This window comes from Pedobacter ghigonis, from assembly GCF_903166585.1.
Classification (GTDB): Bacteria; Bacteroidota; Bacteroidia; order Sphingobacteriales; family Sphingobacteriaceae; genus Pedobacter; species Pedobacter ghigonis.
In genome coordinates this window covers 1-57,671 of record NZ_CAESCM010000017.1, presented here as the reverse complement: position 1 = coordinate 57,671, position 57,671 = coordinate 1, and the positions used below count along the sequence as shown (strand labels likewise).

The 57,671-nt window shown below is 39.5% G+C and carries 48 protein-coding genes and 1 tRNA gene (1 of these 49 running past the window's edge); 25 read left to right on the top strand and 24 right to left on the bottom strand.

Translation table 11 applies throughout. The annotated features are described in order from the left end of the window. Together folB and HWV58_RS20800 are read left to right on the top strand one after the other, a co-directional pair. Positions 1-254, top strand: the 3' portion of a protein-coding gene (folB, locus tag HWV58_RS20805) for a dihydroneopterin aldolase (protein WP_175635934.1). The gene continues 115 nt to the left of window position 1, outside the view; only the last 254 of its 369 coding nucleotides appear in the window; its start codon lies off the left edge, out of view; it ends in the stop codon at positions 252-254. A gap of 1 nt (position 255) precedes the next feature. Beyond that, complete coding sequence (locus HWV58_RS20800) at positions 256-1,671, top strand: FAD-binding oxidoreductase (RefSeq protein WP_175635933.1); 1,416 nt, start codon at positions 256-258, stop codon at positions 1,669-1,671. Between the two features lie 61 nt (positions 1,672-1,732). On the opposite strand, the gene HWV58_RS20795 is transcribed toward HWV58_RS20800, so the two are convergent. After that, positions 1,733-2,221: an acyl-CoA thioesterase gene (locus tag HWV58_RS20795; RefSeq protein WP_175635932.1), complete on the bottom strand. Its 489-nt coding sequence runs from the start codon at positions 2,219-2,221 to the stop codon at positions 1,733-1,735. Positions 2,222-2,290: 69 nt separating this feature from the next. Between HWV58_RS20795 and HWV58_RS20790 the strand changes: the two genes are divergently transcribed. Both HWV58_RS20790 and HWV58_RS20785 read left to right on the top strand, forming a co-directional pair. Further along, positions 2,291-2,725, top strand: coding sequence for an Hsp20/alpha crystallin family protein (locus tag HWV58_RS20790; protein ID WP_175635931.1), 435 nt, complete (start codon positions 2,291-2,293; stop codon positions 2,723-2,725). Positions 2,726-2,912: 187 nt separating this feature from the next. Beyond that, a complete protein-coding gene (locus HWV58_RS20785) occupies positions 2,913-4,229 on the top strand; it encodes a nicotinamide mononucleotide adenylyltransferase (protein WP_175635930.1) in 1,317 nt (438 codons plus the stop codon). 128 nt (positions 4,230-4,357) lie between these two features. Here the strand turns inward: HWV58_RS20785 and HWV58_RS20780 are convergent, their stop codons facing one another. From HWV58_RS20780 to HWV58_RS20740, 9 genes are all read right to left on the bottom strand, one after another. After that, positions 4,358-5,056 carry a LytR/AlgR family response regulator transcription factor gene (locus HWV58_RS20780; RefSeq protein ID WP_175635929.1) on the bottom strand — a complete coding sequence of 233 codons (699 nt, stop codon included), beginning with the start codon at positions 5,054-5,056 and terminating at the stop codon, positions 4,358-4,360. Continuing rightward, positions 5,053-6,096: a sensor histidine kinase gene (locus tag HWV58_RS20775; RefSeq protein WP_175635928.1), complete on the bottom strand. Its 1,044-nt coding sequence runs from the start codon at positions 6,094-6,096 to the stop codon at positions 5,053-5,055. Before HWV58_RS20775 ends, HWV58_RS20780 begins: the two co-directional genes overlap by 4 nt. A 130-nt stretch (positions 6,097-6,226) precedes the next feature. Then, positions 6,227-7,450 carry an ABC transporter permease gene (locus tag HWV58_RS20770; protein ID WP_175635927.1) on the bottom strand — a complete coding sequence of 408 codons (1,224 nt, stop codon included), beginning with the start codon at positions 7,448-7,450 and terminating at the stop codon, positions 6,227-6,229. 11 nt (positions 7,451-7,461) lie between these two features. Then, complete coding sequence (locus HWV58_RS20765) at positions 7,462-8,208, bottom strand: ABC transporter ATP-binding protein (protein WP_317174807.1); 747 nt, start codon at positions 8,206-8,208, stop codon at positions 7,462-7,464. Then, a complete protein-coding gene (locus HWV58_RS20760) occupies positions 8,208-9,401 on the bottom strand; it encodes an efflux RND transporter periplasmic adaptor subunit (RefSeq protein WP_175635926.1) in 1,194 nt (397 codons plus the stop codon). Before HWV58_RS20760 ends, HWV58_RS20765 begins: the two co-directional genes overlap by 1 nt. A 45-nt stretch (positions 9,402-9,446) precedes the next feature. Beyond that, the gene (locus HWV58_RS20755; protein WP_175635925.1) at positions 9,447-10,742 is read right to left on the bottom strand and encodes a TolC family protein; all 1,296 of its coding nucleotides are present in this window, start codon (positions 10,740-10,742) and stop codon (positions 9,447-9,449) included. Positions 10,743-11,053: 311 nt separating this feature from the next. After that, on the bottom strand, positions 11,054-12,076 hold the full coding sequence (locus tag HWV58_RS20750) for a S66 peptidase family protein (protein WP_175635924.1): 1,023 nt from the start codon (positions 12,074-12,076) through the stop codon (positions 11,054-11,056). 595 nt (positions 12,077-12,671) lie between these two features. Continuing rightward, a tRNA-Met gene (locus tag HWV58_RS20745) sits at positions 12,672-12,742 on the bottom strand. A gap of 10 nt (positions 12,743-12,752) precedes the next feature. Continuing rightward, a complete protein-coding gene (locus HWV58_RS20740; RefSeq protein WP_175635923.1) occupies positions 12,753-12,914 on the bottom strand; it encodes a hypothetical protein in 162 nt (53 codons plus the stop codon). A gap of 338 nt (positions 12,915-13,252) precedes the next feature. Here HWV58_RS20740 and HWV58_RS20735 point away from each other — a divergent pair, with 338 nt between their 5' ends. Continuing rightward, positions 13,253-14,551: a DEAD/DEAH box helicase gene (locus HWV58_RS20735; RefSeq protein ID WP_175635922.1), complete on the top strand. Its 1,299-nt coding sequence runs from the start codon at positions 13,253-13,255 to the stop codon at positions 14,549-14,551. A 149-nt stretch (positions 14,552-14,700) separates the two neighbouring features. Here HWV58_RS20735 and HWV58_RS20730 read toward each other — a convergent pair whose 3' ends face one another. The 4 genes from HWV58_RS20730 to HWV58_RS20715 form a co-directional block, all read right to left on the bottom strand. Continuing rightward, the gene (locus tag HWV58_RS20730; RefSeq protein WP_175635921.1) at positions 14,701-16,017 is read right to left on the bottom strand and encodes an OmpA family protein; all 1,317 of its coding nucleotides are present in this window, start codon (positions 16,015-16,017) and stop codon (positions 14,701-14,703) included. A 239-nt stretch (positions 16,018-16,256) separates the two neighbouring features. Beyond that, positions 16,257-16,919, bottom strand: coding sequence for a YdeI/OmpD-associated family protein (locus HWV58_RS20725; protein ID WP_175635920.1), 663 nt, complete (start codon positions 16,917-16,919; stop codon positions 16,257-16,259). Between the two features lie 199 nt (positions 16,920-17,118). Beyond that, positions 17,119-17,649, bottom strand: coding sequence for an RNA methyltransferase (locus HWV58_RS20720; protein ID WP_175635919.1), 531 nt, complete (start codon positions 17,647-17,649; stop codon positions 17,119-17,121). Positions 17,650-17,727: 78 nt separating this feature from the next. After that, entirely contained in the window at positions 17,728-18,876 is a 1,149-nt protein-coding gene (locus HWV58_RS20715; RefSeq protein ID WP_175635918.1) for a galactokinase, read from the bottom strand. A gap of 76 nt (positions 18,877-18,952) precedes the next feature. Between HWV58_RS20715 and HWV58_RS20710 the strand changes: the two genes are divergently transcribed. Beyond that, positions 18,953-20,002: an aldose epimerase family protein gene (locus HWV58_RS20710; RefSeq protein ID WP_175635917.1), complete on the top strand. Its 1,050-nt coding sequence runs from the start codon at positions 18,953-18,955 to the stop codon at positions 20,000-20,002. A 3-nt stretch (positions 20,003-20,005) separates the two neighbouring features. Continuing rightward, entirely contained in the window at positions 20,006-20,401 is a 396-nt protein-coding gene (locus tag HWV58_RS20705) for a DUF1398 domain-containing protein (protein WP_175635916.1), read from the top strand. Positions 20,402-20,505: 104 nt separating this feature from the next. Here HWV58_RS20705 and HWV58_RS20700 read toward each other — a convergent pair whose 3' ends face one another. Genes HWV58_RS20700 through ribD form a run of 6 tightly spaced genes read right to left on the bottom strand, consistent with a single transcriptional unit; the run spans position 20,506 to position 25,965 of the window. Further along, on the bottom strand, positions 20,506-21,726 hold the full coding sequence (locus HWV58_RS20700; RefSeq protein WP_175635915.1) for a sensor histidine kinase: 1,221 nt from the start codon (positions 21,724-21,726) through the stop codon (positions 20,506-20,508). After that, on the bottom strand, positions 21,627-22,475 hold the full coding sequence (locus HWV58_RS20695; RefSeq protein ID WP_175635914.1) for a tetratricopeptide repeat protein: 849 nt from the start codon (positions 22,473-22,475) through the stop codon (positions 21,627-21,629). Before HWV58_RS20695 ends, HWV58_RS20700 begins: the two co-directional genes overlap by 100 nt. A 54-nt stretch (positions 22,476-22,529) precedes the next feature. Continuing rightward, positions 22,530-23,390: a nucleoside phosphorylase gene (locus HWV58_RS20690; RefSeq protein WP_175635913.1), complete on the bottom strand. Its 861-nt coding sequence runs from the start codon at positions 23,388-23,390 to the stop codon at positions 22,530-22,532. A gap of 55 nt (positions 23,391-23,445) precedes the next feature. After that, positions 23,446-24,060 (bottom strand): IMPACT family protein, encoded by a 615-nt coding sequence (locus tag HWV58_RS20685; protein ID WP_175635912.1) that lies wholly within the window; start codon positions 24,058-24,060, stop codon positions 23,446-23,448. After that, positions 24,047-24,913, bottom strand: a complete 867-nt coding sequence (locus HWV58_RS20680) for a DMT family transporter (RefSeq protein WP_175635911.1) — start codon at positions 24,911-24,913, stop codon at positions 24,047-24,049. Before HWV58_RS20680 ends, HWV58_RS20685 begins: the two co-directional genes overlap by 14 nt. Beyond that, positions 24,910-25,965 carry a bifunctional diaminohydroxyphosphoribosylaminopyrimidine deaminase/5-amino-6-(5-phosphoribosylamino)uracil reductase RibD gene (gene ribD / locus HWV58_RS20675; RefSeq protein ID WP_175635975.1) on the bottom strand — a complete coding sequence of 352 codons (1,056 nt, stop codon included), beginning with the start codon at positions 25,963-25,965 and terminating at the stop codon, positions 24,910-24,912. Before ribD ends, HWV58_RS20680 begins: the two co-directional genes overlap by 4 nt. A 167-nt stretch (positions 25,966-26,132) precedes the next feature. Between ribD and prmC the strand changes: the two genes are divergently transcribed. Then, a complete protein-coding gene (gene prmC, locus HWV58_RS20670; protein WP_175635910.1) occupies positions 26,133-26,993 on the top strand; it encodes a peptide chain release factor N(5)-glutamine methyltransferase in 861 nt (286 codons plus the stop codon). Here the strand turns inward: prmC and xerD are convergent. After that, positions 26,990-27,889: a site-specific tyrosine recombinase XerD gene (gene xerD / locus HWV58_RS20665; protein WP_175635909.1), complete on the bottom strand. Its 900-nt coding sequence runs from the start codon at positions 27,887-27,889 to the stop codon at positions 26,990-26,992. The genes prmC and xerD overlap by 4 nt on opposite strands. Before the next feature lie 61 nt (positions 27,890-27,950). Between xerD and aroQ the strand changes: the two genes are divergently transcribed. Next, entirely contained in the window at positions 27,951-28,367 is a 417-nt protein-coding gene (gene aroQ / locus HWV58_RS20660; protein WP_175635908.1) for a type II 3-dehydroquinate dehydratase, read from the top strand. Positions 28,368-28,379: 12 nt separating this feature from the next. Beyond that, positions 28,380-29,096, top strand: a complete 717-nt coding sequence (locus HWV58_RS20655) for a TlpA family protein disulfide reductase (protein WP_175635907.1) — start codon at positions 28,380-28,382, stop codon at positions 29,094-29,096. 196 nt (positions 29,097-29,292) lie between these two features. Here the strand turns inward: HWV58_RS20655 and HWV58_RS20650 are convergent, their stop codons facing one another. Beyond that, complete coding sequence (locus HWV58_RS20650) at positions 29,293-30,303, bottom strand: glycosyltransferase family 2 protein (RefSeq protein WP_175635906.1); 1,011 nt, start codon at positions 30,301-30,303, stop codon at positions 29,293-29,295. Positions 30,304-30,563: 260 nt separating this feature from the next. On the opposite strand from HWV58_RS20650, the gene HWV58_RS20645 reads away from it, so the two are divergent. The 4 genes from HWV58_RS20645 to bioB all read left to right on the top strand — a co-directional run bounded on the left by HWV58_RS20645 (position 30,564) and on the right by bioB (position 34,821). Beyond that, complete coding sequence (locus HWV58_RS20645) at positions 30,564-31,175, top strand: WbqC family protein (protein WP_175635905.1); 612 nt, start codon at positions 30,564-30,566, stop codon at positions 31,173-31,175. Positions 31,176-31,177: 2 nt separating this feature from the next. Beyond that, positions 31,178-32,299, top strand: a complete 1,122-nt coding sequence (gene corA, locus HWV58_RS20640; RefSeq protein ID WP_175635904.1) for a magnesium/cobalt transporter CorA — start codon at positions 31,178-31,180, stop codon at positions 32,297-32,299. Between the two features lie 149 nt (positions 32,300-32,448). After that, the gene (gene mgtE / locus HWV58_RS20635) at positions 32,449-33,798 is read left to right on the top strand and encodes a magnesium transporter (protein WP_124559993.1); all 1,350 of its coding nucleotides are present in this window, start codon (positions 32,449-32,451) and stop codon (positions 33,796-33,798) included. 21 nt (positions 33,799-33,819) lie between these two features. Then, positions 33,820-34,821, top strand: coding sequence for a biotin synthase BioB (gene bioB / locus HWV58_RS20630; RefSeq protein ID WP_175635903.1), 1,002 nt, complete (start codon positions 33,820-33,822; stop codon positions 34,819-34,821). 221 nt (positions 34,822-35,042) lie between these two features. On the opposite strand, the gene HWV58_RS20625 is transcribed toward bioB, so the two are convergent. Continuing rightward, positions 35,043-35,453 carry an organic hydroperoxide resistance protein gene (locus tag HWV58_RS20625; RefSeq protein WP_175635902.1) on the bottom strand — a complete coding sequence of 137 codons (411 nt, stop codon included), beginning with the start codon at positions 35,451-35,453 and terminating at the stop codon, positions 35,043-35,045. Positions 35,454-35,898: 445 nt separating this feature from the next. Here HWV58_RS20625 and HWV58_RS20620 point away from each other — a divergent pair, with 445 nt between their 5' ends. From HWV58_RS20620 to HWV58_RS20610, 3 genes are read left to right on the top strand one after another with little or no spacing between them, the layout of a single operon-like run. After that, a complete protein-coding gene (locus HWV58_RS20620; protein ID WP_175635901.1) occupies positions 35,899-38,271 on the top strand; it encodes a gliding motility-associated C-terminal domain-containing protein in 2,373 nt (790 codons plus the stop codon). Further along, positions 38,268-39,266 carry a PorP/SprF family type IX secretion system membrane protein gene (locus HWV58_RS20615; protein ID WP_175635900.1) on the top strand — a complete coding sequence of 333 codons (999 nt, stop codon included), beginning with the start codon at positions 38,268-38,270 and terminating at the stop codon, positions 39,264-39,266. The genes HWV58_RS20620 and HWV58_RS20615 overlap by 4 nt, the downstream gene beginning before the upstream one ends. A gap of 1 nt (position 39,267) precedes the next feature. Then, positions 39,268-39,684, top strand: coding sequence for a hypothetical protein (locus HWV58_RS20610; protein WP_175635899.1), 417 nt, complete (start codon positions 39,268-39,270; stop codon positions 39,682-39,684). Positions 39,685-39,929: 245 nt separating this feature from the next. On the opposite strand, the gene HWV58_RS20605 is transcribed toward HWV58_RS20610, so the two are convergent. After that, positions 39,930-42,047 carry an FUSC family protein gene (locus HWV58_RS20605; RefSeq protein WP_235972786.1) on the bottom strand — a complete coding sequence of 706 codons (2,118 nt, stop codon included), beginning with the start codon at positions 42,045-42,047 and terminating at the stop codon, positions 39,930-39,932. Between the two features lie 993 nt (positions 42,048-43,040). On the opposite strand from HWV58_RS20605, the gene HWV58_RS20600 reads away from it, so the two are divergent. The 8 genes from HWV58_RS20600 (at position 43,041) to HWV58_RS20565 (ending at position 57,405) form a co-directional block, all read left to right on the top strand. Then, positions 43,041-43,619, top strand: coding sequence for an RNA polymerase sigma factor (locus tag HWV58_RS20600; protein ID WP_235972785.1), 579 nt, complete (start codon positions 43,041-43,043; stop codon positions 43,617-43,619). 106 nt (positions 43,620-43,725) lie between these two features. Beyond that, a complete protein-coding gene (locus tag HWV58_RS20595) occupies positions 43,726-44,778 on the top strand; it encodes a FecR family protein (RefSeq protein ID WP_175635897.1) in 1,053 nt (350 codons plus the stop codon). Between the two features lie 214 nt (positions 44,779-44,992). Further along, positions 44,993-48,268 carry a SusC/RagA family TonB-linked outer membrane protein gene (locus tag HWV58_RS20590; protein ID WP_175635896.1) on the top strand — a complete coding sequence of 1,092 codons (3,276 nt, stop codon included), beginning with the start codon at positions 44,993-44,995 and terminating at the stop codon, positions 48,266-48,268. An 11-nt stretch (positions 48,269-48,279) separates the two neighbouring features. Then, a complete protein-coding gene (locus HWV58_RS20585) occupies positions 48,280-50,172 on the top strand; it encodes a RagB/SusD family nutrient uptake outer membrane protein (protein WP_175635895.1) in 1,893 nt (630 codons plus the stop codon). Between the two features lie 18 nt (positions 50,173-50,190). Further along, entirely contained in the window at positions 50,191-50,670 is a 480-nt protein-coding gene (locus HWV58_RS20580; RefSeq protein WP_175635894.1) for a DUF5018-related domain-containing protein, read from the top strand. A gap of 87 nt (positions 50,671-50,757) precedes the next feature. Further along, on the top strand, positions 50,758-53,007 hold the full coding sequence (locus HWV58_RS20575) for a beta-galactosidase (protein WP_175635893.1): 2,250 nt from the start codon (positions 50,758-50,760) through the stop codon (positions 53,005-53,007). 85 nt (positions 53,008-53,092) lie between these two features. Further along, positions 53,093-54,925, top strand: a complete 1,833-nt coding sequence (locus HWV58_RS20570) for a right-handed parallel beta-helix repeat-containing protein (RefSeq protein WP_175635892.1) — start codon at positions 53,093-53,095, stop codon at positions 54,923-54,925. A gap of 86 nt (positions 54,926-55,011) precedes the next feature. Further along, positions 55,012-57,405 carry a glycoside hydrolase family 95 protein gene (locus HWV58_RS20565; RefSeq protein WP_235972784.1) on the top strand — a complete coding sequence of 798 codons (2,394 nt, stop codon included), beginning with the start codon at positions 55,012-55,014 and terminating at the stop codon, positions 57,403-57,405. Positions 57,406-57,671: the final 266 nt, after the last annotated feature.

Sequence of the window (57,671 nt, the reverse complement as noted above, 5' to 3'; positions counted from 1 at the left end):
AATTTACGCCAGTAGGATTTGATGATGAACTGGTGCAAACCGTTAATTACGAAGATTTGAACAGCATTATCAGGGCGGAAATGAAAAATACCCAAAAGCTATTGGAAACCGTTTTGAATAACATCATCTCTAAAGTGATCGAAATTTATCCCTTTGTAGAAAAGATAGAGGTAAGCATGAAAAAGCTTAATCCGCCAATGCCCGGACAGATAGGCCATTCTTTTGTTAAACTTAGTTACTCAGCAGCCAATTAAAATGAATTTTACCAAAATAAATACCGAAATTTTAGCAGAAATCACCTCAGCAATTGGTGCAGATAAGGTTTTTACCGATACAGAAAGCTTAGAAAACTATAGTCACGACGAAACCGAAGATTTGCGCTACCAGCCCGAGGTTGTGGTAAAACCTACTACACCCGAAGAAATTTCGGCTCTCTTAAAAATCTGTAATGCTCACCATGTGCCGGTAACGCCCCGCGGTGGTGGTACAGGCTTAAGTGGTGCCGCTCTGCCCATTTACGGTGGCGTTTCTTTATCGATGGAAAAATTTAAATCCATTTTAGATATTGATACCGAAAATCTGCAGGCTACTGTTGAGCCAGGTGTAATTACCGAAGAATTTATCAATGCTGTTGCCGAAAAAGGCTTGCTGTATCCGGTCGATCCGAGCAGCAAGGGTTCTTGCTTTATTGGCGGTAATGTAGCGCATGGTTCGGGCGGACCGCGTGTAGTAAAATACGGTACCATTCGCGAATATATTTTAAACCTGGAGGTAGTTTTACCTAACGGCGATATCATCTGGACAGGTGCCAATACCTTAAAATATGCTTCGGGTTATAATTTAACTCAGCTGATGATTGGCTCGGAAGGCACTTTAGGCGTGGTAACCAAAATTGTAACCAAGCTATTGCCTAAACCCTCACAATCGGTATTGATGATGGGCTCTTTTAGTACCAACGAAGATGCCTGTGCTGCAGTTTCGGCTATTTTTAGGACTGGAGTAACACCATCGGCCTTAGAATTTATGGAACGAAAAGGAGTGGAGTGGGTAATTAAATTCGACGATATTAAGTTTGATTTAAAAGATGATGTTGCGGCTCTGCTGATGATTGAATTCGATGGCGATGATTTAGATGATATTTTTAAAAACTGCGAAAAAACCAATATCGTTTTAGAAGAACATAAATGTACGGAAGTTTTGTTTGCCGATACTGCCAGCCAGAAAGAAGAGCTTTGGCGTATGCGCAGAACTATGGCCGAATCGGTAAAATCAAATTCGGTTTACAAAGAAGAAGATACTGTTGTGCCGCGCGCTGCTTTACCTAAACTGGTAAACGGTATTAAGGAAATTGGTGGCCGGTACGGTTTTGAAAGCGTTTGCTATGGGCACGCCGGCGATGGTAACCTGCACGTAAACATCATAAAAGCCGGAATGAGCGATGAAGATTGGAAAACCAAACTCAAATCTGGTATTGCCGAAATTTTTGAACTCACTACAGCTCTGGGTGGTACCTTATCTGGTGAACATGGGATTGGCTTGGTACAGAAAGAATTTATGCCAATCAAGTATTCCGAAATTCATTTGAATTTAATGCGTGGAATTAAACAGGTTTTCGATCCCAATGGAATTTTAAACCCTGGTAAAATAATGCCGGATGTGTCTAATCTTTAACGGGTATACAAAAAAGAGTTGTCATTTCGAGCGGAGTACTGTGCTCGAAATGACAACTCTTTCAGGAGGTTAATTGTTCAAAACTCAGCATTTTCTGTTTTTCTGCATCTGGTATTGCTGTTGGCCGTTTGGTGGCATAATCGATTGCAATACAAACAGTTTTTCCCCTGCTGCAAATAATCTCTTCATTTCCTTTCAATTTTACGATCTGGTATTCGAGATCGAAACTGGTGTCACCAATTCTTGATGTTTTAACATGAATGGCGATTTTATCGTGCTGTAAAATGGGTAAAATGTAATCCAGTTCGGCATGGGCAATTACAATCCCGGTTTGTTTCCAGTTCCATTTAATAATTTCTTCCCAATACTGGCTTCTGGCAATTTCGAGATAGGTGAAATACACGGAATTATTCACGTGTCCCATCATATCGAAGTCGATAAAGCGCAAAGGTACATCCGTTTTATAGTTGAATTTGTCTGAAAAACCGCTTAAAACTGACGTTTTGTCTTTTGTTTTGTTTTGTTTTTGCCAAAATGTCTTAAAAATCATAAAAAAATGGTTTGGTATGTAAGTTGAATAAGGTGTATTATCAAATTAAAAAAATAAAAAATTAGAGATATGACACTTGTAAATTTTAACAACAGAACCCGTAACACAGCTCCTTACTTTAACAATGTTTTTGATTCATTGTTTAGCGATGCGATAACTAAAAACAAAGCGGTTGATAAATCGCCAAATGTAAATATTCACGAAAGTGAAACTGCTTATGTGATTGAATTGGCTGCACCAGGTTTAAAGAAAGAAGATTTTCAAATCAATTTAAAAAAAGATACGCTTTCTGTTTGGGCAGAAGTTAAAAAAGACGAAACCCAGGTAGCTAAAGATTTTACCCGTAAAGAGTTTGATTACAGCTCATTTGCAAGATCATTCAATTTACCAGATACTGCCGATGGCGATAAAATTACTGCCGAATATAAAGATGGTATTTTAAGTATCAACATCAGCAAAAAAGACGATGCTAAATTACAACACAAAGAAATTGTAGTATCGTAATCAAAATATTCTCGAAAGAGGGTTTTTCATAATAGTTTAAGTTTAGGTTTTATAAGGTTAATGCTGGATGGCATTAACCTTATTTTTTAGCGCTATTGGGAGCCCATCTGAGAATTTCGGTATTTAGATTGATTTTAAGTTACAGACTTAAAATTAGCTTAATCTCAAAATTTTGTACTTTTGCGCCATGGAGAGAGAAATTCTGGATACGAAGCGTAAAGCACTTAAAATAAACCTTGACCCTCGTATTTATGGCACTTTTGCCGAAATAGGTGCAGGTCAGGAAGTTTCGCGGAACTTTTTTAATGCCGGTGCAGCATCTGGAACGGTGGCTAAAACCATGTCGGCTTACGATATGACCTTTAGTGATGCCATTTACGGAGCCGAGGCTAATGGCCGTTATGTTAGTCAGAACAGGCTTTTACAAATGCTCGATCATGAATTTGGTTTATTAACCGAACGTTTATCGGGCGAAAAATACGAAAGCCGTACTTTTTTTGCTTTTGCCGACACGGTAACAACCTTAAATTATAAACGTACTAACGAGCCGCATGGTTGGGTTGGTATTTGTTTCCAGAATGAGCCGGGAGGTTTACCAAACGAGATTTTTTTCCACGTTCGTTTACTCGATACAGATGTAAACATGCAACAACGTGTTTTGGGTATTATCGGAGTGAATCTGGTTTATGCCGCCTTTTACCATTGTCAGGACCCTAAGTTAATGGTCGAATCGCTGGCTGATAACTTAACAATTGATTCGGTAGAAATCGATTTAATTTCCGTTAAAGGACCTGCATTTGAAGGTGTCGACAATATTTTGCTTAATCTGTACATGATTATGAAAGATTTCTCGGCAGCAGCAATTTTTGATGCAGATGCACATCCACGTCAGGCAAAAGATCTCTTGTACAAGAAGGATATCATGATTTTAAGGACCAAATACGGTCAGAAATCTTTGCCTAACTTTAGTTTGTTCAACAAAGCAACCGATCAGTTTAAGCGTACCAATAAAGTAGAAGAAGGTAATCTTGCGGTAATGATTGAGGTTTTATTAACCAATGTATTAACCGATGCACACGAAACCCCTGATGATATTGACCTGGTTGCCGTAGCTAAACGTACGCAGGAAATGTGCGATACCGGAAACATTGTTATCGTATCGAACTTTACCCGCCATAACCGGTTGGCCAAGTATCTGGCACGTTGTAAACCGAAAAGTGTAGGTTTAGCCACCAACATCAATAACTTAAAATTTGTATTTAATTCGTCGAATTTTAAAGGCGATAATTACTCGGGGCAGTTATTAAGCTATGTAAACGATATGTTTAATACCAATGTACGTTTATTTGCTTACCCGTTCTTAGATAAAAAGACCAATCAGGTAATTAATACCACCAATATGCCGGTTACACCAGATGCTAAACCTTTGTTTGATTTCTTGCTGGTTAACGGTTATATTACTGATATAGAGGATTATGCCGAAAACGAAGTGAAAACCGTTTAGCAAGATCAATAAGATTTAACTTTTACAGAAGCATCAATTAAAGCTTAACAGGAGCCTTAATTGATGCTTTTTGTTTTTTGGATGCGTGATTGTGATTGTCAGATTTTTTAATAATCGGGAACACTCAATTATTTAAGTAGCTTTTCGATAGCCTGTTTATAGCTTTCGCTTACAGGTATTTCTTTTTCGCCGATAAATACTGCATTTTTACGGATTGAGGTAACCTTATCGGTATTTATAACGAAAGATTTGTGTATTCTTTCAAAGTTTTGCGGCAATTGTTCTTCCATGCTTTTCATACTCATGCGTACAACAGCCGCTCTGGGATTGGTATCTAAATGAATCTGGATGTAATCTTTAAGGCCCTCGATGTAAGTAATCTCACTAAAGTTAATCTTCATCAGGCTGTAGCCAACATTTACAAACATATAATCTTGCCTGGCCTGGTTGTTTTGCCCGGCTGCCTGCATGAGTCCGAAGAGGTCTTTGGCTTTATTGCAGGCTTTCATAAAACGGTCAAGCGAAACCGGTTTCATCAGGTAATCTACCACATCCAAAGCAAAACCATCAAGTGCATACTGTTTGTAAGCGGTAACAATAATCACCATGGGTTTTTTAACCAGGCTTTGAATAAACTGTAAGCCGGTTATCCCTGGCATTTGAATATCAATAAAAATAAGATCGATAGCTTGTTCCTGCATAATTTTGTTGGCTGCAAAAGCATCATCGCAACTGGCCACCAGTTGTAAAAAAGGTATCCGGCTAATGTTATCAGCCAGTAATTGCAGGGCTAAAGGCTCATCATCAATGGCTAAACACTTTATCATGTGGTTAATTTTAGCGTTAAACTTACATTATACCAGTTATTTGTTTTATCAATGTTTAGCTGGTGCTGGTTTTTGTATAGTAAATTTAATCTTCGGGTTACATTTGGCAGGCCAATTCCCGAAGAAGGATCTTTAATTTCATTTTTCTCCGGATTAAACTTGTTTTTAACTTCAAACGTTAAAATATCATCTTCTGTTTTTAAATTAATTAAAATCTGCGGGTTTTCAATCATGCCAACCCCATGTTTAAAGGCATTTTCGATAAAGGGAATAAGGAGCATGGGTTCAATCTCATCAAAATCACTTTCAATATCGATATGGGTTTCGATATCTACTTTTTTGCCAAAACGCTGTTTTTGCAGGTCGATGTAAGCCTGCAGGTATTCAGTTTCTGTTTTGAGCGATACTTTTTCCTCGTCAGTTTCGTACAGCATATATTGCATTAAACCTGATAGCTTAATTACTGTAGGCTCAAGCTCATCGCTTTTTAGACGTACGAGTGCCACAATATTATTTAAAACATTGAAAATAAAATGCGGACTAATCTGCGAACGTAAAAAGGAAAGCTCTGTTTTCATGTTTTCCTGCTCGCGCTGTAAAGTTCTTTTCTCTTCCAAAATCCGGTCGGCAATCATGGTAAAAGCTGTACTTGCTGCCATGGTTAATAAAAAAGTAGGTGTATTAAACCACAGGGTTCGGCCAAGGTTGAAACTGAAATCGGGCAGGAGGATTTTAAAGAGGATGGCATGGATAACAATAGCCAGAAGCAGGCTACAAATAAAACCTAAAGCATAAAGAATGTATTTTTTTGGGTAGAAGAATTTTGGAATCAGCACAAAGCTGTTGAGGTAAAAAATAGCGATCCAGTAAAAATAGCTGATGAAATTGAGCCTTAAAAACTGGAGTTCCTGAAATCTGGTCAACTGATGAGGCGGGCGGCTCCTGTTTAAATTGATGATGTAAGGGAGGGTAATTAAAACTACCCATACCAAAATATGCAGGGTTACTTTTATCCACTTTTTCGAAAAATTGATCGTCATTATTTTTTGTTTCGCACTTTGCATAGCTAAGTTATTATTTATTCCGTTTTTCCTGCTTTGTGGCGCTCAATTAATTTCAATACGGGTAATGATATATAAAGAGTTTCGGCATCTGAAAATTTCCAGATACTTACTCATATCTTAAGGCATCGATTGGATCGAGACTGGATGCTTTTTTAGCCGGATAATAGCCGAAAAATACACCTGTTACTGCGCAAACCACAAAAGAAATAACAATGGATGACTCAGAAATTAAAATGGGCCAGTTTAAGAAATAGGAGATAAGGTAGGCTGAGCTAACGCCTAAAAACACCCCGATAATTCCGCCTGTTATGCTGATTAAAACTGCCTCAATTAAAAATTGCATCAAAACATCGCGTCCACGTGCACCTATCGACATGCGCAAGCCAATTTCCCTTGTGCGTTCGGTTACCGAAACATACATGATATTCATGATCCCAATACCACCTATAAAAAGTGAAATGCCGGCAATTGCTGTTAGTAGTACTGTTAACATGCTGCTGGTTGAGCTAATGGTACTAATGAGTTCGACCTGAGTACGTACCTGAAAATCATCGCTTTCTGCAGTGGTTAGGCGATGACTTTCGCGGATGGCGTTACTGATTTCGGTAGTGGCTGCATCGCTGCTGGCTTCGGTTGTTGCAGATGCGTAAATGCTTTGGAGGTAATTGGTAGCTGTAATTCTTTTTTGAACAGTGGTATATGGAGCCAAAATAATATCATCCTGATCCTGGCCAAAATTACTCTGTCCTTTTGGTTCCAAAATGCCAATTACCTGAAAAGGGATGTTCTTAAAACGGATAATCTGGCCGATTGGGTTGCTGCCATCGGGAAATAAGTTACTGATAACGGTTTGACCCAATAAACAAACCTTGGCAAAACTTTTTACATCGTTTTCTGAGAAAAGAATGCCATCCTTTAATTTTAGCTGGCGGATATTCAGATAATCGGGGCTAACCCCCTGTATACTTGTAGGCCAGTTGTATGAGCCTTTAATGGCCTGTCCGCTCGTAGAAACCACTGGCGATAAACCATTAATATTATTCGATCTTAGTTTTTGAATGGCTGTAACATCTTCCAGTTTAAGTGTTTGAATACTGCTTCCCTGTAATCTTACACCTCCAGGTTCGTTGCTTTGTGGCATAATGGTAATCATGTTCGATCCCATACCTGACAATGAAGATCTGATACTCTGTTTCGAGCCCTCGCCAATAGCCATCATGGCTATAACCGCTGCAACACCGATAATAATACCTAGCATGGTTAAAAATGCACGCAGTTTATTTCTTTTTAGTGCCTTGAAAGCTATTTTCAATAAATTTAAAATGCCCATGTCTTTATTAATTAGTAATCGTCTGTTTCGGGCAAACTGGCCAATGCCTCTTTTGCCGAACGCTGATTGGTGTTAATGCTGTCTTTCTGAATTTTTCCATCGCGCAGCATAATGGTACGGGTACTAAAAGCCGCGATATCGGGCTCGTGGGTTACAAAAACGATTGTTTTTCCTTCCGCATTTAGCTCCTGCATCAGGGCCATAATTTCATACGAAGTTCTGGTATCTAAATTTCCTGTCGCCTCATCAGCTAAAATCATTACCGGATGGTTTACCAATGCCCTGGCAATGGCTACACGCTGTTGCTGCCCACCCGAAAGCTGACTTGGTGTATGATCAAAACGTTCGGCTAGCTTTACCGATTCGAGCGATTTTATGGCCCTTTCTTTCCGTTCTTCTGCGCTAATTGTTTTGTTGTAAAACAGGGGTAGCTCTACATTTTCCAGAGCTGATGTTCTGGGTAAAAGATTGTAAGCCTGAAAAACAAAACCGATTTTGGTGTTTCTTAACCCTGCCAGTTCATCTTTATCCAGACTTTTCACATCAACACCATCCAGGTGATAAATGCCATCACTAGGTTTATCCAAACAACCTAAAATATTTAAAAGTGTGGTTTTGCCAGAACCGCTGCTTCCCATAATGGTTACAAACTCACCGGCCTTAATATCGAAAGTAATTCCTTTCAGTGCCCGTACCGTTTGATCGCCCATTACAAACTCGCGTTTCAGATCGTGTATATCTAATATCTTCTTTTCCATTATTTCCTGTTGTTTCTTCCCGGGCGTTTTGGCATAAAAGGACTGGCCTGACTTTGGCCGGCTGCTGCTGCTTTGCCCATGGTTTGTGCTCCATTAATCACGCTATCGTTTGCCGCTAATCCCGATAAGACCTCAACATGGGTATTGTCGTTAATACCGGTTTTTATTTTTTTCTGAACAAGTTCTTTCGGCCCTTTTTCAACCCAAACATACGCTTCGTTAGCACCAGCTGGTTTTCTGTCAGGATTAATCCAGGTCATTTGGTATTTGCCTGCCAATGTCGAATCGGGAGTATATTTAATTGCTTTTGCCGATATCAGCATTGCATTATTAACTTCTTTGGTGAAGATGGTTATATTAGCTGTCATGCCCGGTTTTAACTTGTTATCATTATTTGCGGTTTTAATAATGGTTTTATAGGTTACCACATTCGATGAAATGGATGGGCTTAATCTGATGTCCTGAATAGCACCGTTGAAAGTATCGTTCAAATAAGCATCAACTGTAAAAGTAGCACGTTCATCTTTGCTGATATTGCCCACATCTGCTTCATCAACCGATGCTTCTACCTGCATTTTAGTTAGGTCTTTAGCAATACTGAAAATAGTTGGCGTACTGAAACTTGCTGCAACAGTGGTACCTTCACTTACGCTTCTCGAAAGTACAGTTCCATCAATAGGCGAGTAAATGCTGGCCAGCGAAAGGTTCTTTTGAGCAGAAGCCAGCTGGGCCTTTATGCTATTTACAGATGCTTTTGCTGCGTTGTAAGTGTAAAGCGCATTGTCGTAATCAGCTTTGCTTACTGCCCCAACTTTATATAAGTTATTCTGACGGCCAAAATTTCCCTGCTGATAGATTAATGCACTTTGTGCGCTCACCAGGTTGGCCTGATACTGGTTTACTGTGGCTTCAAATAAGGTTTTATCCAACTCGGCCAATAATTGTCCTTTCTTAACCTTCGAGTTAAAATCGGCATACAAGGTTTTGATGGTTCCCGAAACCTGCGTACCAACTGCAACGGTATCAACCGGCTGCACTTTGCCGGTAGCAGTTACATTTTCTGATATGTAACCAACAGTGGGTTTTTCTGTTTGCAGTACAATTACCTCTTCTTTTTTACGTAAAGCAAAATACCAGATGGCCAATATAGCGAGGGCTAAGCCAGCGATTATGAATATTGTTTTCTTCTTCATGATTTAAATATTTAATTGACTAAGTAGTAGTCATCTTATTATTTTTTAGTTAGTTATCGGTATGCCTGTATAAAAGTTGTAGATTCGGGTATAAAGGTTAGCTGTGTATTTAGCCTGAACAAAAGCCTGCAAAGCCTGTACATACAAATTCTTTTGCTGCAGGTTTTCTACGATATTATTGGTGCCTTCTTTTAGCGCAGCATTCGAAATCCTCAGGGCTTCACCGGTGTAGTTAAACTGTTCTTGCGCAGCTGCATACTGGCTGTTAGCATTTTGAACATTAATGTAGGCACGTTCTACATTTTGTGTTAAAGTAGTTTTGGTATCTAAAAGTGATAAACGGGTCTGTTCAATACTGATATTGGCCTTTGCTACATTGGTTTTGGTCACCTTTCTGTCGAATATGGGAATAGATAAGGTTAAGCCTAAATTCTGATAGAAGCTGTTATTTAGCTGATAACCGTAGCCACCAATATTGTTATTGTTGTAGCCTGTGTAAAGTGAGCCGCCTAAACTTAAAGTAGGACGTAAGGTCGATTTTGCTTTTTCAAGATTGGTGGTTTGGAGTTGAATATTTAATTCGCCACTTTTTATTTCCGGGCGTGTACGCAAGGCTTTATCCTGTGCGGATGCCAGATTATCAAGAACCGGGGCTGTTTGAACAGTATCGGTTGTACTAACTTCGAAAGCATTTGCGGTTGGAATCTGTAAGAGTTGTTTTAGCGTTAAAATATTCTGCTGTAGTGTGTTCTGTGCGGTAACTAAAGTGTATTTGTCGTTAGCATAAGTAGCCTGAAGTTGCAACAAATCTTTTTTAGCTATAGTACCAAACTTTAGTTGCTGTTCGGCCTGTTTAACTTGTGCTTCGCTGGTGGATAACAAATCTTTTAAGTAAGTAATGTTTTCTCTTGCCAGCAAAATATTAAGGTAGGCCTGTGTTATAGAAATGGTAATATCATTTTTTGCGGCCTCTACAGAAAGGTTTGCAGTTTGCAGGCTGAGCTCTTTTGCTTTGATATCGTTTTTTAAATAACTTCCGTTATACAGGGTTATATCAGAGTTTAAACCGAAGCCACTGGTGTTTTGCAGACCGGATTTATAATTGGTAAGTGCCTGCGATACGTTGCCCGTTAAATTAGGTAGTACAGCCGATTTTGAAGCAATTAAATCCTGCTGGGCAGTTTGGCTGCTCAATTTAAGGGTATTGATGTTGATGTTCTTTTCTTTGGCATATTCAATGGCCGTTTTCAGATCCCATACTTTTGGAACCTCCTGCGCCTTTGCCAAAAAAGCTGAAACCGATAAAACGGTTATGATAATATATTGGATGTATCTGCTCATGGCGAATAAATTTTGTGTTGTTTTTCTAACTGTTAAACACAAAAATATATCCGCTTATGCCAGTAATTCTTTAATTGAGACCAATGCGAGAAATGTAGAGATGAAAAGGGTGAACTTTGAGATCACCCAAAGTAGCATATATTATTATGACGTAGCCTTGCCTGTTTTTTTTGACCAGTTTAGGTACCAAAGTGTTTAGATTTTTATTTAAGCGCACACTTAAATATTTAAAAGAAATGTATTTACCACCTGAGAGATATTAGATCCCTAAAGTTTTAGGGGCTCTCATGGTTAATGATGTAATCACATTTTTAAATGCATCTCAGCGTTGCACCACTTTCATTAACGATAAAGGTATGGTTAGCACCGCATTTTAACGCAAAATTATTGCGTTGGTGTCCAACCGGGAAATCGAAGGCAACAGGGTAGGTGTATTCCTTTACCTTTTCGAGAACAATATCGTAAATGGTTTTGCCAAATTCTTCGCCTGCATCCTCGGGTTTAACCTTAAAACCGCCTACAATGAGGCCTTTCAGGTTTTTGAGCTTGCCGCTACGTTTTAAATTCCATAACATTCTGTCGATACTGTAGAGGTATTCGCCGGTATCTTCAATAAATAGTATTTTATTTTTGGTGTCTAAATCAGAGTTGCTACCCGCCAGGGTTTCAATAATGCTTAGGTTTCCGCCGACTAAAATTCCATCGGTTTTTCCAAAACGATTATTACTATTTAAAGAGGCGGTATAACCCATTTGTTCGCCGGTTAAAGCATTCTTTATGGATAAAATGGTTTCAATCTGTATCGGTTCTGCTTTGGCCCAATCATCGGGGAAGCTATTGCACATTTTTGAATGAATAGAGGCAATGCCAAAATTTTTGGACAGGTGACAATGAATAACGGTTATGTCGCTAAAGCCAATAATCCATTTTGGGTTTCTTTTAAAGGCCGAAAAATCAAGCTGATCGATAATCCGTACAAAACCGTAACCACCTCGGGCGCACATAATGGCCTTAACATTTGGGTCATTCAACATTTGCTGAAAATTGGCTAACCTTTCTTCGTCTGTGCCACCGTAAGTAAAATCGCGCTTACCAATTGTATCGCCCACTTTGATGGTAAAGCCCCAGCTTTGCATTTGTAAAACCGATGGTTCAATCTGCTCCAAAGTAATGTATCCGGCAGGACTGGTGATTCCAATCGTATCCCCAGCTTTTAAATAAGGCGGTATTTTGAACGATGAACTTTCACTTTCGATGGTATTGGCTAAAGTTTTAAATGCCGGAAGTGCAGCGGTGGCTGCAATAAATGAAGAAAGGAAATGTTTTCTGTTCATCTAAAATAGGGTAGTGAAATTGGTATGGCTAAATATAGGATTTAAAATTCTGCCATAAAAGAAAAGGGATTTATATCCATAAATCCCCTTTTTAAACCAAACAAATTAATCTGTAAAAGATTAGTATAATGTGAATTATATAAATAACCACAAACGAAATAAAAAGTTTTAAGAATTTTAAAATAAGAGGCTCTTGTTATGCTGGTGGTTAATTTATTTCATAAAAATCAATATTAGTGACAGCCCCTTCGGAGTCGTCATTTCGAGCGAAGTGCAACGTAGTCGAGAACCACGCAGTGCTCAGCGAAGCTAAATCTATTTAAAGATCTCTCCCCGCCTGTACGGGCAGGCATTTCGCTGCGCTTCATCCGATAGCTATCGGATCGAGATGACTAATCTTCTATCGGGTCTGTGAATGGTAGTGAAGATAGGTCAGGGCTCACTCTATTGTTTAAGGATCATTATTCAGAATGACGTAAAAAAGTTAAGGCTACCCATCGCGGGTAGCCTTTGCTAACAACAAAACAAATATAAGATAACCAAATCTTAACTGACCTGAGCAGGATCAGTATAAAGTGCTATGAAATACACTTAGCGGCCTAGTAATGGATTCGAACCATCGTAAAAAGTTTATGAAACTCCAACCTTCCAATCGGTCAACTGGCCATGTAATAGGTTAAACAGGTTTTAAGGCTAAAAAATCTTTAAGTTCAGCAAGCTGTTCCTGTATAATTCTATCTTCATCTATGTTTTGCTGTGCATCCTGTTGCGCTGTTTTTAGCGGATAGGCTAAATTTGGATACTCATCAATAGCCGGAAACTGAAAATAGATTGACATTGTTTTTGCATTTAATTGTTTAACACCATATTTTAGTTAATGATTAATGTTCAGCAAATATAGAAATAAGTATATAATATCTATGGATTTAGTAGTATTTATTTTGAATTAATTTTTAATGTATTGATAGTTAGTTGATTAATTTTTTAGTTAATCCCGTTTACACAGCCTGAAACTACTGTTTACAATAAAAAAGCATAAAATACTACTAATACTCATCCATAATTATGCCCTTGTAATGCAGCTGTAGCTGTATATGTAGCATTCATTTGCAAAGCTTTTCTCTAAAAGCTAATTATTTTAAGGATATTTGCACTCAAATCATTAAAATAGTAATCGTGTCTTTAGATAAATTAAAACTTAGCAAACCACTTGTAGCGGCAATGACTGATGCCGGATTCTTAACTCCAAAAGAAATCCAGGCCAGAACAATGTCGAGAATTTTAGGTGGCCAGGATGTTATAGCAGTAGGGCCGGAAGGTTCGGGAAAAACAACAACCTATGTTTTAGCTACACTAATGAAATTGAAATATGCTTTTGAAGAAGCACCAAGGGCATTGATTTTAGTGCCGGATATTGAGCATGTAGATCATGTGCTGGAGCAGTTTAAATTATTGAACCGTAACAGTACTTTCAGGATTTTGGGAATAGATAGCCGTGGTGCTGTAGAAACACAAATGAACGAAATTACGGATGGTTGCGATATCATTGTGGCCGTACCTGATCGCGCCCGTGCATTGTATTTAAAACTGGCCCTAAATACCAATAAAATACAATTGTTCATTGTAGATAATGCCGAGTTGATTGTTAAAAAAGGTCTGCAGTTACCTGTTGTTGAACTGGCCAACAGTGCCTACAAATCTCAGCATGTAGTATTTACAGAGGTGTTACACGAGAAACTAAACCACATGATTGCTCCTTTCATGAAAGATTCGGCAGCAACAATTGAGGTAGATGAAATTGGCGAAAAGCAGGCTGAGGTTTACCAGCAGATGTTATATCAGGTACCTAATTTCAGAACAAAACTTAATCTGTTAACCTTGCTCTTAAATGATGAAGAGGTTTTCGATAAAGTAGTGGTCTTCGTCAACACACGTTTAACCGCCCAAACGGTTTATAAAAACTTTAACCATAGCAAAGAAGGCGAAATTTCGATTTATCGTTCTTTATTTTTTGATGATAAGGGCTATGATGATATTGAAGATTTTAAAGAAAATGCTGCGGCCAGGATTTTGATTGTGGCCAACGAAAACCTTGGCGAACTGGATATTCAGGGTATTCCTTTTATTTTACATTTAGAATTGCCTGAGCAAAAAGAAACCTTGATTCAGCGTATTGTTAAGCACGGCGATGAAGATGTGGTGGCCATTACCTTTTCAACAGATATCGAACTGATAGAAGTAAGAAAGATAGAGCAGGCCATTGGACAGAAATTAGAGCTAATGGAATTGCCTGAGGATTTAAAAGTTGTTGATGCAGCCAGCAAGCCCAAGAAAAAGAAAGGTGAGGAGGAGGCGGACAACAGTGAACGTGGTGCAGCTTTTCACGAGAAGAAAGCCAGCAACCTGAAGAACTACAATTATAGCGCAGGTACCAAAGCCAAAATGACTTATAAAAACAAAAAAGGATTGTCGTAAATACCGTTTTCGTTATGCTGAACTTGTTTCAGCATCTCTTAAAGTACTTTGAATAGGCCCTGAAATAAATTCAGGGTGACAGCAATTCGCAAACAAAAAGGCTCCTCAGGATTAATTCTGAGGAGCCTTTTTTATTAATTATTTATGTCTTAGTATAAAGTAAATTCTACACGACGGTTTTGTTGACGACCTGTTGCAGTTTTGTTAGTTGCAATTGGTTGGTCAGGTCCGTAACCTGTAGCTTCAATTCTTGAAGCATTTGCTCCTTGTGAAACTAAGTATGCTTTCACTGATTCGGCTCTTTCTTTTGATAAACGTAAGTTTAACTCTCTGCTACCAGTGTTATCGGTATGGCCAGCTAATTTTAAACTGAAGTTTTTCTCTACCAATAAGGCGGCTACACGGTTTAGCGTTGCAAAAGATTTAGAGCGGATGGTCGATTTACCTAAATCGAACTCTAAGTTAGAAATGGCATCTTTAACCACTTTACGGTCAGCTTCTGTTACCACAACTTTGGTTTCTTTAACTACTTCGCGTTGAACTTTAATCGGGCAACCTGAACCATCAACTACAGTTCCTGAAGCAGTTCCAGGGCATTTATCAAACTTGTTTGCTACACCGTCGTTATCATCATCACCCATATCTTTAGCATATTGTTCTCTATCGCGTTGCGCATTTTGCTCAGTAGTAGATAATGCTCTTCTTAATTCGGCACTTTCTTCAGCAGTTTGCTTGTTTAAGTTAGCCAATGAGCTGTAGTTTTGTAACTGAGGTTTCGATTTATCGCCGATCGCAAATTCCAAACCGGCATGTGCATAAGCAAAACGATCGTTTGTAGCACCATTAAAACCATCAAATTTAGCCGACTTAACGAAGTTAACATCGTAACCTAAATCTACATTGATCCCTTTAGCTACGCCTAATTTTAAACCTGCACCAACCGGTACAAACCAACCTTCTCTGTAATAACCTGCATCAACTGTATTCGGAGATGTTGTAGCACCTGATGACATATAACCTGCACCGGCTTTTAAATAAGGAGTTAAAATACCATTTTCCTGGTTAATGCTGATGTTAGCTACGTTCCATACTGCAGATAACGCACCCGACCATTGAATATTGGTTTTGTAACCTGTATTCGGGATAAAAGTACCTGTTCCTGTTGCAGCCCGTAGCTCTTCTACTTTACCCGCAAGGAAATCAGCCTGGATACCCAATTGTGGTAAAATTTGTTTTTTTACGTAACCACCGTAACCGATATGCTCAACGGGAGTTTCAAACTGATGATTGGAATTTCCGAAAATAGTTCTTGGGGTTAATAAACCACCGTGTACACCAACCGACCAGGTACGAAACTGGGTAGGAGAGAAACGGCCGGTAGCCGCAGGAGTTTCTTGTGCAAATAATTGTGATGATAATCCTAATAAGGCAATCAACATTGTTGATTTAGTAATTCTCGTATTCATGTTTTTCTATTTTGTAAATATTAGTGTCTTAACAGTTTTTATGTCGTACTGTTTTGCTGTGACTAAGAAAAAATCTTGCCAAAAGACACTTTTTTTGTACAAATAGCCTATTTATCAGAAGATTAGCGGCTAAAAAACATTTCACGAAAAAGTTACGCAACAAAAGGGATTAGCTTCTTTTTTGTATAGTATTCTATACAAAAAAGCAGTTTAGGAGGGAAATCGTTACTTCAGGAATTCTATTTATCTGATGGATTTTTCTTACGGTTCAACAGCATTTCAATGGTTTTTTCAAGTCTGCTGTGGCGTGTTTTTTCCTGTTTTGCGGTTAAAATCCAAAGCACATATTCCTTTTTGTGAGAATACGCCAGGGTATTGAAGTAAGTATAAGCGGCTGTATTTTTAGCCAGAAGCGCTTGCAAATCATCGGGTAGTTTAACCGTTTTATTTACCGGATCGATGTATTCGCCAAACTCGTTTGTTTTGATATGATCGTTTCGCATGCCCGAAGGCTTTACTTCAGTAATAAATTTTAAACGAATGGCAGTCCAAGTTTCGTTTACCGCTGCAGAAGCACAAGGTGTTAAACCAAAACTATTCAGTTCTTCCCAGCTTTTCATCAAATCCAGATCTGACGGTATTTTTGAAGTTTTTTTTGGGTAAAACACCCAGCATATCGTTTTTGCACCCATATGCCCGACGTTGTTTTTAATCTGGGAGTTTAACTGTATTTTGCTGGTTGTGAAAGTAATGAGCGCATCAAAATCAGCTGTATCCTGGTATTGCATCGTAATTTCAGCCGGAATATCCCCGAATATTGCAGCGGCATTTTCTGGAGCATCCACTATTTTAACTTTATAGTTCGCTTTGATCTGAAGTTTTTTTAAGAATGAATTTTCCATTTTTGTTTGTTTAAAACGGTCTGATGTCTAATTTGCTGCCGATAATCTTTCAGGCAAAATTTGCGTCCTTTGCATCTTTTCTCTGCGTCCTTTGCGGTTAAAAATAATCAGCGATCACAGAAACACAGTAAATCTAATTTGATTGTTTATGTTCCCTGTGTTTTGCGCTGTGGTCTTCGTGGTTAAAAAACAAGCAGTACTATAATCTCAATTTAGCGAAGAAATCCCAGAATACAATTCCTGCCGAAATCACAATATTAAACGAATGTTTAGTGCCGAATTGTGGAATTTCGATGCATTCATCAATTTTCGCCATTACCTCATCGCTCACACCATCAACCTCATTACCGAATATCAATGCATATTTTTTGCTGGGGTCTGGTTTAAAAGTGTTCAACATGGTACTGTTTTCGGCCTGCTCGATGGCCACTATTTCATAACCCAAATTGCGCAAGGCATCAACTGCTTGCACCGTATCGGTGTAATGAATCCAGTCTACCGATTGGGTGGCACCTAAAGCCGTTTTTTCAATTTCGCGGTGGGGTGGTTGGGCGGTAATGCCACAAAGTATAACTTTTTCGAGTGCAAAACCATCCGCTGTTCGGAATATCGAACCCACATTGTGCATGCTGCGCACGTTATCCAAAACCACTACAACAGGTAATTTTTCCTGTGCTTTAAACTCTTCAATATCCGGACGGTTTAACTCGTCTAATTTTAATTTTCTCATTTGTAAATTGATTCCACAGATTTATGGATTACACCGGTAAAGGCGTTTAGAATCTTTAGTTAAATCTGCTTAAATGTTTTAAATTTTGGCTGGCCCACTACCAATTTCGCTGATGTAGATGGCAGCCGGGTAACCGATTTGGGCTACGTAATAATCCGTTAAGTGCTTGGCAAAGTCCTCTTCATAACCTTTTTCCAATAAGGCAATCGCACAGCCACCAAAGCCAGCTCCAGTCATCCGGGCACCAATTACATGCTCATAGCCTAAGCAGAAATCAACTACTGTGTCCAGTTCTTTGCCACTTACTTCGTACAAGGTTCTGAGTGATTGGTGCGAAGCATACATTAAACGGCCAAATTCTTCGAGGTTACCTCCGTTTAAAGCTTTTGCGGCTAAATGTACACGGTCGTTTTCTTTAACCACATGTGTTGCGCGGTTTAAAATTATTTCATCTTTAATCGAATGACTGTGTAAAGCCAGTTTTTCGGCAGTTAGCTCGCAAAGGTTATGTAGGGTAATCTCCTGGTTTAAAAGTTTTAATGCTTCCTTACATTCGGCTACACGTTCATTGTATTTAGAATCGGCCAGCTCACGTGGTTTGTTGGTGTTAATAATAGCCAGTACGTAGTTGCCCAGGTTAACATCTACCAGTTTATACTTTAAGGTTTCACAATCTAAAACGATGGCTTTATCTTTTTCACCAAAAGCAACAGCAAACTGATCCATAATGCCCGAATTCAGTCCTATAAAATCGTTTTCTACCCGTTTAGCCATTTTTACCAGTTCGAGTTGCTGGTAGCCCAGGTTAAAAAAGCTGTTTAGTGCGTACGCTGTAGCAATTTCTATTGAGGCCGAAGAGGAAAGTCCGGAGCCAATGGGAATATTGCCATAAAACAAGAAATCGAGCCCGTTAATCTCTTTCCCGTCTTTAATAAATTCGTTAATAATACCAATCGGATAATTTGCCCACAAACTTCCGTTTTTAGCGTTTAACTGGTTATCAACTTCTGTTTCAATGTCGAAGTTTAGACTTTTAAACCTGAATTTATTGTCGTTATTTCTCGCAATGGCTCCCCATGTGCCTAAGGTAATGGCGCATGGCATAACCAAACCGCCGTTGTAATCGATATGCTCGCCAATCAGATTAACCCGGCCAGGTGTAAAATAAAGTGCATCGGCTTTTTTATGGTAATGACCTGCAAATTTTTCCTCAAGATTAATGTTCATTTGACTAAAAATATTTATAAAAAGCGAGTAATAATAGTATGTTTGTTTATAAAACAAAAGCCCTAAGTTACAATTTATGAGCGTTCAGCAAATACCCACCGGAAAAATTATTGATGGCGAAGAAGTTATCGCAATCGAACTAACCAATAGTAAAGGCACTTATGTTAAAATATTTAATTACGGTGCAATCATCAGCAAGTTTGTTGTTAAAAATGCCAACGGAGAAATGCAGGATATTGTATTGGGCTTCGACAGCATTGAGGGATATCTTGATCCCGCATATCTGGCAAATTACCCTTATTTCGGAGCGGTAGTTGGACGCTATGCCAACCGCATAAAAAATGGCCGCTTTACTATTGACGGCGAGACCTACCAGCTGGCACAAAATGCCGGTACTGATACATTGCACGGTGGCATTACCGGTTTCGATAAAAAAGTTTGGGACGTAATTGATTTGGCAGACGGACCGCAATCGGCTGTTACGCTGCAATATGAAAGTTTGGATGGTGAAGAAAACTTTCCGGGAAACCTGATCGTTGATTTAACCTTCGAGCTGACTGAAAATGATGAATTGATTTTAAGCTTTGAGGCTGAAACCGATCAGGCAACTGCCATTAACTTAACCCATCATGGTTACTTTAACCTGGCACCAAAAGGCGGTAATATTAAAAATCATAAACTGCAGATTTTTGGCGCTCATTACCTTGAGCAGGATGATAATTACTCGGTTACAGGTAAGCTGATTCCGGTTAAAGATACCCCACACGATTTTACAGAGTTAAAAGAAATTGGCCGCGACTGGAATGAAGATGAAGGATACGACCAGACTTTTGTGCTTGATAAAATCTATGGCGATTTATCGCTCGCCAGCAAAACAATTGAATCAGAAAGTGGTTTAACTTTAAATGTATATACTACTGAGCCGGTGGCGCACTTGTACACAGCTAAATATTTAGATGTGAAAAACGGCAAAGACGGACGTGATTATGAAAGCTACAGCGCTTTTTGCGTGGAAACACAACATCACCCGAACGGAATTAATATTCCTGAATTTCCGAGTACAGTGTTAAGGCCAGATGATTTGTATACGCAAACAACAGTTTACAAAGTTTCATTAAACAGATAAAATATGTTTACCATTTCGAATATCCAGGCAGCAGCGGCAAAAATTAAAACCGGAGCAGATTTTCCTCAATTTATTAAAGAAATTAAGGCAATGGGGGTTAAGCGAAATGATGTTTATGTAAACAATGGTTTATCTATTTACTTTGATGATGAAGATAATGCACAGCAGGAGAGTCCGGATGATTATCCTGCTTTAACGATCAACGAAGTATCTTCTGCCGAAAAACTGGAGCATGCTTTAAAAGTACATCAGCAGGGCGAAACCGATTTTTTTACTTTCTGTAAGCAGGCGGCTGATGCTGGTGTAGAAAAATGGATTATTGATACAGAGGAAATGACCTGTACATATCTAGACAGTGCCGGAAATGAGTTGGTGAAGGAAAATATACCAGGCGTATAAACGATAAAGGCCCGAAATTTCGGGCCATTTTTATGTTGTGCCAGACATCAGCATCCTGGTGATATTCGGATGTTGCCTAAACCGTTATTATTTACCGAAAGCGATTATTGATCCTCAGTTTTAACCTGCTTAAAAGTGAGAATGAATTCTGTACCGGAATTTTCTTCGGATTTTAGCTGAATTTTTATATTATTCAATTTGGCAAAATCCTTAACCAAACTTAAGCCTAAGCCATTTCCTGATTCGCCGGATGTTCCGATAGACGATACTTCATCACCAAAAATGGCAAATATTTTCTCAACTTTTGTATTGTCCATTCCAATTCCATTGTCTTTGATATGGAGGTTTATCTGACCGGTAGAAGGTTCATCGCTGTAATAGACTTCAATAGTGCCTTTAGGTTTGGTAAATTTGATGGCATTTGTAATCAGGTTTCTTAAAATAACCATTAACTGCTTATTATCTACTAAAACGTTGTCAAATATTTTGGGGTTGCGGTGGTTTAAATTTATTTGCTTTAATGATACGGTATCTTCCAGCTCATTAATTACAAGGTCGGTAACCGGACCGAGCTGGTAAACAGCTTTATTTGTTTCTGAGTTATGGTTCCTGGTCCATGTTAGCAGGTCATTTAACATCACAAGACAGTTAGATATTTTCTCCTGGAAATCATCGATAAAGAGGGTTAATTCTTCCTTACTTATGTCTCCATCTTTAAAGAACTTTGTGGCGTGTAGCGTAGTAGCGAAAGGGGAGCGTAAATCGTGGCCAATTACTGATAGCAGCTTATTCTTATAATCGTCATTTTGCTGTAGCTCAATGTTTTGTTGTGTGATGAGGTCTTTCTGCTGTAGTATTTCAATATTATTATCGGCCAGCAATCTGTTTAATTTACTTTTCTGTTTCGATTTTTGGTAAACTACAAACAATAGAATAGAAACCAATATCAAAAAAGAAGTTGTTATGGTGAACAATAGGCGATTAAGCCAGATGTTTCTTTCCTGTGCGGCAATTTCTTTGGTTAAATACTGATTTTCGAGATTCTTCTGTGTGATTAAAAGTTCGTTTACCCTTTTTTTAGCTTCTTCATCAGATGCGGATGCGGCATAGCGAGCTTTATCCGACAATACATCATATGCTTTTTTAAAATCTCCCTTTAACTGATAGGACTGGGCCAAAAGCGATAACGACTTATCTATATTGATATAATCGTTATTTTTCTTTGCTATTGAAAAGCCCAGTTCTGCAAATTTTGTGGCCTGATCATATTTTTTAAACCGATATTGGCTTTGGCTAAACTCGCATAACTGGCACCTAGTTCCCAATCGGAAACTTCTTTTTTATTGATCAGTACCGTTTCGAAATAGTTAATTGCCCTTTTATAATCCTGATTAAGGATATACAAATCGCCCAGGCGGTTATAACAGGTGTAAATGTATGTTATATTGTCTATCTTCTTTGCTATAGCCTGGGCAAGCTCGTAATTCTTAGCTGAATTTTGAAGATAAGTTTGGGTTTTATATTTGCCAAAAAGTAATGCATTGCAGAAACCAAGGTTAAAATGGTTGAGCATTAATGTATTGAGGTCGTTTATCTTGATGGCAAGTTCACGAGAACGGTAAAAGTGTTTTAATGCAATGGGGTAGTTTTTTTGCTGCACGTAGGCAAGACCAATATTATTTAAACAGATCGCAATTAAGACCTTATCGGAAGTTTTGATTGCTATTTTATAGGCTTCATTGAGTTCTTTAAAGGCTTTTTCGTAGTTTTTTTTATAATAGTAGTTTCCCGAAAAATTAAGTTTAGCCCTTGCCTGTCCAATCAGGTAATTTTCCTTAACAGAAAGTTTATAAGCCCTTTCGGCGTATTTCCAATTACTATCAGGATTTTCTTTAAAATATAAATAGGAAATTCTATTCAGTGTATCAATATAGGCCCTGTTCTGTTTAAGTTTATAATGTGCTAGTGCTGTTTTTTTTAACTGGTCGAGCTTTTTGCTTAATAAATTTCCCTGGCCGAAAGCAGATAGTAAAAGGCAATGTAATAATAGAAAAATAGACAGTGAGCGCCTCATATTGTTTTTACCTATAAAAGGCGCTAATATACTCAAATGCTTGTTTTTCAGCAACTAAATCCTCTCGAGAACCATTTTAATGGCATCATCTACAATTTTATTGGGATTGCTGCTAAACTCGAATTTTACCCTGCTGGCTAAAATGGCATTTACCGATAATGCTTTGTGCCCTAAAACTTTGGCCAAAGCATAAATACCTGCCGTTTCCATTTCTAAATTGGTTATGCGGTGCTGGTTGCTGCTAAAGCTGTTAATTAAACTAATGAAATCGGGGACAGCATTTTTGGCACGTACAATTCTACCCTGCGGTGCGTAAAAGCCCGGTGAGGTAATGGTAATGCCATGGTGCATATTTTTACCAATGGTATTAAGTAGGTTCTCGTTAGCGGCTGTTAGATATGGGTTTATGTTTTTCAGGTGGCCAAAATGTGATTTCAGGTCATCCATTAAGCTTCGTTCATCGCCCGTTAACTCATGGTAATAGTAATTCATCAGGGCATCCATTCCCAATCCGTAAGATGAAGCCAGGATAGTACCCATCGGGATATCAGGTTGTACCGCACCGGAAGTGCCTATACGGACAATATTTAAAGAAGTAAGATGCTTTTTAATCTCCCTGGTTTCGAAATCAATGTTTACAAGGGCATCAAGCTCATTAAAAACAATATCAATATTATCAGTGCCGATACCAGTTGAGAGCACGGTAACCCGCTTTTTACCTACATACCCCGTATGCGTTATAAATTCGCGTTTACCTTTCTTAAACTCAATTTTATCGAAATATTTGCTCACTTCGCCAACCCGGTCGGGATCGCCGACGGTGATTACGTTATCCGCAATATCGCCAGGCAACAAATTTAAGTGATAAATGCTGCCATCTGGGTTGATAATTAAGTCACTCTCAGCTATTTTCATTTGATTATTCTTCTTTTGTTGATAGCTTAAAACTACCGGTAATTAAGAGGTAGTTTTAAATGGTTTGCAGGTATTTTAATTTAACACCAGCTATTTTATCAAATTTACCTAAAACCTGGTTCAGTTGGTTTTTTCTGATTTCGAATTTCAATACGCATTGTGTGTCAAACTGCTGCGCTAAAACATCAATGTTTTCTTCCTTTATCAGTTTCATCACATCATTCATTTGAAGATAATCAAAATTAACTTCATAAACATCATTTACAGTTTTGTTTATGATTATTGCTGCTTTAATGGCTTCTACACTAGCGGTTTTGTATGCATTAATTAAACCGGGAACACCCAATAAGGTTCCGCCAAAATAACGAACTACCACTACTAAGATATTGGTTATATCTTCTGATAACAGACAGTTGAGTATAGGCCTGCCTGCGGTGCCCGATGGCTCTCCGTCATCGTTAATCCGGAATACCGACCGATCGGGTGTTAGGCGGTAAGCATAGCAAAAATGCCGTGCTTTAGCGTGCTCAGCCCTTAAAGTGGTAATAATTGGTTTAACTTCCTCTTCCGAACGGATGGGATAGGCATAAGCAATAAACTTGCTCCCTTTATCTCGAAATATGCCTTCTGATGCACTTTCGATTGTTTTATACGAATCATCGAACAGCATTTTGCGAAAGGGTAATGCAAATAACCGCGGCAATAGCCAGGATTATTCCAATGTAATTTATCTTGGTTAATTTTTCTTTAAACACCGCAACACCAATTAAAGTGCCGACTATAATAACGCCCAGGTTCATGGCCGCAAACACGGTAGAAGGGTTTTGCGAGAGGACCTTATGCGCTTTCAGGTAAAAAAGGATGTTTCCGAAGTTGAAGAAGCCTAATATTAACCCACAGGCCAGGTTCACCAGTTGTAATTTGATCTTCCCCGAAATTGTCATTATAGTAACGATAACCAGCGAAACCGCAAAAGCCATGCAGAAAACGGTAAAAAGAGAGGTGGTATAGGGTAATTCTTTGTACAAGGCAATCTGCTTAAACAGTACATCAATTGTTCCAAAGCCAATAAATACCATTACCGGATAGATAAGGTTCCCTGTTTTTTGATCAGGATTGCTTTTGCGTAAAAACGTTAAGAAAATGGCGACAAAGCCAACTGCAAGACCAACTATTTTTAGATCGTTAAAATCTTCTTTAAAGATAAAGTAAGCAGCCAATATGGGAATAAATAGCGACAGACGCTGAGCGATATCCGTTTTAACAATACCCAGATTTTTAACTGAAGCAGCAAGGAACAAAAATATGGTGGGTAAAAGTATGGCCAGAGCAGTGTATGTTGGCCATGGCGCTGCGCTGCTTACTAATTTAATATTGGGTTTGAAAAAGAAGAAACAAAGTGTTAAGGCGGCAAAATAGTTTACGGTAACTGCCTGGATAATACTGATCTGATAACGTTTGGCCAGCTTTAACAACACGGCCACGGTAACACTGCAGCATATACTTAAAATAATGTATATCATTTATTTAGGTCGTTTATATAGATAGATAGTTTATCTTTTTCGATTTGAACCTGCTCTTGCAGGTTACCATTGATTTTGGGGGATGGTATGCCTTCTTTCCAGCTGTTTGAAGAGCTGAAAACACGTGCTTCATCCCAAAGGCCTGCATCTAAGAATTGCTTCAAAATGTTGGCACCACCTTCAATTATTACCGATTGTATATCCATTAAATAAAGCTGAAAGGCAATCTTTTGTGGGAGATAAAAATGCATATCTTCCATCTGGATGTAATGAATGTTGCCAATCACATCAGTTTTAACCTCATTAAAAATAATGGTTTTAGCCTCATCGTTATAGATGTGATTGGATTGCGGAACCTGCAGGTTTTTATCAATAAGCAGGCGTATTGGATTTCTTCCCGGCCACTCCCTCGCAGTTAACCGTGGATTATCGATTACAGCCGTTTGCTTGCCAATCAGGATTGCATCTTCTTCTGTTCGCCACTGGTGCGAAAGGCGTTTAGCCAGGGCACCGCTAATCCATTTCTGGTTACCATCGCTTGTGGCAAAATAACCATTTGCTGTTTCGGCCCATTTTAAGATAACGTAAGGCCTTTGTTGTTGTATTCGGGTAAAAAACCTACGGTTGAAATAACGGCATTCGGCATCGGCAATGCCACTGATTACTTCTATTCCGGTATTTTTAAGTTTTTCAATTCCTTTACCATCTACACCCGAAAATGGATCCCGGTTTCCGATGACTACTTTTTTAAGCTGATGTTTTACCAGTAAATCGGCACAAGGAGGGGTTTTGCCAAAGTGTGCACAGGGCTCTAAATTTACATAAGCGGTTGCCTGTTTTAATAAACTTTCGGCCTGGTCGCCATATTTATCGAACACTGCTTTTACCGCATTGGGTTCGGCATGTGCCTGGCCGTATTGCTGGTGATAGCCTTCGCCAATAATTTGATTGTCAGCTACAATTACGCAACCAACCATAGGATTTGGACTAACCCAGCCAATACCCAAAGCGGCCAATTCCAGACAGCGTTTTATGTAAAATTCGTCGCTCATGGTGGCAAAAGTAGTAAAAAAATGAGTCATGAAATGCCCAAAACAGAATTGATATCATCCTAAATAAGTAATTTTGCCGCCATTGAAACGTCAGAAGGAAATGTGTGTGGTAGCTGCCAACTACCTTCGTTAACAGATAACCAACTGCTAAAACAAAACTGTTGTTAATGAAAATTGGAGAATTAGAAACACATTTTCGGTTCGAGCTCGAAGCTTTATATGATACTGAGGAGGCCAGTGCCTTGTTTAGGCTTGCTGCAGCGCATGTTTTAGGCTTGCCATTCACTCAACCGAGGATGCTACGCGATACTGCTATTGATTTGACTAACAAACAGCAATTGTTAAGCATGTTAAGCGATTTAAAGCTAGGAAAACCTGTGCAACATGTTTTAGGCGAAGCGCATTTTTACGGACTGGTATTTAAGGTAAACGGAAATGTACTCATTCCAAGGCCTGAAACAGAGGAATTGGTAGAGTGGATTATTTCAGATAGCAATTCTCAGTTTACAGTTGGCAATCTTAAGATTTTAGATATTGGCACAGGTTCGGGTTGTATTCCGGTTACGCTTAAAAAACATTTGCCGCAAGCAGAAGTATCTGCTTTAGATGTTTCGGAAGAGGCTCTGGCAGTAGCAAAGCTAAATGCTACACAAATAGGTGTGGAAGTGGATTTTGTGCAGGCTGATATATTAAATTTTTCGAGTGAATTAAAATTTGATGTAATCGTGAGTAATCCGCCTTATATCAGGTATTTAGAAAAAGCTGAAATGCACGATAATGTTTTAGAACATGAACCACATTTAGCACTTTTTGTAAGTAACGAGGATCCTTTAATTTTCTACAAAGCCATTGCCAGTTTTGCGCTAACAAATCTGAATCCGAATGGGAAACTATACTTCGAAATCAATGAGTATTTAGGTCAGGAAACCGTTGATATGCTGCTTGATAAAGGCTTTGAAAACATTGAGTTAAGAAAAGATATGCAGGGGAAAGACAGAATGATTTGCTGCCAATTAGCTGCCCGTTAAGAACGTGGATGAAACTGCGTAATAACCTCTCTTAAATAATCACGGTCAATATGGGTGTAAATCTCGGTAGTGGTAATGCTCGAGTGTCCCAGCATTTCCTGTACTGCCCGTAAATCAGCACCCCCCTCAATTAAATGCGTGGCAAAAGAATGCCTTAAGGTGTGCGGACTAATGGTTTTCTTTAAACCCGTACCTACAGCCAGGCTTTTGATCAGGTTGAATATCGAAATTCTGGAAAGCTTTGCTCCAAAGCGGTTTAAAAAGATAAAATCTTCATGACCTTTTTTAATATTGGCATGCACCCGAACTTCGTTAATGTAAATTTCCATCAGCTTCAGCGCTTCACTTCCAATCGGGATCAGACGTTCTTTATTCCCTTTACCAATTACTTTGATAAATTCGATTTGAGGAAAAATGTTTGATATTTTTAGATCAGTTAACTCACTAACACGTAGTCCACAACCGTATAATACCTCAATTATTGCTTTATTACGCATGCCTTCTGGTTTAGAGGCATCAATGGCGGCAATTAAAGCATTTATCTCATAAATATTCAGTGTATCGGGTAACTTCCGGCTAAGTTTAGGTGCTTCAATTAATGCAGTTGGATCGTTGGTAATTACCTCTTCAATCATTAAATAGGCAAAGAAAGCTTTCAAACCCGAAATTACCCTGGCCTGGGTGCTGGCCTGCATACCCAACTCGTTTAACCATGAAATAAAGGATTTTATATCGGCTGAATGAATATCGGTAAGCTGCGGAGTTTCATCTAACGATTGATAATACTGCACCAGTTTTTCGATATCGCCCAAATAAGCCTCAACCGAATGGACAGCTAAGGACCGCTCGAGCTTTAAATAAGATCTAAAACCTTTAATATATGATTGCCAAAGCATGTTTTTATTTGAGATTTTTTATAACATTGCAACGTTACAACATTTAACGTTACAACATATCATGAAAATACAAATTATTAACGGCCCCAACTTAAATCTTTTAGGCGTACGCGAACCTTCTATTTACGGTAATACCAGTATTGAAGACTACATTACAGAACTGAAAACAGTATACCCGGCAATCGAAATCGACTACTACCAAAGTAATGTTGAAGGCGAACTGATTAATAAATTACATGAAATTGGTTTCATTTACGACGGAATTATCTTGAATGCAGGTGGCTATACGCACACATCAGTTGCACTGGCCGATGCTATTGCAGCCATTAAAACCCCGGTAGTTGAGGTGCACATTTCAAATATTTATGCTCGTGAAGAATATCGCCATGTTTCTTTAACAGGTAAGAACTGCCAGGGCGTTTTAACCGGTTTTGGAATGAATGGTTACCGCCTAGCGATCGAAAGTCTGCTCATCTAAATCTCAAATTATATGTTCAAGTATCTAACATTAACTGCTCTACTCTTTATCTGCCTGTTGGGGCAAGCTCAGGAATCTACACCAAAACGAACCATCCTTAACGAACAATCAGTGATACGGGGCGAAGATGGGATGGTTTATCCTTACAATACCTGGAAAAAATTAATGCAATCGGGTAAATATGGAATAAAAGACAGGAAGACTTTTACCGATAGCGGTGAAAAGGAATACCTGATTTACGAACTCTCGGCCGATCAGAAGGCAGCTTATGTGAATAAAATGCCTAGGCCACGTGCAAGCGATTCTTTTAAAGAGGGCGAACTGTTTAATGGTTTTAAGGCCAGCGATATAGAGGGCAACAAATACAACCTGAAAGATAGTACAGGAAAAGTATATGTGATTAATTTCTGGTTTATCAATTGTCCGCCCTGCAAGGCCGAAATTCCGCACCTGAACGAAATTGTTGCGAAATATAAAGACAACAAGGATGTGGTTTTCCTTGCGATTGCCCTCGATGAAAAGTACGAACTTAAACCCTTTCTAAAAACAATGCCTTTTGATTATCACATTATCAGTGGCGGGCGCTCCATTGCTGATAAATATGGTGTAAAAGGCTATCCAACACACGTGGTAGTTGATAAAAAGGGCTACATTAAATTCAGTACGCTGGGTTTAGGATCGAATACGGTAAACTGGGTTGAAAAATCGATTGAAGAATCTTTGAGGTAGCTTTTATTTATTTTTTGCCACGGAGACTCGGAAAGCACGGAAAAGCATCGGTAATGCAATGTTCCTAATCACTTGCAGGCATAGTTTGGATTATTAAACTTTACCTTCCGTGTATTCAGTGCTTCCGTGACTAATTTTTAAGTATATGTTCTTATCCTTGAAAAAAAGTATGAATGATGGCAATGCAGATAATTTATCACAGATCCGAAAAATGCTTTATTTTTTTAATAAAAAAAGCCCAAACCACACTGTTATTAAATACACCCTGGTGTGTGGCATAAGGTTTTTGAAAGGCTTTTCGTTTTTTATTTGTTTTAGTTAACGATTTTAAGAAATGCCAGTGCCCTTTGCTTACCGCCATGGTAAATTTAGGTTTTCCACTTAGCAGGAAATGCCACCAGGCTACAAAATCGATACACATCCTGATAAAAATCCTGAAAACGGCATCGCTTGCAGGCAGGTTTTTTTGCATGATAATGAGGTTGTTCCTGAAATTAAGGTAGGTTTTAAAGGGGTTCTCTGTCTGCAAAGTACCGCCGCCCACATGATACACTTCTGCATCGGGGCAGTACATGATTTTATAGTTCAGGTTTTTTAAGCGCCAACAGAGGTCAATTTCTTCCATGTGCGCAAAAAGATCGGCATCCAGTCCGCCAGCTTCTTTCCAGCATTTGCTTTTAATGAAAAAGGCAGCGCCACTGGCCCAGAAAACTTCTTTGATATCGTTGTACTGACCTTTGTCCTGCTCGTAAACGTTAAACAACCTTCCACGGCAAAAAGGGAAAGCGTAAATATCCAGATAGCCTCCTGCAGCACCCGCATATTCGAACTGGTTTTTATCGCTGTACCATTTTATTTTAGGCTGTGCAGCTGCAATTTGCGCATCACTTTCCATTAAATCAATAACGGGCTGTATCCAGTTAGGGATAACCTCAACGTCGGAGTTGAGCAGGATAAAATAATCGGCCTCAACACGCTCTAATACCTTGTTGTAGCCACCAGCAAAGCCATAATTAACTTCGTTCCGGATAATTTTAACATTAGGGAAATTTTCTTGCACAAAAGAAACAGAATCGTCGGTTGATGCGTTGTCTCCTACAACAACTTGCAGGTTCTCGTACGTACTCTGTAAAATTCCGGGCAAAAATTGTTGTAAATATGCTTTTCCATTCCAGTTTAAAATTACAATGGCTACAGAAGGACTCATTCTTTTTATTTCGGGTTAAATTTCCGCTTGTTTATCACTACGGAACCAAATCATCTTTTAATAAAATTTAAAAATAAAGACGATTACTATAATTTTTCTAAGCCTATTGCGTAATAAAGCAGATAATGTAGTAATCTTGCAAAAAAAAATAGCGGGGAAGGCATAAAGCGTTTTAACTGGTATAAAAAATGCACCAGGATGCGAAATCCCTCTTTAAATCATTATTTTTAAACGTTTCAGCTACAAACATAAATTTTCAAATGCAGAATACAGCTATACTTCCATTATTTTATCTTCCACCAGTTGGTTATTTTAGTTTATTGCAAAAGCTGGGCCCCGATTTTTTAATTGAAAAGCACGAACATTTAACTAAACAAACTTACCGCAACCGGGCCAGTATTTATTCACCAAACGGAAAACTCGATCTTACGGTACCTGTGGTTAAGGGGTCGAAAACACATACCAAAATGAAAGATGTACGCATTAGCTACGACTTTAAATGGCAGCGTTTACATTGGCTTAGTTTAGAGGGCTGTTACAGAAGTTCAGCATATTTTGAATATTATGAAGATGAGTTATCACGCTTTTATCATGAAAAATTCGAGTTTTTGTTCGATTATAACCTCGAGTTGGTAGAATGGCTGAATAAAAAACTGAAACTGCCCATTATCATGAATACTACTTCTGAATATGACGATATGGTACCAGCAGCACTAGATTTCAGGGGAATGATGAACCCTAAAAAGGAAGAAGATATAGTAAATAATAAGCCATATTTTCAGGTATTTGAAGACCGGCATCAATTTTTGCCCAACTTAAGCATTGTTGATTTGTTATTCAATCAGGGCCCGCAGGCCCGGTTATATTTATAATTATGGGTAAAAACAAACCACGTAACAGGCATAAGCACTACAAAGTGCCGGCACCGGGCACCAGTCCGGGGTTATATGCCATTGATGAAGATGCTTTAAAACCGATTATTGTATTACATACTTATAACGATAAAAGTTATAAGAAAGTAGAATTGGACAATATCAATAACATCGATAAACTGATTGAAAGCAAGGATTTCAATTACTGGTTTGATATTAAGGGTTTGGGAGATCCGGCTATATTCGAAACGCTATATTCCAAATACGATATCAGCCGGCTGGTGCTGGAAGATATTACCAGTGCTTACCAGCGCCCAAAATTAGATGAATACGATAACGATAAATACATTTTTTCGGTAAGCCGGCACTTATATTTAAACGATGAAGGTATTTTAAATAATGATCAGATCTCATTTATCCTTTCCGAACGAACCTTAATTACTTTTCAGGAAACTTACGCCGATTGTTTTGAACCCGTAAGGAAACGTTTGGAAATAGGTAAAGGGAATATCCGGATTGGTGGCAGCAGTTACCTGATGTATGCCATTATGGATGTGATTGTTGATAATTATTTCGCGCTTTTGAACTTTTGGGGTGAAGAACTGGATGCGATTGAAGACCGGCTGTTCGATAACCCAGACCGGCGGATTATGTACGATACCCAGGGGATTAAACGCTCGCTGATTACGATCAGGAAGGTAGCCTGGCCAGAGCGCGATAAACTAAACGATATTATCAGAACAGATAGTCCGCTAATTTCAGATCTGACTAAAACCTACATGAAGGATGCTTACGATCATTGTATTCAGATTATTGATTTTATTGAGTCGTTAAAGGAAATTGCTTCGGCCAATATTGATATGAACCTGTCGATTATCAGTAACCGGATGAACGAGATTATGAAGGTGTTAACCATCATTTCATCTATTTTTATTCCGTTAACTTTTATTGCAGGGATTTATGGAATGAACTTTAGCCGCGAAGATCCGGCAACGGGTAAGGTATTGCCAGATAATATGCCCGAGCTTTATAGTCCGCATGGCTACACGTGGACCTGGATTGTGATGCTGGTAATTGCAGTATTGCAGGTGATTTACTTTTGGCGCAAAGGTTGGTTTAAATAATGATTTTGTATGGAGATAATTTTACATTTCCCAGTTTTTGAACCTTTAATTTCCAAAAAGCTGAATAAATCATTAAATTAATTGAGTGTAGTCTAGCCCTGATTATTGAAAATAACCTTTACTTTTGAAACATCCAGCTGAAGAGATAAATGCAGTCATTCGAAATAGATAAAAGCGACGTACTGAAGGTTAAAAATGCAATTTTAGCCGGTGATGAAATTTTGGTAGAGGTTTTGGCAGAATACCATGCCTCAGAAATTGCAATTTTATTTGAACGTTTAGATAAATCGGAACAGCAGCACATCATTAATTTGCTGCCTGCCGAAACTGCATCCGAAATTATTTCGGAGATGGATGAAGAATCCCATCCAGAAGACCTGCTTTTTCAACTGCATCCCGATAAACGTACCGAAATTGTTGAGGAGCTGGATTACGATGATGCGACTGATATTATTTCGCAACTCGAAGACCACGAGCAGAAAGAAATTCTCGAAGACCTGGAAGATGACCATGCTTCCGAGATCAGGAACCTGTTAACCTACGACGAGAAAACTGCGGGTGGATTGATGAACACAGAGCTGATCTGTGTAAACATTAACCTGACCAAAAAAGACGCAATCGACGAAATCATCCGCCAGAGCGAGGAAATGGAAGAGTTTTACACCATTTACGTGGTGGATGATGAGGAGATTTTTAAAGGTATTGTGTCGCTTAAAGATATTATCAAAGCCAAGCACAATGCCAAAATAACCGAATTGGTAAAGGTCGATGCTGTTTATGTACATCCCGATACCGACCAGGAAGAAGTGGCCAATTTAATTTCGCAATATAATTTAACCAGTATTCCGGTTATAGACGATCACCAGAAACTACTCGGAAGGGTAACTTTCGATGATGTGATTGATGTAATGGAAGCCGAAAGCACTGAGGATATCCTTAAAATTTCGGGGGTATCAGAAGATGAGGAACTGAGCGGTAACTGGGTAGAAGCGGTAAAATCACGTTTACCCTGGTTAATTATCAATTTAGGTACGGCATTTTTAGCTTCATCGGTAGTGCGGTACTTCGATCCAACCATTAAATTAATTCCTTCATTAGCAGCCTACATGACTATTATTGCGGGTATGGGTGGAAATGCGGCCACACAGGCACTTGCGGTAACGGTAAGGCGTATTTCGCTTTACGATTTGACTGATAAGCAAGCCTATCGAACCGTTTTAAAAGAGTTTACTGTAGGTTTAATCAACGGCGCTTCTAACGGATTAATTGTATTTATTTTTGCCTTCTTTTTTGATGGAAATCCGATGCTTGGCCTTGTTATCTTCCTGGCAATGACTGGGAACCTGATTATTGCAGGCATTACCGGGGCTGGTATTCCGCTTATTTTAAAAAGGGTGGGTATCGATCCTGCCATTGCATCATCTATAATTATTACTACTTTTACCGATGTTTTTGGCTTCCTGTTAATTTTAGGTTTAGCCAGCAAACTTTTACTATAGCTTAAACAAATCCTGATCCGAATGCAAACGACAAGACACGATTGGACAAAAGAAGAAATATACGAAATTTACAATAGACCATTTTTAGATCTGGTTTACGAAGCAGCAAGCATACACAGAGCGAATAAAGATTACAATGAGGTTCAAGTAAGCTCATTGATTTCGATTAAAACCGGTGGCTGCAAAGAAGACTGTTCTTACTGCCCGCAGGCTGCCCGTTACCATACCGATGTAGAAGTACAGCCCATGATGCAGGTTAGCCAGGTGGTGAGCGCTGCTGTAAAGGCAAAAGAGGGTGGTGCATCACGTTTATGTATGGGCGCGGCATGGCGCGAGGTACGCGATAACCGCGATTTTGATCGTGTTATTGATATGGTTAAAGCTGTTAACGACATGGATATGGAGGTTTGCTGTACCCTGGGTATGCTTACCGAAGATCAGGCGCAACGTTTAGCCGATGCCGGTTTATATGCTTATAATCATAATCTGGATACTTCTGAAGACGATTACAAACGTATTATCTCAACCAGAACTTACGATGATCGTTTAAATACCATTCATAATGTACGTAAAGCTAAATTAACCGTATGTAGCGGTGGTATTATTGGTTTAGGCGAAACGGTAGAAGACCGCGTGTCGATGCTACAGACTTTATCAAACATGGAAACACATCCGGAGTCGGTACCTGTTAATGCTTTGGTACCCGTTAAAGGAACGCCTTTAGAAAATCAACCACGTGTACCGATCTGGGATATGGTAAGGATGATTGCTACTGCCCGTATTGTAATGCCAAATTCAGTGGTACGTTTATCGGCAGGAAGAAACGAAATGAGCACATTAGAGCAGGCTTTCTGTTTCATGGCAGGGGCAAGGTCTATTTTTGCAGGGGATAAGTTACTAACTACGCCAAACCCGGCTTTCGTTGATGATATGGCCATGTTCGAATTATTGGGATTAAAAACCCGCGATGCTTTTAAAAACGGTCGTCCGGCGAATACTTTGGTTAAAGAAGAAGCAATATAATTTAGCCAGCCAGAGGCTGACTTTGATATAAATCAGAAAGGTCCCGGTTTTTAACCAGGACCTTTTGTATTTAAAGGAAATTTTTCTCGAAGAAATACATACTTATTGTAGATCGTCTTTTCGAGCGAAGTGAAACGTAGTCGAGAAATCTAATTAAAGATCTCTCCATTTCGCTGCGCTCCAGTCGAGATGACGGACTATCATATAGGTTTGTGTAAAACCTACACCGCCGTAACCCTCACTTCGATATTCCCCTTAGTAGCTTTAGAATAAGGGCAGGTTCTGTGTGCTTTTTCTGCCAACGACTGTGCCTCCTCATGAGAGATACCGGGTATATGGACATCTAAATCGGCAGATAGCAAAAATGAATTGCCATCCTTATTAAACGAAACCAACACTTTTACATTTGCTTCACTTACATCTACACCTTCGCGTTCGGCTATAGAGCCTAAAGCTCCCAAATAACATGGACCCCATGCTGCGGCAAATAACTCTTCGGGGTTGGTTGCGCCTCCTTGTCCGCCCAATTCTTTTGGTTTTCTTACATCGAAATCCAAAATACCATCGCCCGATTTAATGTGTCCGTCTCTTCCTCCAGTCGCTGTAACTTCAGCTGTATATAGCTTTTCCATAATAATTTTCTTAATTGATTTAGTTTAACAAATTACAGTTGTCTTTGTTTTTAGCTGCGGTTAGACTGCTTAAAAATACTGCTAAGCGCATATTTGGCGATAGTTGAAATATTTTAAAATCATTTCATGTAAAAAAACAAGGAGTTATATATGCGCTTTTATCATCAAAACTGAGAAAGAAAATGAATCTGAAAATTTTAGGACAAATAATTTTATTTGTAATATAATTGAAAATCAATTTGTTATGATTTTTTATGTTAAGGTTGAGTGCGTGTAAGATTTAGCTGTACTCATTTATCAGTATCGGGTTTCGTGTAAAAAAGCATGACTTTATCTTGACACAAAATCGCTGGATATACTAAAACGATATTTTTATATCATAACTATTTAAATCATCCCGTTGATCAATAGATTGTTTTTAATGTTGCTCATAGCATGCTTTGCTATGCCAACCAGGTCTTATGCGCAATCCTGCCCGGAGAATATTGGTTTTGAAAATGGAAATTTTCAGAACTGGAAGATATTTACCGGTCTGGTAAGCATTGAAAACAATCAAACTACTTTTACTTTGAACGAAATTCCTAAACCTGCAACAGGAAGGCATAGCATTATTAGCAAGAAAAACCTTGTTGATCCATACGGAGGTTTTAGTCTGATTCCGCCGTCAGGAGGTAATTTTGTAGCTAAAATTGGTGATAACGGAACCGGAAGCCAGGTTGATGGTATTTCGTACCAGATGACTGTGCCTGCCGACCGGCCGGACTTTACCTTAACCTATCAGTATGCGGTGGTTTTAGAAGATCCCGATCATGAACCCTACGAACAGCCCCGTTTTATTGCGCGCGTAAAAGATGTAGAAAAAAACGAGTATATCCCTTGCGCTTCTTTTGAGTATGTAGCTACTTCTTCTTTACCTGGCTTTAAAAAATCTGCAGAATATGAAGGTGTAATTTACAAAGACTGGTCGGCGGTTACCATAAATTTATCGGGTTATCAGGGTAAGCAATTGCTGATTGAGTTTATCAGTACCGATTGTGCCAGAGGTGGCCATTTTGGTTATGCTTATGTAGATATAAACAACGTTTGTGGTGGTCCGATAGCAGGAAGTACTTATTGCAAAAGTGCAGATGCCTTAAATATGACAGGGCCAAGTGGCTTTCAGGACTATAGCTGGTACAATGCCGACCGTTCGGTTAAATATGGCACAGGCCAATCTATCAGCATTAAACCTAAACCAGCCGATGGATCGAAGATTGTTTTAGATGTAGTTCCTTACGCAGGTTTTGGTTGTCCGAGTACAATTAGTACGGTTATTAAAGGTGTTGATTATGAATTAAAGGTGCTAAATAAAGATATCGTTTGCCAAAACAGTGAAATCGATCTGCTAAGTGAAAAGTATATCTTAAACCGGACTGCTGATTTTAATTACCTGGTTTATGAAGACAAAGACCTGAGCAGGCAAATCGGAGCTATTGTTAAAATAACTGCCGACAAAACCTTTTACATTAAAGCCACCAACAACAAAGGTTGCGAGAGTGTAGTGCCAATCGATATTGCCGTATATAACGTAGCCAATATTACAGTTAATAATCCAGCTGCGGTTTGCTATTCGGAAAGTGTAGATATTACGAAGAGCGAATTATATGTAGGCGAAATGACGGGGATAACCAAAACCTATTACACTGATGAGGCTGCAAGACAAATTTTGACCGATCCACAATACATTAAAACTTCTGGCAGGTATTTTATTAAGTTCGCAAACGAATTTGGTTGTACTAAACTGGTTCCGGTTGAGGTAACAATTCAAGAGAAGCCATTGCTCAAAATTACCAATCCAAAACCCCTTTGCCTGGGCGGTCTGGTAGATCTTACTGCTTCGGAAAATTTCGCCGGTAGCGACGTTACATTTAAATATAGTTTTTACGAGGATGAGGCGCTGAGTAAAGCTTTAAGTGATCCTTCTCATATTGATAAATCCGGAGTTTATTATGTAAAAGCAGTTAGTGCAGCGGGTTGCATGGTAAGTGATAAAATAGTTGTGAGCATAACGAATCCACCTGTTTTCACCATAAATCAGCCAGCCACGGCCTGTTATCCCGATAAGGTAGATTTAACCAATCCGGCATTGTATATCGAAACCAATGGCCACTTTACTTACACTTTTTTTTGCGATAAGGCCCTTACAAATCCGCTTGCTTACCCAAAAGCAATTGTAAAACCAGGTACCTATTATGTAAAAGCAACCAACGAAAGCGGTTGTTTTAGCTCCGCTAAAATTGTAGTCAACTTCAATGAGCCGCCAAAACTTGTTTTAAATCAGCCAAGAACCATTTTTGATAATGAATTTATCGATTTAACCGCACCAGAAATTACCAAAGGCAGCAGCACATTTGTTAAAGCTACTTATTTTGAAGATCAGGATTTGAAACGCCCGGTACAGGACCCTACAAAAATGAACAGGGCAGGCGTTTATTATGTAGCCATACAAAGTGCGAATGGTTGTATAAGCAGCGCTCCAATTACCTTAACTGTTTTGCCACAGCCTAAAATTATAGTACCAACCGCCTTTACCCCACAGAAGGAAACCAATAACCGCTTGTATCCTTTTTTGGTTAGCGTTAAGAAACTAACCAGTTTCAGGGTTTACAACAAATGGGGCATTTTGGTTTACGAAAGTGAGGCTCTTGTTAATGGCGGCTGGGATGGCCAGTTTAAAAGCAAAATGCAGCCGCTTGAAACATTTTCGTGGTTTGCAGAAGGAATTGATCTGTTTGGCGGAAAAATTCAATCGAAAGGAAAAACTATTCTGATATTATGATGTACAAAGCGCTGATGATATTTTTTATGTGCCTGGCTGCTGTATGTTGTTCGGCACAAGACCCCAAATTTTCGCAGTATTTTGCGGCACCACTCTCGTTAAATCCGGCCTTCACGGGCTTCTTTGATGGCGAATACCGGATTTCAGTTAATACAAGGCAGCAGTGGGGTAATCTCGGCGATCCTTACAATACCTACAGCGTTTCGGGTGATATTAAATTAGTTGAAGACGAAAATTTCACGAATAACTACTTTAGCATTGGTTTGAGCGGTTTGTTTGATGAATCGTTAAATAAAGCTTTAAAATCCCAATATCTCAGTGCCAGTGCTTCTTACTATCAGTATTTTGATGAAGAACACCGGTTTAAATTCGGCCTTGCCCCACAAATTGCCTACGTAGCCAAATACCTCGATTATAATAAACTTACTTTTGCTTCGCAGTATAATGGTGGTGGTTTTGATACTTCGATGCCCAATTACCTCGATTTAAAAAACGATAAAACAGCTTATTTCGACGTAAATATCGGGGTCAATTTTGCTGCAAATTTTGATAGGTTAAGTATTGCCGCTGGTTATGCGCAATACCATTTAACCCGGCCGAAGGACGCTCTTTTAAACAGCAGTCGCGAATTTGTAGCTGCCCGCCGAACCGTTAATCTGGGTATGGTTTACCTGCTAAATGATTTTGCAGATTTAAATGTTACCGGGGTTTACAATGTGCAGAATAAAAACAAAGATGCCATATTGGGTACAGTTTTAGGCTTAAAGCCTGGCGAAGAAACCAAAGTGAAACTGAATTTAGGACTTTGGTATAAATTTAACGAAGCTTCGTTTTTTCCTTACGTGGGTGCGGCTGTTGGCAATATTAGTGCAGGCATAAATTATACGGTGTACGGCAGTAAATTATTAAATGCCACACCACGTACTTACGAACTCTCTTTTATATACCGGCACAATAACTTTAAAGGGTTTAAAGTGCCTTGCCCCAGATTTTAATATGATGAAAACCTTAGTTTGTTTCCTGTTTTGCTTTGTTTTGGCCAACACCGCTTATTGTCAGAAAAAGCAACTGGATTACCAGTATTTCCGCGAGGGTAAAACTTATTATGCTTTTAGCCTTTTTAGCGATGCGACTAATGCAGCCGGAGCCTTGTTGCTCGATTTTTCTACCAAATCTAAATTCAATAAGATTGAGAAGATAACGGTTACAGCAGGTAATATTGAGCTAAAACTGAAATTCAAAGTTCGAACGGATTCAATTCAATCAGACAATACCGAACAACGTTTTTATCCCGTTGTTTTTAATGCTAAGGATATTGCAGAGAAACAGCTTGGTTGTGATGGGCAGATTACTTTTAAACTCGATAACGGAGAATCGTACACTTTACCCTTTAATGCCTGTCTGATTAAATAAAAGTTAACTATTCAGCCTTCTTGATTTACCCTCAAGCAGTTTTTTTTATAAAAATTCATTAAAAAGAGGGTTTAAGTAGCAAAAGTCTGTTAAAGTGAAATTAGCTAACTATACTCTATCTATGCTTTACGGATGCTTTATCTATACTCTATCTATACTTTATCCATATTTTGGTGTTGCTTTAACAGGTATTTCATACATTAATTCTAACCGCTATATTAAACGTAGAATGGCTACACTAAAGGTTATAGTTTTATTTTAACCGAGAGTTTGTAAATATCATAGGCAACTTTCTGAATCAAATCGAACTGCTCCGGCACAAGGTCTTCGCCTTTTTTAGCACTTAAACCATTATCGTTTAATCTGATTAAAGGTACATTGTCAATGGTACTGGTGCCTTTTAAAAGATTTTCAATAGCCGCATCTAACAGGTAATTGGTATTGTTCGCAATCGGTTTTAAGTGATCAAAACTTTCGAAAACAAACTCATGTTCCTTGTTATAAAGCGAAAGCGTGGCTACATACGAGGAAAGCAGGTGACTTAAAGAGGTAAACTGGTGTACTTCTTTAATGAACAGCTGTTTGCTCTTCGGCTCAGAAAACATCCGCTGGAACAGCGAAGCCAGATTGGCGGTACTTACATATACTTCTTTACGTGCCAGTTTGTATTCTGTACGGTTGTAGCTTTTTTCAAAATACAATTTAATCACCTGGTCATAATAATCCTTATTGGCTTTTAAAATATCGATCATGGCCTCTTTCAGGTTTTCGTATTCCCAGGTAGGGAAGAGCGAGTAACTGGCCAGCAGCGCAATGCCCGAGCCGATAAACGTATCGTAAATCCTTTCCCTGGCCAAAGCAATAGATCCCATTCCTAAAAAATCGAAGAGAATGAGGATATAGGGCGTCATGAAAAGTACGCTTACTACGTAATTCTTACGCTGAAAACTGTAACAGCCAATCATGCAAATCAGCAAAATTACAAATAAGGTATTTCTGTCGTGGATATAGGTAAGCACACCCATCCCCACAAATGCACCCACGGTTGTACCGATTAAACGCTGATAATTGCGCTCTTTGGTTAAACTAAAGCCAGGTTTCGAAATTACCAGGATGGTGAGTAAAATCCAGTAACTGTGCGAGAAATTTAAGGCCAGCGATACCACAAAGCCCAGCAACATCACTACGGTAACGCGTAGCGAATGTCTGAAAGTGGAAGAACTGTAAGTTAAGTTTTCGGTAAAGAGTTTAAAATCGAACTTCTGGCGCGTAATAAACTTTTCTGTATCTACCTCTGCCTGGCGGATATCTTTGCTATTCCTGATTTTAAAATAACTGAAAATAGTTTTAACACGCGAAAGGATATTTTCGATGTTCACCTCAATGTTTTTCAGCGCAATAATTCCAAGTGTATTGTATTCCTGGTTTTGGTTATTTTTTTCGAGGTTATTGATTTTGATTTTTAAACGCTCTATTTCAATGAGCAGCCGTTTAGAAACAACTGGTGTACCACCGCTTTTCAGCGCAAAAGCAATGTCATCTAAAGCATAAGAAATCCGTTTAATGGCCATTTCATAATCAGACAGGATTCCAGCTTTATCAAACTGATCGTGCAGCTGCTGATAGTTGTAATAAGTAGACATTACCTGCTCAAAAAGATCGACCATATCTACAAAAACCAATAACAGGAAGCGGCCTTCGGGTGTCGAATCGCGAACAATCTCGCGCGTTCTGAAAAGCAATTCCCTAACGGCATCCTGTTTTTCATGCACCGATACCTGTAGCTGTAGCAGATCGGCGTAGGTTTTTTCATAATTGTTGTTCTGGTGGTAAAATTTGGCTTTTTCCCTTAAAAATTCGGCTACTTCTAAAATCGAATCGCTTAACGATTGTTGCACCAGCCTGAAGGGACGGAGGCGGTAAACAAAATAGCTTAAACCGGTATACCATAAGCTACCTGCCAGAACGAGTGCTGAGTGGAGCAATACTTCCTGCCAGGGCCTGATATCGTCGATGCTGAGTACCATGATTAGCAACACTGCGGTACCAACCGAGGCTGCCCTGAGACCATAGATGTAAAACATCGAAAATATAAAACTCGATACAGCCAGTAAAAAGCCAATAAAGTAATGGTTTTTGTTGGTGAGGCCGGTAATAATAGAAAAAGTGAAAATCAGTGCCGTGGTAATAAACATGGCATTTCTCCGGTGTACCATTGGCCCCGGACTATCTACCACACTTACACATAAAGCGCCGAGCGATAAGGTCATGCCGTATTTAAGCATGCCAAACTGTGCAAATATTAAAGAGGGTAGCAGTACACCAATGGTAATGCGCAGGCCGTCGGCAAAATACGTACTCAATAAAAAGTCTTGAATATTTCGGATGGGTTGCCTGATCTGCATATTACAAAAATAACATAATAGCCATTCTTTTTGTTGAGATTGAAATTAAGTTTTTTGTTTTTTTAGCATTTTACGCCGAAAAACAGCAAGCCGCTGATTGTGAGTTGAATACATTTTGTGTATAAGTGAAAAACGGGACAATGTTAATAAACTTAAAATAAGTGCATTTTTAGCATTAAAAACAGGTTTTTAAATGGTTTAAATTGTTGATAACCAGTTTATTTAGGTTGAAAACTTTGTTTATAAAAATCATTATTTTTTCTTGACAGAGAATGCTTTTACACCTAAATTAGATCATATCAAATACGAAGTACTTTGAATTCTGATAAAACAATCCAAAAGAAATAAAGAACCGAGAGGTGACAGATTTCGGATAGTTTACAAGGATAACGGTTAGTTTCAGAAAGGGTTAAACCGAGTAAGAATATATATCGCCATCGCGAGATTGGCCGATAAGAAAACCGCACAGGCCTAACAGAGATTATTGAAAGCTAAGAAGTTTACGGACAGAAGAGCTGGAAATAAATTTTCACGAATCGTAAAAGTTGCAAAACCTAACGATAACGGAAAAATCAAGGTAACAAGAATTAGATGCTTTAAAATACAGCTATGGTTGTTTTTAAAGTTAAAAACGGGGAACTTAATCGAAAGAAGAAAGTCCCCGTTTTGCTTTTTATGATATTCTAACTGCCTGCTATTGGGCATCCTCAAATCACCAGCCATACATTTCTTCTTGCCTGAAAACTACTTGTTAGGATCGGATCTTCAGAAAAAAATAATGGTATTTCGATATTAACCTGTAACTTGGTGCCAACCAAATAAATGTAATACAATGCCACATCCCTGAAATCGTGGCCCGCTTAAAAGATTTAATGACTATATTTTTTCAAAAGTGCCTTAATGCAAGAACTTCAAGTTCAGTAGGGGGAAAGAACTGCTGTAAAATTTATTATGGACAAGCATAATTTTCCCGACGATAAGAGCACCCTCCATACGCTGTGGTGGGAGGCCATGTGCATGGGGGAGAAAGACGCTTTTCTAAATCTGTACAAAGGTCTTTACCGGAGTTTAGCCGGATTCGGTTTGCGGGTTTACGGCGATTCTGAAATGGTTACCGATACATTGAACCAGGTGTTTCTCGAACTTTGGGAGAAACACGATAAGCTTCCAAGGGTAGAGCAGGTTGAATCTTATCTCCGCACCATTTTAAAAAGGAAAATTTTAAAACGCATCGCGCAGGAGCAACGTTTGAATAAAGCCATTTCGGTAATTGTGACCGAAGATGAGGCTTTGCTGGAAATGCCTTATGAAGAGTTAATCGTTAAAATCCAATCAGATGAGCTGGTTAAAAACAGTTTACTTGCTGCCCTCGAAAAGTTAACCCCTCAGCAACGGAAATTAATTCAATTGCGCTTTTATGATGGTTTGAGTTATGAAGATGTGGCTAAGAGAACACAATTAACCGTTAGAACAGCCTATAATACCATTTATAGTGCATTAAAATTTTTGCGCACCCAGCTTAAATTTTAGCCTTTCCAGTCCATTCCGGGCACATTTGTAAAATAAATTAAAAAAAAGTAAAAAATACTTGGTAAAAAAATCACCTTCTGAGCACTGGTATTAAAAAGCCCGTTCCATGGTTGATGAATATAAGTACCCTGAAGATTTTTTAATGGATGATACCTTTAAGCAATATTGCGAAGGTAGTAACCAAAAATGTGTGGTTTTCTGGGAGGAATGGATTAATAAACATCCTGAAAAACATAAAACGGTTCTCGCGGCAAAAAAAATGTACCAGCTTTTAAGTGGTAATTTAAAGCCTGTTAATCAACAGATAGATTACCTCTCAGCGCAGCTAAACCCGGTAGCCAAAGTTAAAAGATTCAGCGCTGTACATTACACCATTGCGGCATCGGTATTAATCCTGTTTTTGGCGGGATTGATGTACCTGATTTATGAGCGCCCGAACAAGGCCGTTCACTATGCCGGAAATTTTGTTGCCAAAAGAGGAGAGAAGAAGAAAATTACTTTACCCGATGGTACTTTGGTATACCTTAATGCCGACAGTAAAATTGAACTGGGAGAACATTTTAACCAAAAGGACAGAAATGTTAAACTAATGGGCGAAGCTTATTTTGATGTAAAACACGATGCTGGCAAACCTTTCTTTGTACGAACCAAAGATTTTAAAATCAGCGTTTTGGGCACTGCATTTAATGTAAAGAGTTATGCCAACGAGGATGAATCGGCGGCAACCCTTGTACGGGGAACCATTAAACTCGAAGATAATACCGGCTTAAACAAAAACACCATTATCCTTAAAGCTGGTCAGAAAATTACTTATCACACGCAAAAAGCCCAGACAGATCCGGGCCTTTCTGCTACTGATGAGGCAGAAAGATTACCTAAAATTGAAGTCAATAACCTTACCGTAATAGACAAAGAGGTAGTAGAATCGGCATGGACAAATAACAATCTCATTTTTGCGAACGAAAATTTTGAAGCTATTAAAGTGCGGCTTGAACGCTGGTTTAATGTAATTATCGAACTTAAAGATAAAGAAGTAGCGAATTATGTTTACACTGCCAACTTTAAAAATGAAGACATCCTAACTGTATTGCACAATTTGCAACAAGTAAAACAATTTAAGTTTAAAAAGAAAGGAGAGCACATTACGATAACCAAATAAACAAACTAACCAAAATAAACCTGTATCGAAAAGAAAAAGGGGAAGTGCTCGAACACATTCCCCAATTAATTTTTTTGATCTTTTTTCTAATCTGGGGTTCCTCACTGGAAATGCGTAGCCCCAAATAAACCAATCAAAAAACAAAAATATGATTAAAATTTACATTAGTCAAGCCTCACCATGGCTCAGGCTCCTTTCTAAAGTCATCATCCAAATGAAGATTGCATTCTTATTAGTCTTTATTACCTGCCTAAATGTTTCTGCAAAGGTTTTTTCACAAGAAAAACTCACGCTCGATCTTAAAAACATCAAGCTCGAAAAAGCCTTACAAACCATTGAAAAACAAAGTGGTTATCGTTTTGTATATAGTCCTACTGAAGGCCCTTTTAATAAGGTTATCAGCATCAAAACCAATCAGGCTTCGCTTGAAGAGGTGATGCGTACCTTACTTTCGGGCACTGCGCTCAACTTTTCTGTCCAGCAGAATAACCTCATTACCATTTTGAAAGATGAAATGGTTAATCAGGAAGTTATTGTAAAAGGCCTTGTTAAAGATAGTACAGGTGTTGGGCTGCCCGGAGTTACCATTACGGTAAAAGGCGTAAAGGGAATCGGTACATCTACTGATGGCGAAGGTAAGTTCAGCCTTTCGGTACCTGATAATGCTACCCTTGTTTTTTCGCTTATCGGTTACGAAACCGTTGAAAGAAAAGCTACAGGCTCATTAACGGTAATTTTGAAAGCATTAGATAACAACCTGGATGAAGTAGTGGTACAGGCTTATGGTAAAACCACCAAACGCAAAACCACCAGTGCTATTTCTACCCTGGATATGGGTAACGTAGCGGCTTTACCCGTGCAGTCTATAAATGATGCAGTTGCGGGTAGGTTACCTGGGGTAATAGTAACGGCAGGTAGTGGAGCACCGGGTGCGAAAAGCAGCATCTCTATCCGTGGGCAGAATCCTATTTTTGTAATCGATAATATTGTTCGTTCGGCTAACGATTTTGCAAACTTAAATCCGAACGATATCGAGAGTTATTCGATATTAAAAGATGCGGGAGCTACAGCACTGTATGGAAATCAGGGGGCAAACGGAGTAATACTGGTGACGACAAAACGCGGTAGTGAAGGAAAAATAAATATTGGTTACGCTTACAATCAGATCTTCTCGCAGCCAACATTATTCCCTGAAAAAATCAGCTCATACGATCAGGCGGTTGCTTTAAACAGGTTATATGCCGATGAGGGCAGAAGCCCGTTCAGATCGGCTGCAGATTTGGAGAAATTACGTACCGGATCTGATCCTTTTAATTTCCCCAATACCGATTGGCAGGCACTGACCATGAAGAATTTCGCACCTGAAATGCGACATGACCTTTCAGTAACCTCGGGTACCAAAAAGTTAACTTACTATGCTGGCCTTTCGTACTACGACCAGGGAAGTATTTTAAGAACCGACCAGAATTATAACAAGCGTACAACTTATCGTTTAAATACCACCAGTCAATTCGATCAGCTAAATCTTAAAGTAAATGCCGGATTGGATGGTTTTATCGAAAGTAATGTTACGCCTGGAGTTGGATATGGAAGCATTTACAGCCACATCCAGAACAGGGGCTCAGCACAACTGGCTGTAAACGAATTTGGCCTGCCTACCACACAGCCAGATAATCCTGTTCGTGAGCTTGATCCACAATCGGGATACAACAGGCAGCTTGCAAAAATTTTAAATACCAACCTGGGGCTTGAATATACTGCACACTTTTTAGAAGGTTTAAAGTTTAAGGTAAACGGTACCTATACCACTTACAACAATGTAAGCAAAAACTGGAATTACCTTGCGCCGGCTTACAATCTGAACAGTACCACTCCAATATACGGTAATCCGCCCAGTTTAACTGTAGGTCAGGGCCAGGGTAGCACTTTAACCTTACAGGGATATGTGCTTTACAGCAAAACCTTTGGCGATCATAGTATCGATTTTACCGGAGTGGTTGAGCACCAGCAAGATGAAGCTTCTAACATTTCGGGCAACCGGAAAAATTACCAGATTATTTTTGACCAGCTGATTGCCGGGCCAGCGCTCGACCAATCGGTAAGTGGTGGGGAAACGGAAGCTGCAAGAGCGGCTTTACTTGGTAGGTTAACGTATAGCTATAAGTCGAGGTATTCTATAGAAGGATCGATTAGGAGGGATGGAGATTATCTGTTTGTTCCTGGCCGTCAGTGGGGTACATTTTACGCTGTTTCTGGTAACTACATTATTTCTGAAGAGAAATTTATGAAATCGCTGAAAGACAGACATATTCTTGATTTTTTAAAACTGAGAGGTTCTTATGGTGTGCTGGGCGATAAGACCGGCGTAGGTGCATTTGGTTATGTACCATCGTACAGCATTAACCCAACAGCTTATGTGGTAAACGGAAATCTGGTACAAGGCACATCCGAACCGGGAAGTTTACCAAATAGTACCTATTCCTGGCAAACCATTGGTAGCAGGGATTTAGCATTGGAGTTTGGAACCCTGAATAACCGGTTAAGCGGTACCTTCGATTATTATTACACCCGCAGAACAGGTTTCGTTACCGGCGATCCTCGTTTCTCGTCAACATTGGGTATCGGTTTGCCACAAATTAACTTTACCGAAGGTGCTTTACGTACCGAGGGTTACGATTTTAATCTCAACTGGGCGAGCAATATAGGCAAGTTTACCTACAAAATCGGCCTTAATTTTACCCGTTACAACTCGTTATGGGAACGAAATCCTGGCGACGACGATGCCACCTTAAAAAATCCTTACACCCGTACTACCAATACTAGCGGAGGCTTTTTACAAACAGGTTATTATAATTCTGGCTTCTATACTTCAAATAGTCAGTTGCTAAACGGTGCCCGCCGTATCAGCTCAACCAATGTGGTGGCTGGCGATTTAAGGTATCAGGATCTTAATGGCGATGGACAGATTAACGGCGATGATTTTAGAAGAATCGGAAGCAATACTTTTCCACGCACCAATTATGGCGTAACCATCGATTTGGGATATAAAGGATTTACATTTAATGCAGTAGTACAGGGTGCTGGTAACCGCGACCGTTATTTAGGAAATGCAGTACAAGGTGGCGATCCGCAAAATCCTTTGGCTTATGGTTTTCAGCTCGATTACTGGCGACCAGATAATACCGATGCACTTTTTCCAAGAGCAGTGAGTGCAACAACTGTAAATGGCGGAAATAATTTTACAGGAAGTGATTTCTGGCTGGTTAAATCAAAATATGTGCGCTTAAAATATGTACAGTTTGGTTACGATTTTAAAGAAAGCGTACTTAAAAAATCACCATTTCAGCAACTGCGTTTGTTTGTTTCAGGCACTAACCTGTTAACCTCATCAAACAGTACCGACTATTTTATCGATCCGGAATCGAATACCAACAATTACGATTATCCGATCCAGCGCACGTTTGCAATAGGTTTAAATGTAGGTTTCTAATCATTAAAGTCATGAAAAAAATTATAATAACAATTTGGGTTTGTGCCGTTATGCTGGCTTTAAACTCTTGTAAGAAGGTATTAGATGCCGATCCACTTAGTCTGATTAGTCCGGATGTGGTTTGGAGCAGTAAAGCCAATGCCGAAACTTTTGTTTTTGCAACTTATGGTATCATGGATGCCTATAATTCAGGTCTTAAAGGTGCCGAAGATATATACTCTGCCAATATTTTAGGAGCTTATGGTAACGGCGATAATGCCTTTACCGTTTTTTCGGAAACATTGACCAACAGAAATGACTATGGTTTTAATAACTGGGGTTCGGTACGTCGTTGCAACGTAATTATTAAGAATGTAAGCGAATCGGCAGGTATAGCAGATGCAGATAAAAAAGCACTTATTGCAGAAGCGAAGTTTTTAAGGGCGATGTCTTACTATAACATCGCCAGAAGAACCGGCCGTATTGCCTGGATAGATAAGGTATTGACTGAAAACGACGATCTTAAAGTGCCAAGTACAGCCAATCCTACCGAAAGTTATAATTTCATTATTAAAGACCTGGAAGATGCTGTAGCCGATTTACCAACCACGAAAATTACCGGCAGAACCAATAAATATGTGGCAGCAGCATTTTTAAGTGAAGTATGTTTGCAGGCCCTGGCCTACAAAAACTATCCGGCGGCACCAAATGTTGCAACAAACGATCCTTTACTGGATAAAATTATTACCAATGCACAACTGGTAATCAGTGGTGGTTATGCGCTGGAAGCCGATTATGAGGGTATGTTTAACGAAACCAAAAGTACCTCAAATGAGATCATCTTTGCCATTTACAAAAAGGCAATCAATACCTCCTTATCGAGTACACCAATGCAGCACCAGTTGCCTAACATTAAACCCGAAACTATTATTCAGTTTAGTGGTACGCCCTTATTTAATAAACCGGTACCATTTGAGGTTTGGCCTGAAAATTTCCCTGCGCAGAACTTTACCGACGATTATTTAACGGTTGATAAAGCCGATCCAAATAAAGTGGTGGCCTGGAACCAGACTTCGCAATACCTTAATGCGGTTGATGAAAGTGTAAACGTAGTAGCACCCTTTGCTAAATCGGGCTTTCCTGATGATAAAACGGCTAAGCTAAACAATGATATTGTGGTTAAAATGGGCCGTATTAAACCTGGGAGTACAGAAACCATGTGGACTTTAACCAACGAAAACCGTGATGCGAGGTGGAAAGCTTCTATCATCAGCGATTCGACCCGTTTTTATGGCGAATTGTTTACCACCGGTTTAAAAGGTAACTCGGGCAGGTTTTTAGGTACCATTAATGGTGGTGGCTACGATTGTACGTTAAGTAATATGTATTGGCGCAAAGGTTTGTATACCAATGTAAGTCCATCTTATTTAAATAGTGTAAGTACCGATTATCATTTTGTTTGCATGCGTTTAGGTCGGGTGTATTTAAACCTGGCCGAAGCTTATTTATTAAAAGGAGATTTAACCAGTGCCTTATTAAACCTGAATAAAACCAGAACTTTTCATGGAAAACTTCCGGCTTCAGCGGCAGGTACACTTGCTGCTGCCTGGAAAGATTATAGAATAGAAAGAAGGGTTGAACTGGCAGAAGAAAATGATCATTATTACAGTTTATTGCGTTGGGGCAGATTTGGTGGTGATGCAAATGATGGTATAGCGCCTGGTGGTACCATTAAAGAGTTAACAGAGCCCATGCGTGTAATGGACATATCAAAAGACCGCAAATCTTTTTCTATTGTAACTGGGCCATTTGGCCGGCAGTACAACGACCGCAAATTTGATGCTTCCAGAAGATATCTTTTCCCAATACCGCAAAACTTAATCGATAACAATCCAAAATTCGGTCCGCAAAACCCAGGATGGTAACCCTTAATCAATCAAATCATGAAATTTAAAATAAAACACATATCCTTCCTGATGATGCTCGCATCGTTGGCTTTGTTTTCCTCTTGCTTAAAAAAGGATTTGAAGGATTATCCCCTGTACGACACCAATGAAATTACATTGGTTAATGCCGAACACCGCTTTAATGGTTCGGCTACTATGAATGGACAACCCATCGTAGCCTATCAGAAATTAAATGTAACCCAAACGGTTGATAAAACAAATGCTACTATTAATGTAGTCATATCGGTGCCTGCCGCCAGTGGCCAGTTTACAGCTGTAGAGAAAGCAAAGGTTGTACAAAGCAATTTGTGGTTTTATCTCAATATATCTACAGCAGCAAGCATTTCACCAACAGGAGGAACGCCTGCACTCGGCGACCCTACAGATGCCACGAAACCACTTAAATATGTGGTAACTGCAGCGAATGGTGCCAGCAGGGTATGGACCATTAATATAACCTCATTTACAAATAATTAGGAGTTAGTTGGTTTAGTTTGGAGCCGTTAAAATTTTTAACGGCTCTTTTTTCACACACACACACACACACATTTGAAATTAATTAAGATGATTAAGGTAAAAATACTTTTATCGGGACTGTTCGTATTTTTAATATCGGTTTTACAAGCCCAGGTTTATCAGATTGATATTAAAAACAAACCTGCGCCTGAAAGGAACCCTATTCCCATGTCGGGAATAAACCCTGCAGGCACCCGGTTGGGCGTAAACAGTCAATACTTCACTAAAAATAATCAGCCCTGGTTTCCGATGATGGGCGAATTACATTATAATCGTGTAAGGCCCGAAGATTGGGAAACAGAAATTTTAAAGATGAAAAGCTGCGGTTTGTCTATTGTGGCTACCTACGTTTTCTGGAACGAACATGAAAGAGAGAAAGGCGTATGGGACTGGAAAGGAAACCGCAATCTTCATCAATTTATTCAGCTTTGCCAGAAATATGGCCTCTATGTGTGGCTGCGGATCGGCCCCTGGAGTCATGGCGAACAGTTAAACGGCGGTTTTCCCGATTGGATACAAAGCCTGAAAGGGCACCGTAGCAACGATCCCGAATACCTGAAAGCATCAGCGATTTTGTTTAATCAGATCGCGCAGCAAACCAAAAGCTTGTTTTTTACAGAAGGTGGGCCAATTATTGGCATTCAGCTAGAAAATGAATATGCCAGCGGGCAGGCTGCACACATTAGCACGTTGAAAGCAATGGCCCAAAAAGTACAAATTAATCCGGTTTACTGGAGTGTAACCGCTAATACAGTATTCGATGATAACAAAATGGAAGTCATTCCTTTACAAGGTTCTTATGCTTACAGGGGGTGGGAAAGGGCTGGAGGAGTGGCTACAAAAGACTTTCTGTATGGTAACGACCAATGGATCATGACGGATGCACTGGGCAAAGTTTTTTACGATGTAAATAAATTTCCAAGAGGATTATGCGAACAGGGTGCCGGCAGCCAAATGACCTACCGCAACCGCTTTGTAGTTGCACCAGAAGTAATAGCGGCACATTTGCAGAACCAGATTGGCCGGGGGATGAATCTGGTGGGGTATTACATGTTTCATGGTGGTACACAAACACCTGGTTTAAAAGAACCTGGTCATCCTGAAAGTTACGATTTTCAGGCACCGATTGATGAATTTGGTTTGCTAAGACCTTCGTATAAGCAATTAAAAGTACTGCATACTTTTGTTAACGATTTCGGGGCCGAATTGGCACCCATGCAGGTTTACGAGCCCGAAAAACCGGTGCGCGACGAGAAAAATACCGCCGATTTAAGGTATGTAGCCAGGGCAAAGGGTAACAGTGGCTTTTTGTTTTTAGGCAACACACAGGTACGTATCTCCATGCCCGACAAAACGGTTTCGATGCAGGTTAATCTGCCCGAAGAAACCATTCATTTCCCATCACTATTACTTAAGGGAGAAACCACAGCAATTTTACCTTTCAATTTAAAAGCGGGTTCGGCTTTAATTAAATATGCCACTGCGCAGCCTTTCGCTAAACTCATAAATGGTAAAAATATTACCTTATTTTTTAAGTGTTTGAATAGCGTAAACCCTCAGTTGGCACTCGATAGCCGTACGCTAAAAAGTAAAGATATTGCTGGTTGGAAAGTCAGCCAAAACGGTAATCAGTTACAATTGGTTTCCGGTAGCCGTACCGATTGCAGCTTTAACGATATAGACGGAAACCACATCAAAGTAGTATTTATTACCGCCACGCAGGCTGAAAATGCCTGGAGAACAAAATTGAAAGGACAGGATGCGCTTTTAATTACCGAGGCCGATGTTGTAATGCAAAAAGACCAGCTTAACCTGAAACAATTAAACAAACCTGCGTTCGATATAATGGTTTACCCCAAAGGCTTGAAGACTTTTAGTGCAGTAGCAACAAAGACTACAAGCACACTTTTCGATACCTATCATTGGCAGTCACCAGCATATAATCCGCAAATAGCGATGAAATTCCCAACCAATAAAATAGCTGACGTGATCCTGAACCCTGCACTACCTAAAAATGTAAACGATGTGATCTTAAATGTAAATTACCTGGGGAATGCCTGCGATCTGATTCAGCAAGGGACGATCAAAACCGATAACTTATTTAATGGACAAACCTGGCAAATCAGTCTCAAAAGGTTTTGGGAAGATGGCAACTTAAGCCTTAATTTAAAAGATTGGGACGATAAAACTACAGGTGTACCAGCCGATGTAGTGCAGGAAATTAAAACCAAAGGACCAAGATTTATTTCAGTTAAAGCTGTTCCACAGTATCAAACCATTATAGATTTGAAAAATTAACCGAATATACCGCTGCTTTTGAACGATAAAAAAGATGAATAGAGCAGCATTATTAATTGGTTAAAGCTATATTTATAACCACACAATGAAAAAATATATCACCCTCTTACTATGGTGTATGGGCTACCAGCTTTACGCGCAAACCATTGATGTTACCCAATTTGGTGCCCGGCCCAACAGTTTTGCCGACGCTACTGGCAGTGTGCAAAAAGCAATCGAAAAAGCAAAAGGCCAAACTAATACCGTATTGAATTTCCCAAAGGGGAGATACGATTTCTGGCCCGACAGTGCTGCGGAAACCCATTATTATATTTCAAACAGCTCTTCGGAAGTAGAATTTCCGGTTAAAAAGCAAAGAGTTGGCTTATACCTTAAAGATTTAAAAAATGTTACTATAGAAGGCAATGGCTCAGTTTTCGTTTTTCACGGTAAAATGATTACCTGGGTAATTGATGGGAGCGAAAATATGCGCATTCAAAATCTCTCGGTTAATTACGAGAGGCCAGGCATGTCGGAAATGACTTTGGAGGAAATTACCCCAACTTCGGTTACCGCTAAAGTGCATCCCGATAGTAAATTCGCCATTATTAACGGCCAGTTGGAGTGGTATGGCGAAAAATGGATTACCAAAAACCATCATGCCGTGTTGGTGAGGCCAAACGCTGGCACTTTATTTTACAGTAACTGGGATGTTTTTGCCAAAAGCAAGGCCGAACAGATTGCGCCATACACGGTGAAATTTACCGGTAATTTTACGAGGTTTAAAGCCCAGGCAGGAGATGTGCTGACGATTAGAGACCGTTACCGCGATTACGTGGGAGCGTTTAATAACCGGTCTAAAAATATCAGTTTACAAAACGTTAATATGTATTCGATGCATGGTTTAGGCATCGTATCGCAATTTTGCGAAAACCTGCATTACGATAATGTTGCTGTAGCACCAGAGCCGGGGAGTGGTCGTGTGATTGCTTCATCGGCCGATGGCATGCACTTTTCGGGTTGTAAAGGCCAGATTACGCTAAATAATTGCCGGTATAACGGCATGCACGATGATCCGGTTAATGTGCATGGCACGCATTTGAAAGTAAGTGAAATGGTATCGCCCAATACCTTAAAACTAAAATTTATGCACCACCAGACTTATGGCTTCAATGCTTTTATACCTGGTGATACCGTAGCCTACGTACACAGTGCTGCGCTCCAGATTTTTGCTCAAGGGATAATTAAAACCGCTAAATTAATCTCTGAACGCGAAATGCTGGTTGAGCTCGAAAAACCTTTTCCTGCAGAATTGAAAGTGGGCGATGCTTTAGAAAATGTAACCTGGACACCAGCCGTAAAAATTACAAATTGCAGGTTTGAAGGTACCATTTCGCGCGGAACGCTGATTACGACACGGCGCAAGGTACTCATCGAAAACAATGTCTATTACCGTACCGGTATGCATGCTATCCTGATCGAAAATGATGCCATGGGCTGGTACGAATCGGGTCCGGTAGCTGATGTTACCATCCGCAATAACCAGTTTATAGAATGCGGTTTTAATAGCGGATCGGATAATTACGCCATTAAAATCAATCCCGAAAACATCGAATGGGTTAAAAATTATTATGTGCACCGCAACATCAGGATCGAAAATAATACTTTCAGGCAGTACGACTACCCGGTTTTATCGGCAAAAAGTACAAAAGGACTGAGCTTTATTAATAACAAGATAGAAAAATCTGATTTTATGCCAGCCGGTAAAGTACGTGCGGCGCTAAATTTTTGGGGTTGTAGCGGCGTACTAATTAAAGGAAACCAGTTTGGCAACGAAAAACCAACAATACAATTGAAAGATATGGTTAAGGCAGATATCAAATCTGATATTCAGTTTGAAATCCCCGTAAATCCAGAATTAAGTAAGCATGATAATTAAGTTTAAGATTTTGCTAAAACAATTGACGATTAACGCCTTGTTTTTATTTAATTTACGCCTAAATCCTACAGACTAACCAAATGAAAATGAGATTTTTATTGATTTTACTATGTGCCATTGTGAGCTTAAGCGTTAATGCGCAAAATAATGCCCTCAAACTTTGGTATACCAAGCCGGCAACCCAGTTTGAAGAAGCTTTACCCCTTGGTAACGGTCGCTTAGGGGCGATGGTTTATGGTGGTATTGCCAAAGAGCGGATTTCGCTCAATGAGGCAACATTATGGTCGGGTGGACCGATTGATGCTTCGAAAATAAATCCCAATGCTAAAAATTACCTGACTCCGGTAAGAGAAGCATTGTTTGCCGAAGATTACAAAAAGGCCGATTCGCTGGCACATTTTATGCAGGGACCATACTCTGAAGCTTTTATGCCCCTGGGCAACCTGTTTTTTAATTTTGCCAACACCGGCCAGGTATCCAATTACAGGAGGGAACTCGATATTCAGAACGCGGTGTCGAAAGTTAGTTATCAGGCGAATCAGACTACCTATACACGCGAATCTTTTGCCTCGCATCCGCAACAGCTTATTATTTTCAGGCTAACCGCTTCCGGTAAAGATAAACTTAATTTCACCTGTAATTTCGATAGTAAACTATTGGCCAAAAGTTTGGTTAAACAAGGTATGCTGTTGCTTAAAGGCTGGGCTCCGGTGCACACCGAACCCAATTATCGCGGCAACATTGCCAATGCTGTAGTAAACGATACCGTAAATGCCATGCGCTTTGTTTCGATGCTAAAAGTATTAAAAACCGATGGCAAGCAGCTTTTGAAAGATAGTACTTTAAGCATTAAAGGCGCAACAGAAGTAGTGCTGGCACTGTCAATGGCTACCAGTTACAATGGAATTGACAAGAACCCGGGTACAGCAGGCAAAGCCGAAAATGCGATAGCTGCTGCTTACCTTAAGAATGTGGCAAACCGCAATTATGAAAGCTTGAAAACTGCCCACCAGGTCGATTTCAGGAAATATTTTGACCGGGTATCTTTACAACTTGGTGATACCGAAAATGAAAAATTAAATACTATAGACCGCCTCAACCGTTTTGCCTCTGGTAAAACCGACAACAGTTTAATTGCCTTATTTTATCAGTACAGTCGGTATTTATTAATCAGTTCATCGCGCATGGGGGGATTGCCAGCTAATTTACAGGGCATCTGGAATGAATCGGTACGGCCACCATGGAGCAGCAATTATACCACCAATATTAATGCTCAAATGAATTATTGGGGAGCCGAGGCAGCTAATTTACCCGAAATGCACCAGCCTTTGTTAGATTTTATTGATCGCCTGGCCGCTCCGGGTGCCATTACGGCTAAGAATTTTTATAATGCCGGGGGCTGGGTATGTCACCACAACAGCAGTATGTGGGCCATGACTAATCCGGTAGGTGATAGTGGCGAGGGCGATCCTTGCTGGGCCAACTGGCCAATGGGTGGCACCTGGTTAAGCACCCATTTGTGGGAGCATTATGCTTTTACCCGCGATCAGAATTTCTTAAAACAACAGGCTTATCCTTTGATAAAAGGTTCGGTGCAGTTTTGCCTCGATTTTTTAACCGCCGATAAAAAAGGCTATCTGGTAACGGCACCTTCAACTTCGCCCGAGAACGTTTACATCACCGATAAAGGCTATGCGGGGCAGACTTTGTATGGCAGTACCGCCGATATGGCCATGATCAGGGAGTTATTTACCGATTATCTTAAAACGGCTGAAATATTAAAAGTAGATGAAGCCATGCAAATCAAAGTGAAGCAGGCTATGGCTAAACTTTATCCTTATCAGGTCGGTAAAAAAGGAAACCTCCAGGAATGGTACCATGACTGGGAAGATCGCGAACCGCATCACAGGCATTTATCGCACCTGTTTTCTGCTTATCCGGGTTACAGTATTACCACTTCCGAAACACCAAAACTAGCCGATGCGGTACGTAAATCGCTCGAATTACGTACAAACGAAGGTACAGGCTGGGCCATCACCTGGCGGATTAACTTATGGGCCAGGATGCAAAATGCGGAGCGCGCTTACGATGCCGTGAAAAAACTGATGCGTTTTGTAGGTAAAGATGCAGCCATTAAATATGGCGGCGGTGGGATTTATGCCAATTTGTTTGGCGCACATCCACCTTTTCAGATTGACGGAAACTTTGGCGGTGGAGCAGGTATAGCCGAAATGCTCTTGCAAAGCCATCAGAACTACGTCGAATTATTGCCCGCATTGCCTGTTGAATGGAAAATGGGTGCTGTTAAAGGTTTTGTAGCCAGAGGTAATTTTGTGGTTGATATGACCTGGAAAGATGGGAAATTAACAGGTGCCACTATCCTTTCCCGCAAAGGTGGCAGCTGCAAACTGATGTATAATGGTAAAATAAAGGAGATGAATACTGTAGCCAATAAAAGCTATACGGTGAAATTTGACTAGTAACTGGTCGGTTCGGACAGTAATCAGTAGAGGAAGATGATGATGTAAAGCTGGTCGGTGGGGACACCGACCAGTAGACTATTTCACATCGTCCTATCGGCTGGTTGTCCTCACCGGTGGAATAAAAGCTGGTCGGTGGGGACACCAATGCTATTAACTTAAGCTATTTATATGTTTGGTGAAGCCTGTTTTTCCTTTTTTTAAATGTTATCCTGACAAAGCTTCTATCTGGTTTTATTGGGATTTTAGAAGATGCTATAAGTTTA

Coding starts and splice junctions, on each gene's coding strand:
- HWV58_RS20800 (WP_175635933.1), top strand. CDS start 256: ATGAATTTTACCAAAATAAATACCGAAATTTTAGCAGAAATCACCTCA.
- HWV58_RS20795 (WP_175635932.1), bottom strand. CDS start 2,221: ATGATTTTTAAGACATTTTGGCAAAAACAAAACAAAACAAAAGACAAA.
- HWV58_RS20790 (WP_175635931.1), top strand. CDS start 2,291: ATGACACTTGTAAATTTTAACAACAGAACCCGTAACACAGCTCCTTAC.
- HWV58_RS20785 (WP_175635930.1), top strand. CDS start 2,913: ATGGAGAGAGAAATTCTGGATACGAAGCGTAAAGCACTTAAAATAAAC.
- HWV58_RS20780 (WP_175635929.1), bottom strand. CDS start 5,056: ATGATAAAGTGTTTAGCCATTGATGATGAGCCTTTAGCCCTGCAATTA.
- HWV58_RS20775 (WP_175635928.1), bottom strand. CDS start 6,096: ATGACGATCAATTTTTCGAAAAAGTGGATAAAAGTAACCCTGCATATT.
- HWV58_RS20770 (WP_175635927.1), bottom strand. CDS start 7,450: ATGGGCATTTTAAATTTATTGAAAATAGCTTTCAAGGCACTAAAAAGA.
- HWV58_RS20765 (WP_317174807.1), bottom strand. CDS start 8,208: ATGGAAAAGAAGATATTAGATATACACGATCTGAAACGCGAGTTTGTA.
- HWV58_RS20760 (WP_175635926.1), bottom strand. CDS start 9,401: ATGAAGAAGAAAACAATATTCATAATCGCTGGCTTAGCCCTCGCTATA.
- HWV58_RS20755 (WP_175635925.1), bottom strand. CDS start 10,742: ATGAGCAGATACATCCAATATATTATCATAACCGTTTTATCGGTTTCA.
- HWV58_RS20750 (WP_175635924.1), bottom strand. CDS start 12,076: ATGAACAGAAAACATTTCCTTTCTTCATTTATTGCAGCCACCGCTGCA.
- HWV58_RS20740 (WP_175635923.1), bottom strand. CDS start 12,914: ATGTCAATCTATTTTCAGTTTCCGGCTATTGATGAGTATCCAAATTTA.
- HWV58_RS20730 (WP_175635921.1), bottom strand. CDS start 16,017: ATGAATACGAGAATTACTAAATCAACAATGTTGATTGCCTTATTAGGA.
- HWV58_RS20725 (WP_175635920.1), bottom strand. CDS start 16,919: ATGGAAAATTCATTCTTAAAAAAACTTCAGATCAAAGCGAACTATAAA.
- HWV58_RS20720 (WP_175635919.1), bottom strand. CDS start 17,649: ATGAGAAAATTAAAATTAGACGAGTTAAACCGTCCGGATATTGAAGAG.
- HWV58_RS20715 (WP_175635918.1), bottom strand. CDS start 18,876: ATGAACATTAATCTTGAGGAAAAATTTGCAGGTCATTACCATAAAAAA.
- HWV58_RS20710 (WP_175635917.1), top strand. CDS start 18,953: ATGAGCGTTCAGCAAATACCCACCGGAAAAATTATTGATGGCGAAGAA.
- HWV58_RS20705 (WP_175635916.1), top strand. CDS start 20,006: ATGTTTACCATTTCGAATATCCAGGCAGCAGCGGCAAAAATTAAAACC.
- HWV58_RS20695 (WP_175635914.1), bottom strand. CDS start 22,475: ATGAGGCGCTCACTGTCTATTTTTCTATTATTACATTGCCTTTTACTA.
- HWV58_RS20690 (WP_175635913.1), bottom strand. CDS start 23,390: ATGAAAATAGCTGAGAGTGACTTAATTATCAACCCAGATGGCAGCATT.
- HWV58_RS20685 (WP_175635912.1), bottom strand. CDS start 24,060: ATGCTGTTCGATGATTCGTATAAAACAATCGAAAGTGCATCAGAAGGC.
- HWV58_RS20680 (WP_175635911.1), bottom strand. CDS start 24,913: ATGATATACATTATTTTAAGTATATGCTGCAGTGTTACCGTGGCCGTG.
- ribD (WP_175635975.1), bottom strand. CDS start 25,965: ATGAGCGACGAATTTTACATAAAACGCTGTCTGGAATTGGCCGCTTTG.
- prmC (WP_175635910.1), top strand. CDS start 26,133: ATGAAAATTGGAGAATTAGAAACACATTTTCGGTTCGAGCTCGAAGCT.
- xerD (WP_175635909.1), bottom strand. CDS start 27,889: ATGCTTTGGCAATCATATATTAAAGGTTTTAGATCTTATTTAAAGCTC.
- aroQ (WP_175635908.1), top strand. CDS start 27,951: ATGAAAATACAAATTATTAACGGCCCCAACTTAAATCTTTTAGGCGTA.
- HWV58_RS20655 (WP_175635907.1), top strand. CDS start 28,380: ATGTTCAAGTATCTAACATTAACTGCTCTACTCTTTATCTGCCTGTTG.
- HWV58_RS20650 (WP_175635906.1), bottom strand. CDS start 30,303: ATGAGTCCTTCTGTAGCCATTGTAATTTTAAACTGGAATGGAAAAGCA.
- HWV58_RS20645 (WP_175635905.1), top strand. CDS start 30,564: ATGCAGAATACAGCTATACTTCCATTATTTTATCTTCCACCAGTTGGT.
- corA (WP_175635904.1), top strand. CDS start 31,178: ATGGGTAAAAACAAACCACGTAACAGGCATAAGCACTACAAAGTGCCG.
- mgtE (WP_124559993.1), top strand. CDS start 32,449: ATGCAGTCATTCGAAATAGATAAAAGCGACGTACTGAAGGTTAAAAAT.
- bioB (WP_175635903.1), top strand. CDS start 33,820: ATGCAAACGACAAGACACGATTGGACAAAAGAAGAAATATACGAAATT.
- HWV58_RS20625 (WP_175635902.1), bottom strand. CDS start 35,453: ATGGAAAAGCTATATACAGCTGAAGTTACAGCGACTGGAGGAAGAGAC.
- HWV58_RS20620 (WP_175635901.1), top strand. CDS start 35,899: ATGCCAACCAGGTCTTATGCGCAATCCTGCCCGGAGAATATTGGTTTT.
- HWV58_RS20615 (WP_175635900.1), top strand. CDS start 38,268: ATGATGTACAAAGCGCTGATGATATTTTTTATGTGCCTGGCTGCTGTA.
- HWV58_RS20610 (WP_175635899.1), top strand. CDS start 39,268: ATGATGAAAACCTTAGTTTGTTTCCTGTTTTGCTTTGTTTTGGCCAAC.
- HWV58_RS20600 (WP_235972785.1), top strand. CDS start 43,041: ATGGACAAGCATAATTTTCCCGACGATAAGAGCACCCTCCATACGCTG.
- HWV58_RS20595 (WP_175635897.1), top strand. CDS start 43,726: ATGGTTGATGAATATAAGTACCCTGAAGATTTTTTAATGGATGATACC.
- HWV58_RS20590 (WP_175635896.1), top strand. CDS start 44,993: ATGAAGATTGCATTCTTATTAGTCTTTATTACCTGCCTAAATGTTTCT.
- HWV58_RS20585 (WP_175635895.1), top strand. CDS start 48,280: ATGAAAAAAATTATAATAACAATTTGGGTTTGTGCCGTTATGCTGGCT.
- HWV58_RS20580 (WP_175635894.1), top strand. CDS start 50,191: ATGAAATTTAAAATAAAACACATATCCTTCCTGATGATGCTCGCATCG.
- HWV58_RS20575 (WP_175635893.1), top strand. CDS start 50,758: ATGATTAAGGTAAAAATACTTTTATCGGGACTGTTCGTATTTTTAATA.
- HWV58_RS20570 (WP_175635892.1), top strand. CDS start 53,093: ATGAAAAAATATATCACCCTCTTACTATGGTGTATGGGCTACCAGCTT.
- HWV58_RS20565 (WP_235972784.1), top strand. CDS start 55,012: ATGAGATTTTTATTGATTTTACTATGTGCCATTGTGAGCTTAAGCGTT.